This window comes from Arthrobacter humicola (genome assembly GCF_022803015.1).
In the GTDB taxonomy this organism is placed as follows: Bacteria; Actinomycetota; Actinomycetes; order Actinomycetales; family Micrococcaceae; genus Arthrobacter; species Arthrobacter humicola_A.
In genome coordinates, this window is record NZ_JAFKON010000008.1 from 56,339 (window position 1) to 111,923 (window position 55,585).

A 55,585-nucleotide genomic window follows, 5' to 3' on the forward strand; every position below is an offset into this window, starting at 1 on the left:
GTGTGCGCGTCCCGGAGGACCTCTCGGTCATCGGCATCGACGACCACGACTTCGCCGAGGCCATGGGCCTGACCACAGTCGGGCAGCGCCCGGACCAGCAGGCCGAACTCGGCACCAAAATGCTGCTGGACGAGCTCGACGGCATTTCCGGCTCCGTGCAGTCCGCTGTGGCGCCGCACCGGCTGATTATCCGGACGACGACGACGCCGCCGCTGCGCCAGTCCGCGCGGCTCCGCTAGCGGCGTTCGGGCCGGGCTAGGACGCGCGGGCCAGCTGGCGGATCGGCACCCAACGGGAGGCCAGCCGGCGGTAGGCCGCGGCGGCGCCGGTCATGTCCCCCTCCGCCAGGCACTCGATGCCGAGGCGTACGTCCAGCGGCGAATCATCCGGATAGACCTTGTCAGCCACCCCGCCGTAGTCGAGTTCCACTGCCGAGTCGGGGTGGAAGAGCTCAAGCCATTCCGTGAGCTGGGTCAAATCCTCAAGCATGTCGAGATCGGGCGCGGCGAGGGCCAGGTGCGCCACCGCGTAGCTCACCCGCTCCAGCGCGTTGCCGATGCCGGCGCGGATGCGGACCGTCACAATGTGGCCGTCGGCTTCGACGACGTCGGTGGGATCCGATTCCTGGAAAAGGCAGAACCAGCTGAACGGAATGCCCCACGTGGACGCCCTGGTGTGGACCCGGCTCAGGCCATCGTGGGCGCGCACCTCATCAATGCGTTCCTGGTGTTTGTCCCGCTGTTCTTCCGGGATCAGCAGCTGGGCCAGGGGCCCGTGGATGCCTTCCATCAGGGCATTGGCGGCCAGCCCGGCGCGGAGGACCAGCTGGCTGGGGCAGTACAGCAACCGGTCGGGCTGCGGGGCGGCCGCTGTCCCGGACTTGACGGCGTCGAGCGTTGCGCCGGACGGGGCCCGCCTGGCCGGGACTGCGACAACGCGCACCAGATCGGTCCGGCCGGTGGGAAACGGATCCCCGTCGGGCCGGGTGATGCGGCCCAGGGACGCCAGGAGCTCGGCGTTCTCCACAGCCGCGCGGGACGCCTGGCCGGCGCCGGCGGCCTCCAGGGTCTTCCGTTGCTGTTCGGGGAACGCCTCGAGGGGCTCGTAGATCCGGAGCGCGGAAGAGAACGGCAGCCCGGACTGTCCGTGGTAGATGCTCCCCGTCATTGGATCACGACGCTTCCCTGGCCGGCAGCCATTAGTCCGCCAGTTCCGCAATCACCGGGGCATGGTCCGAGGCGCCCTTGCCCTTGCGTTCCTCGCGGTCGATCATCGCACCGGTGACCCGTGCCGCCAGGGCCGGGGAGCCGAGGATGAAGTCGATCCGCATACCCTCCTTTTTCGGGAAGCGGAGCTGCGTGTAATCCCAGTAGGTGTAGACGCCGGGCCCCGGGGTGTGCGGGCGGACGACATCCTGGAAGCCGGCCTCCTCGAAGGCGTGGAAGGCGGCCCGCTCAGGTTCACTGACGTGGGTCATGGCGTTGGCGCGGAAGAAGTCGATGTCCCAGACGTCATCGTCCTGCGGCGCGATATTGAAATCGCCCATCAGCGCGATCTGCGCCTCGGGGTCCTCCTTGACCCAGGTGCCGGCGTGGGTTTTCAGGATGTCCAGCCAGTTGAGCTTGTAGGGCATGTGCTCATCGTCGAGGGCGCGGCCGTTCGGCACATAGAGGCTCCAGACCCGGACGCCGCCGCACGTGGCGCCGATGGCACGGGCCTCCTGCACGGCGTCCTTGCCGCTCTTGCCGAACACGGGCTGGTCCAGGAAGGTGCGTTCGACGTCGTCGAGTCCCACCCGGGAGGCGATCGCGACGCCGTTCCACTGGCTCAGGCCGAAGTGCGCCACCTCGTAGCCCATGTTCTCGAAGAGCTCCCAGGGGAAGTTCGCGTCCTTGCATTTGGTTTCCTGGATGGCCAGGACGTCGCAGTCCGTGCGCTGAAGCCAGGACTCTACACGGTCGGCGCGGGCACGGAGCGAGTTCACATTCCAGGTAGCAATCTTCACAGTCCCTAACTTACCGAACTTGGCCCCCGGACGAAGCCGCCGGTCGGCTCCGTCCTCTGGAAATTAGTAGGAAGTCCGAGTATATTCGGCTGAAGAGATGATCTAGGTCACATGCAAAGGAGCATTCGGTCATGGTTCGAGAACTATCCCATTACATTGACGGGCAGCGGGTTGAGGGTACCTCCGGCCGGTTCAGCGACGTCTATGATCCCTGCACCGGCGAGGTCCAGGCCCGGCTGCCGCTGGCCAGCACGGAGGAAGTGCGCAACGTGATCGCCAGCGCCGAAAAGGGGCAGGTGGAATGGGCCGCGATGAATCCGCAGCGCCGCGGCCGGATCCTGCTCAAATTCGTCGACCTGGTCAACCAGAACATGGACGAGCTCGCCACCCTCCTGTCCTCCGAGCACGGCAAGACCTTCCCGGACGCCAAGGGCGACATCCAGCGCGGCATCGAAGTCGTCGAATTCGCCGCCGGCGCCCCGCACCTGCTCAAGGGCGAGTTCTCGGACAACGCCGGAACCGGCGTCGACGTGCACTCGATGCGCCAGCCCCTCGGCGTCGTTGCCGGCATCACGCCGTTCAACTTCCCGGCCATGATCCCGCTCTGGAAGTCCGGGCCGGCTCTCGCCGCCGGCAACGCTTTTATCCTCAAGCCCTCCGAACGTGACCCCTCCGTGCCGCTGCGCCTCGCCGAGCTCTTCACCGAGGCGGGCCTCCCCGACGGCGTCTTCAACGTCGTCAACGGGGACAAGGAAGCGGTGGACGCGCTGCTGGAGGATCCCCGGGTCCAGGCCATCGGGTTCGTCGGCTCCACGCCCATTGCCCAGTACATCTACGCCACCGCCGCGGCGAACGGCAAGCGCGCGCAGTGCTTCGGCGGCGCCAAGAACCACATGGTGATCATGCCCGACGCGGACCTGGACATGGCCGCGGACGCCCTGATCGGGGCAGGCTTCGGCTCCGCGGGCGAGCGCTGCATGGCGATCTCGGTGGCCGTTCCGGTGGGCCGGAAGACCGCGGACGTCCTCGTGGAGAAACTGCAGGAGCGGATCGCCGGCCTCAAGGTCGGCCACAGCCTCGCCAAGGATTCCGATTTCGGCCCGGTGGTGGCGGCCTCCGCAAAGGACCGGATCGAAGGCTACATCGCCTCCGGCGTCGAGGAAGGCGCCAGCCTGGTGACCGATGGCCGCGGCCTGAAGGTGGAAGGCTACGACGGCGGCTTCTGGGTCGGACCCACGCTGTTCGACAACGTCACGAAGGACATGAAGATCTACAAGGAGGAAATCTTCGGCCCGGTCCTCAGCGTGCTCCGCGCCGAAGACTACGACGAGGCCCTGCGGCTCTGCAGCGAACACGAGTTCGGCAACGGCGTGGCCATTTTCACCCGCGACGGCGACGCCGCCCGCGACTTCGCCAGCCGGGTCCAGGTGGGCATGGTGGGCATCAACGTCCCCATCCCCGTGCCGATTGCGTACTACACCTTCGGCGGCTGGAAGGCGTCCGGATTCGGCGACCTCAACCAGCACGGGGCCGACGCCTTCCGCTTCTACACGAAGACCAAGACGGTCACCAGCCGCTGGCCGTCCGGTATCCGCCAGGGCGCCAGCTTCATCATGCCGGAAGGCAGCTGATGGGGGCGGACGTTGCGCGGGTGGCGGACAGTGGAGAAGCGGCCGGCGAACTCTTGGCCGGGGAAGTGACGTTTGAACGGCGCGGCCGCCTCGGCGTCGTGACGCTCAACCGGCCCGCGGCCGTCAACGCCCTGACGGCCGGCATGGCCGCCGCGATGCTCGAACAGCTCACGCTCTGGGCCGACGACGACGCCGTGGCCGCGGTACTGGTCCGCGGCGCCGGGGACCGGGGCCTCTGCGCCGGCGGGGACATCGTGGCCATCTACCGGGACATGCTCGACGGCGGGGACGCCACCGCGGACTTCTGGGCGGTCGAGTACCGGCTGAACCTGCTCATCTCCGAATACCCCAAGCCGTACGTCGCGTTCATGGACGGGCTGGTGCTGGGCGGCGGCGTGGGGATCTCGGCCCACGGCTCCGTGCGGATCGTCACCGAACGCACCCGCACGGGCATGCCCGAAACGACGATCGGGTTTGTTCCCGACGTCGGCGGCACCCTGCTGCTCTCCGGCTCACCGGGGGAGACCGGCACCCATGCGGCCCTGACCGGAGCCCATCTGAGCGGCGCGGACGCGCTGTTCCTGGGCCTCGCCGACTGCTTCGTGCCCTCCGGCCGTTTGCCGGACCTGGCGGCAGCGCTCGAAACCGAGGAGGCGGAGGCCGCCGTCGCCCGATTTGCCGAACCGGCACCGGCTTCAGCCCTGGCCGCACAGCAGGAATGGATCGACGCCTGCTACTCCAGCGACGACGCCGGGGAAATCCTGCGCCGGCTGCGGGCCTTTGGTGGAGAGGCGGCCGGGGAGGCCGCCGCAGCCGCGGACACCATCGAGGCCAAGTCGCCGACGGCGGTCAAGGTGGCGCTGGAATCCCTGCGCCGGGTCCGCGGCCTGAACCTGCAGCAGGCGCTGGAGCAGGAGTACCGCGTCGGCCTGCGCTTCCTCGACGGCCCGGACTTCCGCGAAGGCATTCGCGCCCAGGTGGTGGACAAAGACCGCAATCCCCGCTGGAAACCCGCCACCCTCGCCGAGGTCACCGGGACGGACGTCGCGGCCTACTTCGCCCCGCTGGGCGGGCGCGAACTAAAACTCTCTCCGAAGGAGAAGAACGCGGAGAAGAACAAGGAGAAGAACAAGGAGAAGAACCATGTCTGACGCAGGAGCCCCGGTTACCGGCACCATCGCCTTCCTCGGCCTGGGCCACATGGGCGGCCCCATGGCCGTCAACCTGGTCAAGGCCGGCTACCGGGTGACCGGCTTCGACGTCGTGCCGGCGGCCCTGGACGCCGCCCGGGAGCATGGCATTCCCACTGCCGGGACGGCTGTCGAGGCGGTGGCGGGCGCCGCCGTCGTGCTGACCATGCTGCCCAGCGGCAAGCACCTCCTTGACGCCTACCGCGGTGCCGGCGGTGCGCCCGGACTGCTCGAAGTCGCCGCCCCGGGCACCATGTTCCTGGATTGCTCCACCATCAACGTGGACGAGGCCCGCGAGGCCGCAGAACTCGCGGTCGCGGCTGGCCACCGCGCCGTCGACGCCCCCGTGTCCGGAGGCGTGGTGGGCGCCGAAGCCGGCACGCTCACTTTCATGGTCGGTGCCCTTCCCGAGGACTTCGAGGCCGTCAAACCCCTGCTGGAAGTTATGGGCAAGCGGGTCGTCCACTGCGGCGCGCACGGTGCCGGCCAGGCGGCCAAGATCTGCAACAACATGATCCTGGGCGTCTCGATGATCGCCGTCAGTGAGGCCTTTGTGCTGGGCGAGAAGCTCGGCCTGACCCACCAGGCGCTGTTCGACGTCGCTTCCGCCGCCTCGGGACAGTGCTGGGCGCTGACCACCAATTGCCCGGTGCCCGGTCCGGTCCCGACGAGCCCCGCCAACCGGGACTACCAGCCGGGCTTCGCCGGGGCGCTCATGGCAAAGGACCTCAACCTGGCCCTCAACGCGTTGCAGAGCACCGGCGTCGCGGCCCGGCTCGGGCCGCTCGCGGCCGAAATTTACGATACGTTTGCCGCGGAAGGCGGTGCCGGCCGGGACTTCTCCGGCATCATCACCGACATCCGGGAAAAGTCGGAAGCAGGCAAATCCGAGGCAGGCACGGCCGGGCACTAGTTTTCGGACCGAAGCCAACGCGCAACATCAGAACCAGAACCAGACCAGCACCACCTAAGGGGACCACCCATGACGGAACAGTACGCAAACATCCTGGTGGAGCGCCGCGGCCGCGTGGGCCTCGTGACGCTCAACCGGCCCGAGGCCCTGAATGCCCTGAACAAGGCCACGATGGACGAGCTGGTGAAGGCAGTCGCCGGGATGGATGCGGACCCGGGGGTCGGTGCCGTGGTGGTGACCGGTTCGGCGAAGGCCTTTGCGGCCGGCGCGGACATCAAGGAAATGCAGTCCAAGGGCTACATGGACATGTACGCGGCGGACTGGTTCCGCGGCTGGGAAGACTTCACCCGGCTCCGCATCCCCGTCGTGGCAGCCGTGTCCGGCTTTGCGCTCGGCGGCGGCTGCGAGCTGGCGATGATGTGCGACTTCATCATCGCCGGGGACAACGCCAAGTTCGGCCAGCCGGAAATCAACCTTGGCGTGCTCCCCGGCATGGGCGGCTCGCAGCGCCTGACCCGGGCAGTGGGCAAGTCCAAGGCGATGGACATGATCCTGACCGGCCGCTTCATGGACGCCGAGGAGGCCGAACGCGCGGGCCTCGTGTCCCGGGTGGTCCCCGCCGCGGACGTCGTCGAGGAGGCGCTGAAGGCCGCCGAGGTGATCGCGTCCAAATCCAAGCCGGTGGCGATGGTGGCCAAGGAAGCGGTGAACGCCGCGTTTGAGACCGGGCTTGCTCAGGGCGTGCTGTTTGAACGGCGCGTGTTCCACTCGCTGTTCGCCACGGAGGACCAGAAGGAAGGCATGGCCGCCTTCACCGAGAAGCGGCAGCCGGAGTTCAACCACCGCTAGGCGGCACCGGCCGGCCGCGGGAGCAGCCGGCCGGCCTCAGGTGAAGATGTCGGCCACGTACCTGCCGTGGGTGCGCTCCACTTCATCCATCCAGGCCTCGGCATCCGCCTTGGAGGCGCCGGTCGCTTCCTGGTAAATGAGGGCGCACGTGTCCCTTACCTGCGGCGCCATGTGCTTGCCGTCGCCGCAGACATAGACCGTGGCGCCCTGCCGGACCAGCTCGACGACGTCGGCCCGGTCTGCCCAGAGCCTGTCCTGGACGTATTTCAGGCCGTCCTCGGGTGCGGTGGAAAAGGCCGGCCGCAGATCGAGGTTGGCTTGGTCCGCCCACGACGCGAGTTCCGAGCGGTAGAGGAAGTCGGTGTCCGGGGCGCGGCAGCCGAAGAACAGGAGGGCAGGTGCCGGCGTCGTCTCCTCGGCCTCGGCCCGCAGCGCCCGGTCCTGGACGAACCCGCGGAAGGGGGCTAGCCCCGTCCCCGCGCAGACCATGATGAGCGGGACCGCCAGGGAGGGCGGCGGGTGGAAGGCCGCGTTCGAGGGGCGGACAGTAACCGCGACCCTTGACCCGGGCCTGGCCTGGGCGAGGTAGGTGGACGAGGCCCCTTCGAAGACCCCGCGGCCGGACCACGCCGGAGCCTGGATGACGGCGAAGGTCAGGGTCACGTGGTCGGGGCTCCAGAGCGGGGACGAGGAGATGGAGTACCGCCGGGGGGTCAGCTGGGTCAGCAGTTGCAGGAACGAGGTGAACGACAGCTGGCATGACGGATACGTCTCCAGCAGGTCAAGGAGGGAAACGCGCTTGTCGAGGACCTCGGCCGCGTACCGCCCGCGGTCCTGGGCCAGGGCCTCAAGTTCGGCGCGGTGGGCAGGATCGGCCGCGACATCCGCCAGGTCCTCGAGCTGGGTGCGGGTGGCGGGGACTGCGAGCTCCACGTAGCTGCTCAGCAGTTCGCCCACGGCCACCGGCGCGCCCGTGGGCAGGAAGGTGTCCCCGCGTTCCATGGTCAGCTGGACGTGCGAGTCGTAATCGAGGTTGAAACGGGCCAGGGCCCGCTGCACGAGTTCGCTGGGATTCAGGGGCAGCACGGCCAGATAATCCCCGGTCCGGTAGCTCATCCCCTCGGGCAGGGCGATCTCGACATGCCGCTTGGACCGGGCGCCGGGCTTGGCCAGATCGACCAGTTCCCGGTTCGCGACGACGGTGCCCAGCGCCAGCCCGTTCTGGCGCAGCATCGGGTCCCGGACGTTCCCGACGAACTGCAGTTCCAGCTCGGGCTGCGCTGTCGGCGGGCTGGTTCGCTGCCCCAGGGCGGCGTCCACCGCGGGCCAGAATCCCGCGTACCACTCGTCGAAATCGCCGAAGAAGTCGCCGCGGGCGTTGGCCTCGCCCCGGGCATAGATCCGCGTGGCACCAGCAGCCTCGAGCCGGGCGTCGATGGCCTTGGGGACCTCCTGGTACGTCCTCGCCCAGTCCTTATTGCCGTTGCCGAAGACCGTGTACCGGACCCCGGCGAGGGTGCCCGGCCGCAGGCCCTCGGTCCAGGCCACGAATTTTCGGGCGTTGTCCGGCGGCTGCCCCTCGTAGGAGGACGTCACGATCGCGACGAGCCCCTCCGTGGGCAGCCCGCCGGCCGCCTCGTCGAGCGGACCGATGGTGGGGCTGTAGCCGCGCCGTCCGGCCTCGTTGGCGAGGCGCTGGGCGAAGTCCTTGGACGTACCTGCATTGGAACCGTAGAGCACCCGGATCGGGACGCCGTTGGGCGCGGCGGCCGCCGCTGCGGCTTCGGCCTCCCGGGCCCGTTCGACCTCGGCCCGGGGGCCGGCCGCGATGGTGACGTCCCGCCTGCGCACGTGGATGAACAGCCCTTCAGGCTTCATGGTCAGCGTGTGTTTGATCTGCAGCTCATAGCCCGGGTCCGCCGCCGTGACCTCGAAGCGCTGCAGGAGCTTGGCCAGGAAGAGCATGGCCTCCTGCAGGGCAAATCCCCGGCCGATGCAGGAGCGCTGCCCGTTGCCGAACGGCTTCCAGGCATTGGCGGGGATTTCGGCGGCCCGTTCCGGGGAGAACCGCTCCGGGTCAAAGATGCCGGCGTCCTCGCCCCAGGCCGCCTTGTCCCGATGCAGTTGCGGGATCAGGACCATGATGGGCTGGCCCGCGGGGACTTCGTAGCGGCCGCCGAGCGTCGTGTCCTCGTAAGGAGTCACGTTGAACGCCGGGGCGGTGGGCCACAGCCGAAGCGTTTCCTTAAGGATCTGGTCCAGGTACCCCAGCCGGGGCAGGTGCTCGAACCTGGCGCTTTCGGTGCCAAGGACCTCGTCCACTTGTGCGCGCGCCTTGGCCAGGACGCCCGGATGGCGCAGCAGTTCGTAGAGTGTAAAGGACAGCAAGCCGCTGGTAGTCTCGTGCCCGGCAATCAGGAATGTGACCATCTGATAGCGGATGTTTTCATCGGATAAACGCTCACCGGTCACCGGGTCCGCCGCGCTGAGCATGGTGTCCAGGATGTCTTCGCTGCCCGGCGGGCTGGGGTTGCGCCGCCGGTCGCTGATGATCTGTTCGGCGACCTCGAACATCAGGGCATGGTCTTCCTCGAGCTGGTGCCGCCTGCGCAGCATGATCTTGTTCTGCACTGGGAGCCTGCGCGCCCGGTCCCCGGATTCAACCAGGGCGCGGACCATGGCGCCGACGAACGGGTGCATCTCCTCCCGGTAGAGGCTGTTGAACCGGTAGTTGAACGAGCACAGGGCGATGGTGTCCAGCGTCAGGCGGGTGGTGCTGTCCGGAATGTCGATCCGCGCCGTGGGGCCCAGCCTCTCCCACTTGAGCAGCAGTTGCTCGACGATGTCGTCCATGCCGGCGAACATCCGCTTCAGCGCTGCGGGCCCGAACGCCGGCATCAGGATCCGGTGTGCCTTTTGCCAGTTGGGTTCCTGTGTATCTGCGGTGAACAGGCCGTCGCCGGCGAACTGCCTCACCTGCCGCAGGGCAACGCCCAGCACTTTGCCGAACCGGGACTCATCGCACACCTCGTTGACGAGCTGCTGGGAAGAGATGGCGACGATACTGCGGTTGAAGAACTGGATGCGGACTATGGGGCCGTACCGCTCCGCCAGCTCGACTATTCCCAGGATTCCCTTGCTGGAGTCGATGTCCGGCAAATTGCCGACCACCGGCCTCGTGGGGGGCTGCGGTATAGGGACGCTGGGCGAAGTCATGGCCACTCCTAGGCGATCGCCAATGGACGCGCTGTGAGCACTGCTTGCTGCCTGGCCGGACGGGACCGGCCCGGCCAGCTCCGCACCACGATACTCCGGCCACCTGCCGGGCAAAATAGGTACGGCAACCAAACGGGGTCAGCCCGCTGGGAGGCCTGCGCAACGGGGGACCTGCCTGGCGCGACACGCCGGTTGGGATCTTGGCGTTCCTGCTGCCGGCGGGGTGGGAATGTCAATCAGATTTGAGCCCACTTAGCACAGCAATCGCAGCTTGAACGGGAACCACATTTTGCCGTGGAAACGACTGAAAGGCGCTTCGCGTTGCATGGTTGTCACCGAGGCAAGGGCCGCATCACGCTCGGAGTTAGGGGACAGGATCATCTCGTTCTTCACGGCTTCCAACAATTCGACCACCGTTGCCGACGATACATGCTCGGGATTGCCCAACGTCCGGTCCATGAGGCTACGCTCAGCTTCAGTCGAATAGCGAAGCAGCATTAGATCCGCTCTGGGTCCTGGATGACTTCCGGTCCGGCCGCAGGGTTACCACCACCAACCGCGGTGCCTTGGATCCGCGGGCGCCTGAGCGGTGATGAGCCGGCAGGCTGGAGCCGCTATGACACTCCCGGCTCCACGGTCTACATTTCCGACAATGACGAGATCGCCTTCGCGGAGGTGCTGTCCGGCTACACCTTGAAGCTTGGCGCCAAGCACCCGATGCAAAAGGAGCCGACTTCATGGGGATGACCCTGGAGGACTGCGTCAAGGGCGTCAAAGACGACTGGGGCAACCAGGTCAAGATGGGTTGCCTGCCGCGGCACTGGCGCGACCGGCGCAGCACCTACCAGCTCAGCCTGGATAACGCAGGTTGGTGGGTTGATGTCGAGCACCCTGACTCCATCGCAGCCCTAGGTGTACTGAGCCGGGACGTTGTTGACATGTGGGGCTTGAAAACGAGGAGGACCTCCGGGCTAAGTGGAGCTGTCTAGTTCACACACTTGGCGCTCGGAGGTCCTCGTGTCCCACGTTAATGCCCGGTTGACGGTTCATGGAAGACTCCTGATGGACCGGGTGGCCGCCGGCCGCCCGGTCGCCCATATCGCTGCGGAGCTGGGCGTGTCCCGGCAGACCGCGTACCGGTGGGTCAGACGTTTCCGGGCCGAGGGCGCAGCCGGGCTGCCGAACCGCTCAAGCCGGCCGAGGTCATCACCGGCCCGGACGAGTTCCGACCGTGAGCAAGCCGTCCTGGACGCCCGGCGGTCGTTACGGTTCGGTCCGCTGCGGATCGCCGCGTTCACCGGCGTCCCGGCCCGGACCGTGTCCCGGATCCTGCACCGGCACGGGGTCCCGCGGCTGGCGGACTGCGATCCGCTGACCGGCGCCCCGATCCGCGCCGCCCGGACCACGGCGAACCGGTACGAGCGGGCACGGCCCGGGGAACTGGTCCATCTGGACGTCAAGAAGCTCGGACGCATCCCGGACGGCGGCGGCTGGCGGGCCCACGGCCGCTCGGAGCAGGTCAAGGGACGCGGAATCGGTTACGACTACGTCCACGTCGCGATCGATGACCACTCCCGCACCGGCTACGCCGAGGTCCTTCCCGATGAGAAGGGCGCCACCGCGGCCGGGTTCCTCACCCGCGCCGCGGGCTACTTCGCCGGCCACGGCATCCAACGGATCGAACGCGTCATCACCGACAACGCCTTCGCCTACCGCAACTCCACAATGTTCCGTCAGGCAGTCGCAGATCTCGGAGCAGTTCAGCGCTTCATCAAGCCCCACTGCCCCTGGACCAACGGCAAAGCCGAACGCTTCAACCGGACCCTGCAAACCGAATGGGCCTACCGGCAGGTCTTCACCAGCAGCAACGACCGCCAATCCGCACTTGCGCCCTGGCTCCAGCACTACAACACTGAACGAATCCACACCGGCATCGGAACCACACCCATCACCCGGGTGTCACCAACCTGATGGCTCAGTACACCTAGGGGGCGGTATCGGCGAGAAGATCAGCGATGAACTCGGCATATCTCAGCTCACCCTCGGCGTCCTCCACGGTGAGAACCGGGCGGCGACGACCATTATCGCCACGTGGATCCGCGACCAGGAGCTGGACGACGGGAGCTTGCCTCTGGGCATTCGTTTCAAGAGCAAGCATGGCGGGGGAGATTGTTGGGCGTACTGGCTGCGCCGCAGGGATGACGGACTGGACGGCGACGATATGTCCTCCGATTCGGGCGCTGCGATCCATGCCCACAATCCGGCGCTGCTGACCGTGGCGGAACGCTTGGCATCAGGATCTGGTGAGCGGGAAAATCGCCCACTCAGCCGCCGTGGCCGCCGTCAAACGTCTCTGCACCAAACGGCAACCACTGCAGCGTCGAAGCCCAATCGGTTTCGGTCGTCTCTCCAGCATCTCAAATACGATCGTATTTGAGATGCTGGAGATAGCGCCGAAATCGACTTCAGTGGGCCTCAGCGCTGTAGTAGCTGCCGTTTGATGCAGACGGCCGTTGACAAAATGCAGGACGGTGCACGATTTGCTGACCGCACTCCCGGCTCGAAGCGGTTTAGTCGTGAAGGGCGCCAGTGGTCATGCGGTAGGAGGAGATTCCTTCGAGTTGTCTGGGTTCAACCCAGACCTGGAAGCCTTGAGCGGCTTCGAAGAGTGTCCTGGTGGACTTTTCGTCGGATGCTATCCAGATCATGGAGGAGTCGGGCATCGCGTCGTCGACGATCCCTGTGCGGATGACGTCACCATGTTTCTGGATTTCGACCGGGGCGCCGATGAGGCGTGCCCATTCGTGATGGCGGTATCTGGTCATCTCTCGTTTTCCTCGGTCTTGGTGGGCGATGCGGAAGTGGACCTGATGCGGCGTGGCCGGGGGTGGCCTCTGGGCTTATGCCACAGAGGCCACCGGTGTTTCTGTCGATGACATCCCGGCCGGGAGTCGGGGAGGTGGTGATGGCGGCGGGTTAGACGATGAGCGCCGCTGGGGTTCTTAGTTGGTGCTTGCCATGGCCGGCGCTGCTGCATGTACGGCGGAGTTCCGTATTCTCACCCGGAGATCTTCCTCGAATTTGTCGATGTCTGCGAGCCTGGTGAGGATGCCCTGGGCGCGTTCGACGGGTATGACGGCGACCCCGTCATCGTCGGCTGTGATGAGGTCGCCGGGGTTGACGACGGTGCCGCCGCAGGCCACCGGCACGGAGACGGCTCCGGGCCCGTATTTGGCGGGTCCTGCCGGTGAGGCCCCGCGGGCCCAGACGGGCAGGCCAAGTTCCCTTATTGCCGCGCGGTCGCGGGTCAGTCCGTCGATGATGACACCGGCGATGCCTTTGGCGAGGCAGATTTCGGCCAGGAGATCGCCGAATACGGCCCGTGTTGTTCCTCCGAGGGCGTTGATGACCAGCACGTCACCGGGTTCGGCGTCGTCGAGGGCGCGGTGAATGGCCAGGTTGTCGCCCTCCCGGGTCAGCACGGTCAGTGCCGGACCCACACACCGGGCGTTGGCCCATTGTGATGCGATGCCGGTGTCCATGAGGTTGAGCCGGTCCATGGCGTCACCGACATTGGCTGTGGGGTACCTCTTCAGGCTTTTGATGAGCCCTGAGGGAGCGTTGGTTGGACGGGGGCTGACGGTGAGTGATTTGGTTGATGCGTCGATAAACATGGTGTCTCTCGCTAGCTCGATCGGTGCGAATTTGGGCCGCTGCGTCACGCAATGAAGCGGTTCTAGGGATTGGTTCGGGCCGGGCATGCGCGCCGGCTGGTGGGACGGCACGACGTTCTTCCCTCTGTTAGGCGTGGGCGGGGGCAGCGATGGTGTTCACTGCGTGTGCTGGCCGCTGGCCGGCGAGGGCCTGCCGGATGGCCTGCAGCGCGCCGCTTCCGGCGGCAACAAAGGCCTCTTCGCTTTGGCCGGCGACATGCGGGGTCACGATCAGGTTCGGCACCCCTGCGATCTGGATCTTGGAGTGTGCGATGGGGTCCTTCATGTCCACGGACTCCCCTTCAAGGACATCGAGCCCGGCCCCGCCCAGATGGCCGTCCTGCAACGCCCGGGCCAGGGCTTGTTCATCAATGAGGCCGCCGCGGGAGGTGTTGATCAACACCGATCCTGGCTTCATTCGTGCCAGGGCCTCGGCATCAATGATTTGGGCGGTCTGTTCGGTCAGCGGCATGTGCAGGCTGAGAACGTCAGAGCCGGCGAGAACCTCATCGATAGTCGCCGGAGAGGCACCTGCGGCCTGGATGGCGGATTCTTCTACGAAGGGATCGTGGACCAGGACATGCATGCCGAATCCCTGCCCAATTCCGGCGACCATGCGGGCGATGTTGCCGAATCCGAGCAGTCCGAGGGTGCGGCCGTGCAGTTCGAAGCCGTTCATCTGGGGTTTGGCGGACGCCCATTGCCCGGAAGTGGTTTGGGCGGCCCCGTAGGGGACCTTCCTTGCCAGGGAGAGCAGGAGGGCGAAGACGTGCTCGGCGACGGCGCGGCTGTTGCTGCCCGGAGTGGTGGTCACCCAGATGCCTGCGTCGGTGGCCGCCTCGATATCGACGTTGTCCGTTCCTACTCCGTGGCGGGCGATGATGCGCAGCCGGGGGGAACTGTCGATCTTTTCCCGGTCGAAGAGTTCGGCGCGCAGCAGGACGGCGTCAATACCGTCGCGGACGTCTTGGTAGCGGACGGCGTCCGGGCCGTAGCCCAGATGGACCTGGCCCAGCGCGCTGAGTTCTGCCAGCACATCGGTGTGGATCTCGTCAGAGACGTAAAAGGTCGGCACGGTGTTCCTAGCGGTAGAGATGGGAGGCAGGGGTCAGGGTGTTCTTGCGTACCGTGCCGAGCAGCACGGCCAGGCCCAGGGCGCCGAAGGCGATGAGCATGTAGGCCGGGATCATGCTGTTGCCCGTGCTGTCGATCAGCCAGGTAGCCACGTACGGGGCGCCGGCACCGCCGAGCACGGCCCCGACACTGTGGCCAAAGGCGACGCCGGTGTGGCGGACCTCGACGGGGAAGAACTCCGGCATGGCCGCGTAGGTGCCGGCCTGGCAGAGGGCGTAGGGCACCATGCCGAGGAGCAGTCCGAAGATCGCCAGCGACACCGAGCCGGCATTCATGAGCATGAAGGAGGGGAACGTGAGCGCGATGTAGGCGATGTAGGAGGCCGTCAGCAGGCGTTTGCTGCCGATGCGGCTGCCGAGTTGGCCGGCGAGGGGGATAAGAAGCGCCGCGGCGGTGACGGCGATCAGGACTATGGTCGCTGCCTCGGCTTTGGAGAAGTGCAGGACGGTGCTGAAGTAGACGGCCACGTAGACGGTGCCGAGGTAGGTGCCGATGTTCTGCACAAGGGAGATGAAGAAGACCTTCGTCAGGCGCGAGCGGTGGTTCCGGAACAATTCAGCGACGGGGGTCCGGGTCGTCTGGCCCTTGCCCGCGCTCTGGGTAAATTCAGGACTGTCCTCGATCTTGAGCCGCATGATCAGGCAGAGGATGCCCAGCGGGATCGCGAGCAGGAACGGGATCCGCCATCCCCACGACTCCATCTCCGCCGCGGGCACGAACGTGGCCGCCAGGGCGGCCAGTCCCGCAGCGCCGGCCTTGCCGAGGACACCAACACTGGGAATGAAGGAGATATAGAGGTTGCGGCGCTCGACCGGGGCCCACTCGCGGATATAGGTGGCCGCGCCGCCGATCTCACCGCCTGCGGACATACCCTGCAGCATCCGCAGCAGGCCCAGCAGGATCGGTGCCCAGATACCGATCTGCGCGTACGTCGGCAGCAGCGCAGTGAACCCGGCAGCTGCGCTCATCAAGATGACCGAGCCGATGAGGCTGGCACGCCGGCCGTAGCGGTCCCCGATGCGTCCGAAGAAGATCGCGCCCAGCGGCCGGACCAGAAAGGCCGTGCCAAAGACCAGGAAGGTATTGAGCAGGCCCGCCACCGGATCGCCGCTGGGGAAGAACACCACGGCGAGCGTCGCGGCGACATAGCCGAAGACACTGAAGTCGTAGTACTCGATGAAGGTGCCGAACGCCGCGACAGCGGTGGCCTTCTTCGCTTTTTTCAGATGAACGGCGTCCGCTACCGGGGGAACGGACTGACTAACCTGGGGCATCTTTGCTCCTATAAAAAATGGGACAGTGTCCTAATATGTATTTCAAGTGTGATGTGCGCCATGGTGTGCTGTCAAGCGCCCATGGCGGGGACGAATGCGTCTGTCCCTCCACCGCTGCCGCCTTCGCTGACGGTAGCGTGGTGAAAGCAGATCCGGCCCCGAGGGGGACCCGGAGTATCAAGAGAGTGGTGGAACCGTGGTCAGCGAGAGTGGCGTAGCAGGGAACGAGCGCATTGTTGAGGTCCTGCACGCCTTGGTGACCCGCCCAGATGCGACCGGCGTACGTGAACTCGCACTGGCCTTGGGCGCGAGCCGCAGCACCGTTAACCGTGTCCTGCTCGGCCTGGAAGAACACGGGCTGGCGGCCGTCAGCGGCAACGGAAACTATCAGGTCGGACCGCGGCTGCGTGTCCTAGGTGCCGCACTGCACGCACGCCACCCGCTGCTGCGCAGCGCTGAAGCGATCATTGAACGCCTGGGCGAACAATCCGATGCGACTGTCCTTATCGCTGTTCACGACGCACCACGACCCAGCGCCGTTGTTGTCGCTTGCCGGCGGCGGCCCGGACCCATCAAGTATCTGCTCGAGCCCGGGACGGTCTTGCCCCTCCACGCCGGCGCAACCGGCCGCTCGATCCTGGGCCGACTGGGAATCGGCGCCCTGGGTGAACGGCAGCTGGAGGCGCACACTCCCGATACCGTCACCGAGCGCGCCGAACTGGAACGACTCCTCACCGAGGACCGCCGCGCCGGATACACGATCAGCGTCGGGCAGCAATTTCCCCTGGCCGCGGGTGCTGCAGCGTCATTTCAATGTCACGGACTGACCGGATCCGTCTCGATCACCCGTCCACGCTTTCTCACCGGCGACGAGGACCTTGCCCGCTTCGGCCCGATGGCGCGGCAAGCGGCCCGCGACATCGAAGCCGCATGTGCCGGAAATCAAGCATCGGGGAATCTGACACCCATCACGTACCCTCCCGGTTCCACTGCCGTGGAACGCCTTGCCCGTCTGGTCACCGCGCTGGTTGCCGAACCCGACGGGCTGCACACCGGCTACGAGCTCGCGCGCGGAATTGGAGCCAACATAGCCACCACCAACCGCCTGGTCTCCACCGCCCTGACCACAGGACTGGCTCTGCAGCACCACGACACACTGCACCCCGGCCCCCGCCTGTTTCACTGGGCAGCCCATCTGGGTCCTTCGGTGGACACAGCTGTTGTCGCACATCCCATTCTCCGCGGACTTGCCAAGGAATCCGGTGAAACCATCGGACTCATCCAATTCCATGCCGACACCAGACAGGCCGTGATGACGACAGTGGTGGACGGCGTCCGGCCTCTGCACTACGGTCTTGCTTCAGGTGTGGCTATTCCCCTCTACGCCGGCGCAGGCGGGAAAGCCATTCTCGCCCACTGTCCCCCCGGTGATCTTGACGCGCTCACGCTCGAACCCCTCACCGAACGCACCCAAACAGACCGGCGAGCCCTCGAAAACGATCTCCAAACCATACGGGAGCGCGGATGGGCGACCGGCGAGGGTGAGCGCATTCCCGACGCCTTCGGCGTCAGTGCCCCCTACTTCGTCGACGGCACCATCGCTGGATCCATCACCGCCACCGTCACCAGACTCCGCCTGCCCGAACTCGACGTAGAGGCCCTCGCTCACATGGTCCAGCGTTCAGCCCAGCAGCTCACACGCACCCTTTCAGTCCCCTAAAACAGCGCCGGTCAGACGTCACGCCGGACCCCTCTGCTCGATGGCCGGCAGCCGACGCAGAACATCCTCGCCAGATGTTCGAGGTGTGCCGGGACCACGAAGTCCGGGTGACGCCACAGGAGCTCTCAGGCGACTTGCACTTCCGCACGACGACACAACAAATCTTCGGGAACCTCGTCAGGAGTGAAGCTCTGAAATGGCACTCGAAGTCCTCAGTCATGCATGCCACCGCCGGGCTGGCCGTACCGTCTTGAAAAGGATCCAATACTGAGACGCTCGGATTGCTTTTGAGGTGGCGTGAGGAATGGCGAGGAATTGGCGGTTCGACACGCCCTTCCACAGTCTCAGAATGCCGTCCAACAACAGATTGCCTCATAAAGGCAATTTGATCGGGATTAAGAGAATGGTGGGTCGGCCGTGGCCGTTATCGGGTACGCGAGGGTTTCCACCGCGGAACAGAACCTCGATCTGCAGCTCACTGCACTCCAGGCCGCCGGCGCAGCCCGGACCTTCGCCGATAACGGCGTCAGCGGTTCCACGGTGGAACGCCCTCAGCTGTCCAGAGCTCTGGACCGGCTGGAGGCCGGCGACGTACTCACCCTGTGGAAACTGGACCGCCTGGGCCGCAACACTAGGCACGTCCTGGACATCATCGAGAACATCCGGGAGAGGGGAGCAGGCTTCCGGGCCCTGACCGAAGGACTCGACACTACCGGGCCCATGGGCACCGCAATGCTGACGATCATGGCCGCGTTCGCGCAACTGGAGCGTGACACGATGATCGAACGCACAAGAGCCGGCCTCGCAGCGGCCGCGGCCAACAACCGCCACGGCGGAAGGCCCCGCAAAGTCGATGACGCGGCCGCTGCCCGGGTCAGACAACTCAAGGGCAAAGGGGTCAGTGCCTCCGACATCGGCAAGATGCTCGGAGTCTCCCGCGCCACGGTTTACCGGTACCTCCTCTAGGCCCAGCAGCTACAGCTTGAGGTCCAGTTGAATCTCGCGAAGAGTTTGCGGTTTCGGGCATTAGCCCTGGTTCTCAGGGGGTGATTTTCATATTTGGGTTTTGAGGGCTTCTTCGTAGAACGCAAGACGGGTGGCCGCGCGTGCCATGTCGTGCTGGTCCTGGATGAACGAGTAGGCGATCCAGCAGCCGGCGAGAAGGATTATCAGGGCTATGCACAGAGATGAGGCGAAAGGTCCTACCCATGATGCTGTTGCCGGGCCGAGCAATGGGAGGGCAACCAGGATGACGCCAACGTAAAGCGCGGTGTAGGCGCCCAGGCTGCCGCCGCTCAGGTGCGCTGCACGGGTGCGGAGAGTGCGCAAGTCTTCGAATTGTTTGTTCTCGTCCAGAGCGAGGAAGGCAGCGATGTCCTGGCGGGTTACTTCCGGAAAGCGGTGTGACCGCAGTCCGCGGCGGGTGAAAGAGTGCATGCTGGAGAGCATAGTTGCAGCCTCTGTCAGCCCCTGTGAGCCGTAGCGAAAGTCTTTGTTGTGACACCGATCGTGATGAAAGTTGTGGGCTGGGATGCGCCGGTTCAGCTTTGCTTGGCGGCCCAGTCGGCAACGCGCTGTGTGCTTTCCTCTTCGGAGAGGTCCTCGACCCGAGTCATGATGGACCAGCGCACACCGTAGGGGTCGCGGATGCTGGCGAATCGGTCTCCTGACACAAAGGTGGACAGCGGCTCCCGGATGGTAGCTCCTGCCCGCTCGGCGCGCGCGACGAGGGCGTCCGCATCCGCGCAGTAGAAGCCGACGGAGTAGCAATCATCCTCGCCGTTCGGCGCCGGGACGAGGTGGTAGTCCGGGTTGGGCTCACCGATTTGGAGCCGTCCCTGACCGAAGTCCAGCTCGGCGTGGACCACCATTCCGCCGATCTCGGTCGCATTGACGGTGCGGGCGCCGAAAACGTCCTGGTAGAACGTGATCGCCTCCTTCGCCGAGGGAATCGCAAGGAATGGCGTGAGGCTCGTGAAGCCGTGCGGGATGCCGGATGTTGTGTGCTTGCCGTCGGCGGCTGCGGTCAGTTCGGGGCTTGTAGTATCACTCATAGATCTCACGGTACGCACGCGTCCGCCCAGCGGCTTGGTGAATTGCGACAGCCTGGATAAGGAGTATCCGCCCATGGTGGTTTCGTTCAAGGGAATCCTCTACCCTGCCCGGCTTCCCACGTTTCACCGTGTGCCCGCGCCGGAGTCCGTGTCGGACCTGGTGCAGTGGTTTTGGATCCCCGAATGGGACATTGAGCCGGGGCACACGTCACGCCAGCATCTGATCGCATTCCCTGCATCCAACCTTGTTGTCCAGAAGGATCGTGTTGAGTTCGCAGGCCCGACAACACGTGGATCACATCGCGACCTCACAGGCCGGGGCTGGGCGGTGGGGGCTCTCCTGCGTCCCGCGCTGGTTCCGCGTTTCACGCACGATCCAGGGAGCCTGCGGGATTCCCAGCTGCCACTGCCGCTTGCGGATCTGCATGCCTCAGTGTCGGAGCCCATGGGCGGACCCGATCCACAGGAGCGTCGGCAACACGCTGTGGAGGCTTTCGCTGGTTGGCTGGTAGCGCAGCGTCCGGAGGTGTCAGAGGAGGGCATTCTTGCCAACGCGATGATGGACATTATCGGAACGTGCAGCGACGTGCTCCGCATTGAGGACGTTGCGGCGCGTCTGTTTGTGTCGCCGAGAACCCTTCAACGGGTGGCGGGGAAGTACATCGGCCTGAGCCCGTCCGCGCTCATTCGACGGCGCCGCCTGCAGGAGGCCGCTGATCGGTCACGGACCGACCAGGCTGCAGACCTCGCGGGGATAGCTGCCGAATTCGGCTACACCGACCATGCCCATATGACGAACGACTTCCAAAAGACCCTGGGATTCACGCCAAGCACGTACCGGCGGTCAGTCCTCCAGGATCGTGCCGGGAATCAGGGCGGGGATTAGGTCCACGCGCGCTGCTGCCCTTAGGCGAGAAGTTTCCACTAGACGTTCCCTCTGAGCCGACTCGTTCTCTTAACCCGATTCGGTGTATCGAAACCTTTGTGCCTCAAAACCCCAGGGATACGAGACGGAGGGATTAGGCCAGGCCCTCGCGCCGTGCTCTGGGCGCCATTTAGCGATCACAAAACGACGCCAAATAGCGCCGAAAGTCACGGTTTCGCCGAGTCCGGGCCGTTCCTTGTTTCTGCCGGTCAGTCCGTGGTCGACGTAGATCCGCTCAACGGGGACGCCAAGGGCGGCTAGGCCGTGGCGCTGCGCGGTCAGATCCTGGTCATTGGTGGACGCCCGGCCGTAGCCGAGGATGTGCGCAGTTGTGGGTGCAACTGCAGCTGTTGAGTCACCTAAGCGGGACAGTTTTGCGGGCGGGGTATACGCGAATCCTGGATCCCAGCATCTGTATGGGATTTTCACGGCGGGGGAGCGGGTCGAGGGTGTCGCGGTGGGGGACCGGCTTACGGGCATGTGCTGGTGTCGCACCCGGTGCCCATCCACGCCCAGCTGAAAGTGGTCTTGACAGGCTAACTACTTAGATAGAAGATCTAGTCATGAATGTTCCTGCCTCTGATCCGCAACCCACAGGAAGCGCGGACTGGCCAAGTGATTGGCTCCGGGCCACGCTTGGCTTCCTTGCGCTCCGTGCACTATCCGCCGGGCCCTCTTATGGATACGCGATCATCAGCGAACTAGAGCACCATGGGTTCGGCACCATAAAGGGCGGGACCCTGTACCCACTCCTCACCCGATACGAGACTGCCGGCCTGGTAACCACGGAATGGCGGGCCGGCGACGGCGGTCCCGGCCGCAAGTATTTCGCGCTGACAGATCAGGGCCGCGCCGAACTCACCCGCCTGAGCGCTGACTGGCTCCGCTTCGCCGTCACCAGCACCCATTACCTCGACCCCGAGCGGCTCACGAAGGAGATCCCCGCATGACGCAGCAGACCAACGATAAGAAATGGTTCGACCAGCTCGTCATGGAGCTACGTCTACGCCAGGTGCACGGGAGCGCCATCGGAGACACCATCGCAAGCACAAGGGAGCTCCTCGGCGACACCGGCCAACGGGCCGAGGAAGCGTTCGGGCCAGCCCGAGACTACGCTGCCGCGCTTGAACTCCCGTCCGAGCCGAAGCACGACTGGGTGCGAAAAGCACTCTGGCCGTCACTGCTCGGACTCCTGGCCTTCCTGCTCTTCAATCAGGCAATGGTGTCCTGGACACGGTCGGAACCGCTGCTGGTTTCACCGGCGCAGCTAGCCCTCCTCGCTACACCAGTCGTTTTCCTGGCCTTCCTGCCGCTCTACCTCGACGCCTTCATACGGCGCATCTGGGTCTGTATCGGAATCACCGCTATTTGCGTCCTGTCAGGTCTCCTCTCAGCCTTCGCGACCCCTTCGAGCCGGGCCGAAGCATGGCTGGCGATCGACCCGCTGCCCTGGCTCATAGGCAGCGCTCTCGTGATGGTGGCACTTTCAACCATGAACACCATCCGGTCAGCCCACTCCGAGGACGACAACGACATCACCGATCCGCTCTCCGGGACGACGGACATCACCGGAAGAGGCGCGCGGGCAATCGTTCAGATAACTAACTGGTTGTTCCCAATACTCGCCATCGCCATGCTCGGCCTAGCGCTGTCATTCCGCTAGATCAGCGGGATGCCTGCAAGCATCCTGTCGCGGTGGGGGATCGGCTTACGTGCAGCAAAGGCCACAAATAGCGCTGTGAAAACGCGGCCATTTAGCGCTGCGACTCACAGGCCAAAGCAGAGCGAAGGGGAGGAATGCCGTTCCAGCAGGGCAGGCTCAGAGCGGGAGCCAGCAGTGACTGCTCAAACTCGCCAGTCCTGGTACCGCACGGGAAAGGTGCGTCCTAGGGCTGGTAGTACTCCTCTGTCGGAGTAAAGCCCACACGGTCCACTTTCCGGTGGTAGTGAACCCCGGTGAGTCCGCCCAGCACGGCGCCTATCAGGGCTATGGCGGCCACCGCGATGGCCGCAATGACGCCATCTAGACTCAGCGGCCCCTCGACCAGTGGTAGGCGAAGGAAACTGTTGATCGTGGTCAGGACATTGAATTGTCCCATTAACGCCAGCAGGGCCCCCGCACCGGATCCGATGACGCCCCACAGCCAGACCATGAGCCCCTGGCCGACGCCGTTGAAACGCGCCATCCGTCCTGCCACGTATCCACCCGAAAAATAGGCGAGGAACTGGAGCGACAGAAGTATGAACATACCGGTCATGTCATCTGACGATTTCTGGCCAGCTCGGGCGAGCGGGTCCGTGACGGGCAAAATACCGGCCCTGCCGGCCGCCGTAACCAGAGCAACTAGCAAAACAGCCATTGCGGTCGAGACCAGCCAGCCGAAGAAGGCCGAGCCGATCTTGATGCCGCCGAACCGCTCCTCTTCTCGGGCGACCACGGTTTCACGGACAGCGGTGGCCGGGTCTTCCGGCAACATGCCGTCGACCGGACTGCCTGTTTCATCGAAGTACCCGTCGTTCTCCCCATCGGGGAAAACACGGTCCGTCTCTTCGTAGAGGGCGTCAGTACTGTGGTCAGAAGCGCGACTTTCCGTTTGATCCAGGGGTTCAGGAGTGCCGTCCCAGTCTGCGTCGAACCGTCGCGCATCATCAGGACCGCTTGCGCTGCCCATCACGCATCCTCCCTTAAGTGATCTGCCGGGCCCACTTCTACTAGGCTCACTCCCCGGGTGAACCGTGCCGGACGCTATTAAAACTACGCGCACTCAGCCCGGTTCACGAGGGGCTTTTGGGCCCGACCTAGTGTCTGGTGGTCGAGCCGAGTCGGTGTGAAGGCCGCGGACCGGGCGTTTAGGCCGAAACACGCAAGACGGACTAAGCCGGTCTCGGGCCCCCTGCTTCCCCTCCCGCCAGTTGGTTATTGCGGCCGCGCGGCCTGAGGCTCCGCTGCTTCGAGTTCATATGTGTGCAGACGAAACGGCGTCAACCGGGGGTGAAGAAGGCACCGGGCCATGGGTCTAGCACTACGGCTGGACAGCATGGATCAGCGGGGGTGTCCTATTAAAAGGTGCGGTGGAGTTTTGCAGGACATCGACGTGGCGGGGGGAACTCTCCCGAAGCGACGTCAGAATCGATTTTCTTCCGCCCGGTGAGCAGACTGAGCACGGATCACCCGTTCCTCGCAGGGCGCGTCGAGGCAGGGTCCTTGGCCATCCGCGTCAGCGCCGAATTGGCCATCCAGTTCGGTGAGCTGGCACGGGGGCTGCAGCAGGAAGGGCTGGGTGCCGTAGATGAATTCCTTCGCCGTGGCTGACGGCTTTCCTGAACGCGTTGTTGCGCAGAATAATCTGTTTTCCGTGTCTGTCGTACCGGTTCGTCGTAGGCCGTGAGGCCGGGTGCAGCACCCAGATGTGCCCCGCGGGCGGGAGGTAGATCCGTAGGCCTCCGGCTCCGTTCCTGGACCCCGAAGCCCACGAACAAGCCCTGCCCCGGGCCCCATGGATCAATCGGGAAATCGGAGGAGCGGGCGCCGTGGTTTCTCCCGGCATGGACCCGTGAGGGCGTCCCACCTGACAGTGTGTCGTGTCAGTTGCGGGGCGGACCCTGCGCTTGTCGGGGATCTTGGAAGGTGTTCACGAACCGGGAGAGTTGTTCGAGAAGGTTTTCCCATCCGTCGAAGTCTGGCGAGACGGCGGCGCTTTCAGCCTCGAGGGCTGCTTTGAGTGCCGCTTCCCCGGCGTCAGTTATCTCTACCTGGAATTGCCGCCGGTCATGGGGGTTTCGTGTCCTCGTGATCAGGCCTCCCGCCTCCAGACGGGCAAGCACGCGGCCCAGGGTCTGGCTTTGAACCTGGACCTTCGCGGCGAGCTGTTCTTGGTTCATGGGGTGGGGTGATACGGCTTGGAGGGCGATGACTGCGGCCCGGGTCAGGCCCAGCGGGGCAAGTGCCTCATCGAGGCGGCGCTGAACCAGGCGCGCCGCCGTAGAGAGGAGCAGGTAGCCGTCCCGGGCGTTGACCTGGGGGTCGAGGGGCATCGATTACGGCCTTCCGTGAGCGGGACGAGGATCAACCAGAAGGGGCAGGCCAGGGGTCCGGCGTTAGCCGTACCCCTGGCCCGCCCACGACCGCTATCGGCGCGTGCCGTCGTCGCCGTCGGTTTCGATCCGTTCCTTGCGGATGTCCTCATCGACGGTTACTTCGTCGGTCACGGTTTCCGTATTGAGACGGACCCGTTCGACCGGGACGGTTTCCTTCTCAACAACGGGGCGTTCCTCGTGGAGGACGACCTCGTGTTCTTCCTCGCTGATGTCCGGGCCGGACAGCGCCGACCCGCGGTTGGCGTCCGTGATGGGCTCACGTTCGAGGCGGACCTCTTCACGCTCCACGGGAACGGTCTGGGTGACATTTTCAGTGGTGACGTACTTGCGCAGCCGCACCCGTCCGGCAGCCTGCCGTTCGGTGCCGACGTTCAGGCGTTCCTCCGAACGGGTCATGGCATCGTCGGTGGTGGGTCCCGAGGTGTCGCGCCCCACGGCGCCCCCGCGGGTGTCCGCGTAGTCTGCGTCGCGGTAGTCCCCGTCCCGACCGGCTGCCGCATCGGTGTACGTCCGGTTCCCGTCGCCGATGCCGTAGTGGGCATAGAGCCGGTCCTCTTCGGCGCGTTCAAGGTGCCCGTCGGTGTCCACCCGGGGCGCATCCTTGACCTGGTCCTTGGTGTACGGGACGACGAGGTCGCCGCCTTCGGTACGGGCTCCTTCCAGCGGGACGAAGGATTCGGACGTGCCAAACAATCCGGTCTTGGCCGTGACCCACGTGGGCTGGCCGTTGTCGTCGTCCGCGTAAACCTGGCCGATGGACCCGATCTTGTCCCCGTCAGTGGACAGGACGCTTCCGTTGCGCCGAAGCAGGTCATCGATATGTTCCTTGGCGAGCATGAATGTCTCCTTGGATCTGTGATGCGGTTTGGGACTGCAGCACCTTCGGGTGGAACGCTGCAGGACCCCACCATAAGCATGCTTAGTAACCGTTTGGCAAGCCTACTTACTATTTTTTCTTGTTCCGACCGGCACCTCTTGCGCAACAAACGGAAAGTATGCTTACTATCTAATTGGTAGCCGTGCTTACTAATTCATCTGGCCTAATTCATCCGGTGCCGCGCGTTCCACATTCGCCGGCGGGCCCTTCCTGAAAGAGAGCAACGATGACAGAGAATCAATGGACCCAGGCCACTCCAGAGCCGCCCACGGGCGAGTATGCGCATACCGTGGCAGCGCCCTCCGGTGGAGTGGAAAGCTCTCCCTCCACGAAAGAAGCAGCAAAGGATGAAGCCGCCGCAGTGGCGGGACACGCTGCAGGGAGAGCGAAGAACGTGGCCGAAACCGCCCAGGCCGAGGCTGCCAATGTCGCGGCAGAGGCGAAGACAAACGCCAAGGATCTCCTTTACCAGGCAAAGGCAGACCTGACGGATCAGGCAGGCGCGCAGCAACAGAAAGCCGCCAAGGGAATCCGCACCCTCTCTTCGCAGCTGCACACCATGGCAGACGCATCCGAGGAGCCCGGCGTCGCGGCTGACCTCATCCGTCAGGCCGCCGAACGGTCACAGTCCGTGGCTTCCTGGCTTGAAAACCGGGATCCCGGATCCCTGCTGGAGGAAGTGAAGTCGTTCGCACGGCAGCGGCCGGGGACATTCCTCCTGGTCGCAGCCGGCGCCGGATTGCTCGCCGGCCGGCTGGGACGAAACCTGCAAGCCGGAGCCCCGGACACGCAGCAGGCGGCGTCGAAACCCGCTCGTCTCTCGACCCCGGCAACGCCCCCCGCCCACCAGGAAACCGTCATAGCCGCCGGCTCCGGTGACCGCTTCTTCGACGAACCGGCCCTCCCCGGCACAGCGGGTCCCGTTTCGGCCCACACCCTGCCGCCGGGTACAGCAGCCGACGGATCCATTCGGGACAACGTTCCCTTTCCGGACCGGGAGGGTGGTCAGCTGTGAGCAGCCAGATGCCGGAGCCACCTCCCACAGCCGCACAGGCGAAAGCGGAATCCGCCTCCCTCGGCGATCTCCTGGGTGATGTCACACGGGACATGTCCACGCTGATGCGGCAGGAAGTCGAGCTGGCCAAGGTCGAGCTCAAGCAGTCGGCCGAGCGGGCCGGTAAGGGTGCGGGGATGCTGGCGGGCGCCGCCGTCGCTGGACATTTCGTGCTCCTGTTCCTGTCCCTGGCGCTCTGGTGGGCTCTGGGCTACGTCATTGGGCCTGCCTGGTCCGCCGTGGTTCTCGCCGTGATCTGGGGCGCCGTTGCCGCGATCCTGTCCTCGACCGGACGCAAGGAACTCAAGGCGGTCAAGGGGATGCCCCAGACCACTGAGACGTTGCAGGAAATCCCGCCCACGCTCAAACCCAACACCTAGATTCAGCGAGGAAACACGATGAGTGAAAACCCGGATGTCATCCGAGCAGATATCGAAGCAACCCGTGCCCGGCTGGGTACCAACGTCGATGCCGTAGCGGACAAGGTCACACCGTCGCACATCGTCCAGCGGCAAACTGACAAAGTCAAAGAGAACGTCAAGGACGCCGTCTTTGGAGTAAAGGAGAAAGTCATGGGCGCAGCGGACCACACTGCCGGCAACGTGCACTCGGCCACGGCCAGTACCGGTACGCACGTCGGCGACGCCCCTGCGCAGGTCAAGGCCAGGACGCAGGGCAACCCGCTGGCGGCAGGTCTGATCGCGTTCGGCGCCGGGCTGCTGGTCTCTGCCCTGATCCCGGCCAGCCAGAAGGAGCGCGAGGCCGCGGATGCTCTTAAGACGGCCGCGGAGCCGCTCACCACGGAACTGACCGAGGCGGCGAAGCACGTGGCCGAAGGGCTGAAGGAACCGGCCCAGGAGGCCGTGGAGAACGTCAAAGCCACCGCCGTCGACGCCACCGATCATGTCAAGGCCGAAGGCCAGGGTGCCGTGGCGGACGTCAAGGACCGGGCCACCGAGGCCAAGGACAACGTGCAGCAGGCCTAAGGGCTCTGATCAGGATCCGGCCGGCTGCCCCCGCTGATGCGCTGGGCGGCCGGCCTCTGCACTTAACTTCACGAAGGAAAATTTCCATGGCCAAGAACCTTTCCAATGCAGAAGATGGCACCGCCACCGACGCCGAGACAGGGGAGAGCAGCACGGCCAAAGCCCGCACGGCGCCCGCCCCCGACGATCCCCGCAAGCCCGACAGCCCCGCCGATGTCACCAAACACTCGTGGCGGTACATCGCCAAGAAGACCCTGCGGGAGTTCACCAAGGACCAGTGCCCCGACCTCGCCGCGGCCCTGACCTACTACGCGGTACTCTCGTTTTTTCCTGCCCTGTTGGCCTTCGTGTCCCTGCTTGGCATCTTCGGGCAAGCCGAGAAGACCACTGCAACGCTGCTCGAGATCGTTCAGCGCTTCGCCCCTGCCGAGTCGGTGAACGCCGTCCGGGCGCCCCTCGAGCAGCTCACCAGTTCCTCCTCGGCCGGATTTACGCTGCTCATTGGCATTCTCGTCGCGCTCTGGTCCGCCTCGGGCTACGTGGGCGCGTTTGGCCGGGCAATGAACCGGATCTACGAAGTTGACGAAGGCAGGCCCTTCATCAAACTCCGGAGCACCATGCTCGGTGTCACCGTCGTCACCGTGCTGATTGTCGCCCTCCTCGCCCTCATGCTGGTCCTGACCGGCCCCGTGGCAGAATCCGTCGGGAACGCGGTCGGCCTCGGCGGGGCCTTCGTGACCGTCTGGGACATTGCGAAATGGCCCGTGGTGCTGCTCCTGGTTATCGTCGTGATCGCCATCCTTTACTACGCCACGCCTAACGTGAAGCAGCCCAAGTTCCGCTGGATGAGCATCGGGTCCCTGATGGCCTTAGTGATCTTCCTGCTCGCCTCCGTGGCCTTCGGGTTCTACGTAGGCAACTTCAGCAGTTACAACCAGACCTACGGCACTATCGGCGGCGTGATCATCTCGCTGCTGTGGCTCTGGATACTGAACATGTCCCTGTTGTTCGGTGCCGAGTTCGACGCCGAAACGGAACGCGGCCGCCAGCTCCAGTCCGGCATCGAAGCCGAAAAGACCATCCAGCTGCCGCCCCGCGACACCAAACAAAGCGACAAGATTCAAGCCCGCGAAGAAGAGGATATCCGCCGCGGCCGCGAACTCCGCGAACAGCACGCCGACGCCGCCGGGAGGGAACAGCAGAACCACGACGACCGGAGCGCTCCACACCGAGGCTCGAGCAGAATGGACCGCACCTGACACGGAAAGTTGCCCCGACCAGAGCGAATGGATTGGCTCCCCCTTACGGACAACATCAGCCGCAGGGTTACAGCCGGCGGCGGCACAAAATGCCCGGGTATTAGGGGTCCTCGCCCCCGGTCCTAAGCTGACGCGCTGGGCCATCGGAGCGCACAAGGGCTGCTTACTTGGACTCACGAAGCCAGCACGCGTCCTAGGTACAGACTCGGGCGGCGCGCGGATACAATCAGTCCGCGTAGCTTGCGCGCGCCGGACGTCTGCAAAGTCACAGCAGGCGTGGCGGTGAGTAGGTCAGCAGCCGAATCCTCGCTGGAGCCTGGGGGATACCTTTTGTGGGCCTCTCCGGGAGACAAACGTCCTACTTCGCTGCATGTGCGGACCCAATTCAGCACCTTCATTGAGAGCCCGTGCTGCCGTTGAGCGAAGTCGATCGCTATCTGCAGGGCATCGCTCCGCGCGTTTCTCGGTGGGCCGCTCAGGCCGGCTCCATCTTTAAGGAAGGTGGAGCCGGTCTCTGGGGTGCGCTTCGTCATTCTGAGGTTGAATGACGTTGTGGCGTGCCCCTGACTGGGCTGCTGTGCCACAACGCAACAGTAGGTTCTGAAGCTGCGGTTTTTCTTGCCGTGTGGGAGCCCCGGGTCGGGGGAGCGGCGATGCTTGGAGATTCGGTGCCACGGGCGATTACAGGGCGTTGAAGACGTCCGGGCCGAAGCTGTTCAGCCCCGGCGCGCCTGCGTAGCCGAGCCTGGGTACTGAAAAGATGTCCTCGATGCTGGCAAGCAGGCTGTAGTGGTTGTACATCCTGTCCGACGTCGTGCCCCCCTTGGTGAACGGCGAGATCACCAGCGCCCCGACCCGGCCGCCGGCCGTGCCCCCGGGGATGCCCGACGGGCCGGAGGTCTTGGCTTCGGTTTCGTCGAAGGTGATCACCAGCATCCCGTCCTGTTTGTAGGCCGGGGAGTCGAGGATGGCCGGAACCTGCTGCTGCAGCCAGCCGTCGGCGCTTTCGAGACCGCCCGGGTTCCCGTCGACGCAGGGGCTGTCGTGCCCGTCATTGCACAGGTTGGGTGTGATGAAGGAAAGGTTCGGTGTCGCGTCCGTGGACTTCAGGTCATCGGCGAAGTGGGTGTAATCCACCACGTTTTTCTGGCAGTCCGGGGACGATGTTATTTCCTCAAAATACACGAACGGGTTGTGGCGCGTTGCGTATTGGTCGCCCTCCTTCGCCTTGTGGTGATCGTCCTTAGAGCCGGGCTCGGGATGCTGGCAGGGAGTGCCCATGTCCTCCATGTAGCCTTTCCAGGTCTTGCCGGCGGAACTGAGCTGGCCTGCAAGCGTCGGAACCGAGGCCGGGTACACACAGCCGGTACCCTGCACCTGGCTAAGTTCGGATGTTCCGGTTTGTTTGAACCCGGCATACACCGGGCAATCGGCGCGCGTCATGGCGTTCGAGCCCTGCCCCGAAATCTGGGCCAGGTAGTCCGGGAGGGAATTGTGGTCTATCCCGTAGTAACGGGAGAGCAGCACACCCTCGGCGCGCAGGGTCTTCGACAAGTAAGGGGCCGCCGAACCAGCACCCCAGACATCGTTGTAATCGTGGTTCTCCAGGTTGATCACGAAGACGTGGCCGGGCTTCCCCTGGGCCTGTGTGGGTTCTGCAGAGGGGGTTGTCGCAGGAGTTCCGGGGGCGGCCGTTGTCTTGTCCTGCCCCGGCGATGGCCCGCCTCCTGGCGGGGTGGGCTCACAGGCCGTGGCGGCGACCGCGAGGGTCGCAGCGAGAATCAGCGCCGCGGGTCGCGCCGCGCTGTCCAGCCCCAGAATTTTGAAGGTATTTCGGCTCATCCGTTCCGGCTTCTCTCTGGCCCAGCCCCCGGCGGACCGATTACCAAGTGGCGTTTGATGCCCAGCTAGAATCAACCTTTTGTCTGTACGCGCTGAGTAATACCTGTGGAACCCTGCGGGCCCACGTTGCATAGGTGTAAATGATGTCGAAGAAGACTGGTCGACTCTCGTTCGTGAACGTCACGCATGTGACTACCGTCCACCCCGTCTCGGTGGGCTCCGTTCAGAACGACATCTTCAGCTCCCGCTGGCCTAGACGATATGAACTGTGGTGCTCGCTGACGTAGGACTGGAACCCCGGGTTCATATCGTCCAGGACCAGGAATCCGGAACGATCTCGCCGGGAATCACCCCCAGGCCGTCCCGGATCCCATCAAGGGCAAAACGGGCCTCGCTGCGCTCGGACAGCACAAGCATTTTCATTCTTTTTGCTGCTGTCCGTTGGATCATACGTGCCCGCTACACGGGCGCAACCGTCCTGCGGACGACCGCGCACCGGATGCGTTGTGGTCGGCGCTGCGCTTATTTCCTCCCCGCAATCCATCAGGTGCTTGCCCTTCGGGTTGCGCGGGCTCCGTCGGGCACAGCTCCGCGATGCTCCGCCAGCAGGCAAAAGAACATGGTGGGGGAGAAGGAGCTGCTGATGGAATACCCGGGAACGTCGTGCGCAAGGCCGAAATCGTGAACCACGTCTGGCCCGGAAAACCCCGACCGGCGCGGCAACAACGTCGAGCTCTACATCTCCTATCTCCGGCGGAAGACCAACGCCGCCGGCCCCCCAAGTTCCACACCCTGCGTGGCATCGGCTAGCTGATCAAACCGGCCCCAACTGGGCCGGATTTCGTCGCATCAAGCAACTAGAACACCGCTGGCACCGCCTCCTCCACCCAAATTCCCCCATCCTGACGGCCCGCACCCTCCGCGCCGCGTGCGATGCAAGGTCCGATCGTAGAAGCGGACGCGGGCAGGGTGCCCCCGCGTGGTAAATCAGCGGTTACGCTGTGGACCGCGGAACCATACCCCTGCGCCAGGCAGCCGGTCCGTTAAAAAACTTCCATGCGGGTGCATCCGGGTACGGGCTTTGGCCGGTAGTAAGGGTGTAAGCACAACCACCGCCCCCATGCGGGCACCTTATGAGGAGTTGGAAATGCGCAAGACACTTACTGCAGCCGCCGGAGCGATGACGCTGCTGGCAGCACTGACCCTGGCTGCCCCCGCCCAGGCCGGCACCTGGCACCACCACGACGAAGGCACAGCGAAACTGTCCGTCCTCCATGGCGTCCCGGGCCTGACCGTGGACGTCTGGGTCGACGGCAAGCGCGCCCTGGACAACTTCACGCCGGGGAAGGTGGCCGGGCCGTTGAACGTCCCCGACGGAGACCACAAGATTGCCATCACCGGGGCGAACGCCACCAGCGCGGCCAACCCCGTCATTGGCCCCGTCACGGTCGACCTGGAAGCAGGCCAGGACTACACCGCGGTCGCGCACCTGGCCGCCAACGGCAAACCGACGGCCACACTTTTCACCAATGACACCTCGACCAGCCCGGATGGAAAGGGCAAGCTGACCGTCCGGCACGTTGCCGCCGCCCCGGCCGTCGACGTCCTCGCCGGAAGGACCGCCGTCGTCAAAGAACTCACCAACCCGCATCAAAAGACCCTCACCCTTAAGGCCGGTACTGTCTCCGCGTCGGTCGCAGCGGCCGGAACCACGTCCCCGCTGATCGGCCCGGCCAACGTCCGGATCACCGAGGGGAAAAACACTATCGTCTACGCCTGGGGCAGCCTCGCCGCCAAGAACCTCAAAGTCGCCGTACAGGTTGTGGACTCCGCCTCGCAAGGAGACGAGTGCGACGACGAGTAGGCTCCTAGGGCTCGTGCCGCCATCACGTCCTCTTGCCCGGCGGGACCGCTTCGACTGCGGCCCCACCGGCAGGCGTGCGAAATGACGTCCCGGACCACCGCCGCCATTCGACCGTGGCGGAGCTCCCGCGTTAGCGGCATAATGTGGGTCAACAGGGCCGCTTATCGCTCAAAGGAGCGCCCGATGGAGGCTGCCGCAACGCATGACTGGGACCCCGGTCTCGATCGCGCATTTGTCGGCGGCGACGAACGCGCCCTCGCGGAGGCATACCGACGGTTTGGTCCGCTGGTCTACACGCTGGCGCTGAGATCCCTAGGAGAGCGTGCCGCTGCCGACGACGTCACCCAGGAGGTCTTCATCCGCGCTTGGAAATCACGGACCACTTACCGGCCTGAGGCGGCACGGCTGCCAGCCTGGCTGATCGGGATCACGCGCAATGCCATCTCCGACGCGTTGTCCGCCCGCGCCCGCCAGCGTCATCTCGAACAAGCGGCCACGCTCCTGGTCGTTGACCCCGCCGCCCAGCCAGATGCGGGGGACGTCGACGAGGTCGCCGACCGCCTAACCCTGGACGAAGAACTGGAAAAATTAGGGGACCCACAGCAAGCAATAATGCGGCTGGCATTCTATGAAGACCTGACCCACGACCAAATCTCATCGCGCCTCAACCTGCCGCTCGGCACCGTCAAAAGCCACATCCGGCGCAGCCTCGCCCGTTTGCGCACCCGCCTGGAGGTGGAACATGGAACACCTTGACGCGGACCTTCTCAGTCTGCTGGCCCTGGGCGAGCCCGTAGGCACAGACGCCGACGCCGCCCACCTCGCCGGCTGCCCCACGTGCAGCGATACCCTGCGAGGGCTGCGGCACGCCGTGCACATTGCCACCCTCGACCCGGGAGGCGTTGAACTCGAAAAACCCGGCAGCCAGAACTGGACCGCCATCCATCAGGCCCTCGGGCTCTCCCCGGCGCTGGCGACGGATCCCCTGAACCAGCACTCCGTACCGCGCGGTGCACCTCCGGAGCGGTCGGCCATCGACCCGGCCACGGCGCAAGCGCCCCTGAACCATGGCAGCAAGACAGCGTCGGCACCGGCTCCCATTCGGCCCAGCGCCAAAAACCGGGCCGCCCGTCCCGGACTCTGGATGATGGCGGCCGCGGCCGGCATCATTCTCGGCACGGCTGCCGGATGGGTCGCCGCCGGAGTCATCGGACACACCGGCACGCCGTCCCCTTCCTCCACCCAGACGGCTCCAGCATCCATTGTCCTCGCCCAAACGTCCCTGTCCCCCCTGCCCGCGCACACCGGCAGCGGAGACGCGCGGGTGGAGCAACTCCCGGATGGAACCCGCCAACTGATGATCCGGCTCTCCAACGACCACATCACCGGATTCCGGGGAGTGTGGGTCGGTTCCGCCGACCTGACCAAAATGGTCAGCCTCGGCGTCCTCGCCAACGAATCCGGCAACTTCACCATCCCTGCCGGCATCGACCTGGCCCAGTACCCCATCGTCGACATCTCCAATCAGCCGTACAACGGGGATCCCGCCCACTCCGCCGACAGCATCGCCCGCGGAAAGCTCAACCTGAAAAACTGACCCTGCGGGGGCCGGACCGTCCGCCCCGGAGGAATCTTTACCCTGGGCTTCTCGCCGTCCCAGCGTTCAGAACCGTTGTCGGCCACTTGTAGTCTGGCCTCAGTATCTTCGAAGAGGATTCCATGCACGAACCCCTGCTGGTCCTGTCCGGCGCATCGCTCTTGGCATTGGCTGTGGCAGGCGGGTTCTAGCGGAGCGCTCCTCCTTGCGGTGGGGCCACACCAATTGGCGTCCCCGGCACCGGCAGCTAAGTCTCGCAGTGTGCGCGCTCCTGGGTTCCGTTGGCCTATACATCGTATTGGTACCCGGGACAGGGATCGATTCAACGGGAACGGGAAACAGTGTGGACCTTGGAGTTGGGATGCTGCTGTTGGCGGGGATCTGGTTCATCTTCCGGCGGGAGGTAGTCCGCTACCAGCTCTGGGTGACGCCGAGGACCGCTAACCGGGCGAATTCGGAGGCTATTCGTTGAGAAGCTACTCAACGGATTACCGATACTTCTCAGCCGCTGGATTCAGTATGGGGGAGGGCTCCGACAATCAACGGGTTGCACGCCAATGGGGACAGCCTGAGCTGCGCGGAGGGCTCCACCTGACCCCAGTGGGCACAACCCCTGCGGGCCTTGCTGCGGCTCTCCTTCAGGGTTGTGGACTGCCCCACGGCTCCGTGCGGGCAGGCCTGGCTCGCTCCGGAAAATCTGGTTGACAGTGGGGATTGGTGCTTCTAGATTTTTTAGTGTTTCTGGGTTGGTCATGCTTCACATTCATGCTGTTGCTGTTTCATTTGAGCGGCTTTGCCGCCAGGATGCAGGAGGCCACGATGACGAAGACACCACTGGAAGATTTCCTCACTGAGTGCGTCGCACCGGATCCGGACGGCGGTCTCAGCGTGGAGGAACTGTATGGCTTGTATCTGAGCTGGTGCGGGCTTGGAGGGTTTGCACCAGTTAGTGGCAGGGCGTTCAGAGCAGGTTTGCGCGCAGCCGATGTCCACATTGAATACCGTGGACGCAGGTGCCCGGGCCTGAGGATGACCGGCCCGGCCGCGTGCGATTACCTGGTCCACCGCGAACTCCCGCTCGCCGTGCTCGAGGCACCTGCCGGTCCTCAACTCATCTCACACCAGGGCCCGGAAAAGGTCACGCCGCTTCCCGGCCGGCCGGCCGCGGGAGTCCGCGGCGCCGTGCCGGCCGCCTGACGTGCGCCGGCCCGGCCCTTGATGGCACTTTGAGCGCGGTCTTGGTCGGGAGTATGAGGAAAGCCTCCGCGCGAATCCAGGGACTCAAGCGCGGAGGCTCCCGGTTCTCCAAGCTGGGGGGACTGGAGAACCACTCTAAGGGTACTAGCCGGCGTGACGTCCTGGCCGCTCGCCTCCCGGGAAGCGCGGCCTTCCAGATCACCGCCGGCGCGGGCGGCCCCCGGTCCTCCCGGCCTGCCAACCGGGAGCGGCAGCGTCCAGGAGTTTGACCTTCACGGGGTCCAGTTCATTGCGGCGGTTTTTGTACCGCTGGGTGTGGATCCACACCCCGAGGGTGTGCTCACGCTCTGAGTCACAGTCCTCATGGCGGGGCCAGTCGTATGCCGTTCTGGCGTTATTCGACGAGGCTGTCGCCTGGCTGGCGGATGACGAGACCAAGCGCTTGGGTGTGCCGCTCCTGCGGGTTGACTGCTATGGGGGAGGCCAGGGCGACCTGGTCCGCTTCTACGAATCCGCCGGCTACCGGCGCACCGAAACGATCAAGGTCAAGGAATGGCCCGGGCAGATCCTCGAACGCCGGTTCGTCTCAAGCTGACGCCGGGCAGGCAGAAGGAATACCGCCGAAGGAACGCTCCCGATCGCCCGGCACCCGGGCGTCAGCCGCTGAAATCACCGGCGTTCCGGCGGAATGTGCCCAGGATCCGGATCAGCTGGTCCACGTCCTGGTCCGCGAAGCCGGACTGGCCAAAGACCTCGGAGTTCAGCACCGCCGTCGCCCGTTTGGCCAGGGTGCGGCCTTCCGGGGTGAGCTCGATCAGGGTGGTGCGGCCGTCCGTGGGGTGCGGCGAGCGGATCACCAGCCCGGCCTCCTGGAGCCGGTCCACAGCGTTGGTCACGGAGGTGGGATGGACCTGCAGCAGCGCGCTCGCCTTGTTCATGGGCAGCGCCCCGCTGCGGGCGAAGCTGAGCAACGCGAGCAGCTCGTACCGGGCAAACGTGAGCCCGAACGGCTTGAGCACCGCCTCGATCCGGCCGAGCAGGATCTGCTGGGTCCGCATGATGGCGGTGATGGCGGCCATCGGGGCGGCGACGTCGGACCAGCCGTGGCGCTCCCAGTTCAGCCGGGCGTCGGCAATCGGATCTCGCGGCAGCGGTGTTCCCATGTTCAGCCCTGCCCCTTGAGCCCGGGGAAATCGGAGTCGGAGTACTCGATGCCGAGGCCTTCCGGGACGGGGCCGCCGCCGTGGCGCACTTCCTCGCTGTGCCGCAGCTCCACGCGCCTGATCTTGCCGGAGATCGTCTTGGGGAGCTCGGCAAACTCCAGCCGGCGGATCCTTTTGAACGGCGCCAGGTGCTCCCGGCAGTACCGCAGGATGTCTTCGGCCAGCTCGGGGCCCGGCTGGTGGCCAGCGGCCAGGACCACAAACGCCTTCGGCACTGACAGCTTGAGCGGGTCAGGGGAGGGGACGACGGCGGCCTCCGCCACTGCGGGGTGCTCAATCAGCACGCTCTCCAGTTCGAACGGGGACAGCCGGTAGTCGGAGGACTTGAAGACGTCGTCGCCGCGGCCCACATACGTGATGATGCCGCGCTCGTCCCGGCTCGCCATGTCCCCCGTGTGGTAGTAGCCGTCACGGAAAGCCTCCGCCGTCTTGTCCGGGTCGCCGTAGTACGCCTTCATGAGCCCCACGGGGCGGGGGTCGAGGCGCAGGCAGAGCTCGCCGTCGTCGGCCTCCTCACCCGTGGCGGGGTCCACAAGCACGACGTCGTAGCCGGGCAGCGGCTTGCCCATGGCGCCGATCTTGATCGGCTGGCCCGGCGTGTTCGCGATCTGCACGGTGGATTCGGTTTGGCCGAAGCCGTCCCGGATGGTTTGCCCCCATGCGCGGTGGACCTGGTCGATCACCTCGGCGTTGAGCGGTTCGCCGGCGGACACCACCTTGGTGGGCGGATTCTTGAGCAGTGTGAGATCGGCCTGGATCAGCATCCGCCAGACCGTCGGCGGGGCGCAGAAGCTGGTCACGGATTCGCGGTCCATCTGCTCCATGAGCGCCCTGGCGTCGAAGCGTTCGTAGTTATAAATGAACACGCACGCCTCGGCGATCCAGGGGGTGAACACATTGGACCAAGCATGCTTGGCCCAGCCCGGCGAGGCCACGTTGAGGTGCACGTCGCCCGGTTCCATACCGATCCAGAACATCGTGGACAGATGTCCCACCGGGTAGGAGGTGTGCGTGTGTTCGACGAGTTTGGCCTTGGACGTGGTGCCCGAGGTGAAGTACAGCAGGAGCGTCTCGTCGGCCGGGGTGGGGGCGTCCGGGGCGAAATCCGCACCGGCCGCGGCAGCATCTGCCCCGTAGTACTGCAGGGCATTGGCCTGGGCAGCGGCGGGGTCCCCGGCGCTGGCGCCAACTTCAATCAGCGTGTACTGGCCGGCGACGTCGGCGAACTTCGCGATGTTGGCACTGCCGACGGCGGCCCAGGCCGCACCGCCGCGTTCCACCCGGTCCTGAAGGTCGGCCGGTCCCATCAGTGTGGTGGTGGGAATCATGACGATCCCCAGCTTGATGCCGGCCAGCATCAGTTCCCAGAGCTCCACCTGGTTGCCGAGCATGATGATCATCCGGTCCCCGCGCCGCACACCTGCCCCGCGCAGCCAGTTGGCCACCTGGGACGAGCGCCGGGAGAGGTCAGCGAAGCTGCGCCGGGTCGCGGACCCGTCCTGTTCAACGATCACCAGCGCAGGCTTGTCCGCCTTGGCCGGGTCCGCGGCGAGCTGGTCGAACCAGTCCAGTGCGAAGTTGAACTCCTCAAAGCGGGGCCACTGGAATTCGTTGCGGGCGCCGTCGTAGTCCCCGCGCAGGGCAAGCAGCCGGTCTCGCGCGGCCCGGAATTCCTCAGTCACGGTCATGTTGCACCTTTCGAAGTCCTCTGGCGCTGCCGTTCCGGGCGGTCGGTGGCACGGCGCCGTTGCCTGGGATCCACCGGCCCGGCACGGTGCCTGCCTAGTGATCCCCGTCACTGTGCAATATACTAGGACATCCAAGGGTTTGGAAGGGCGACGCTGCTCTGCAGGCGTTGCATGACGAAGGGATACGTGCCCGTGCAGCCACAAGGACGTGCCAGCGGACCGTCGGCGCCAGCCGAAAACAGAGCGGAAGACAGAGCCGAAAACAGAGCCGAAGACAGAGCGGGATCAGACACAGCCGAATCCGCTACTGCGGGCGCCGCCCCCGAAGCCGCGGCGGAGCCGCCGTTTCCCGACGCCGACCTCATGTACATCGTGGACCTGCTGCCGCCGGACGAACAGCTCCGCTACCAGGAGGTCCGGGAATTCCTGCAGTCCCGGATCCGGGCCGCATCAATCGACTACTGGAACCGCGAGGAGTTTCCCTTCGGGCTGCTCGCCGAACTCGGCAAATACGGTTTGGGCGGGCTGCAGACGGACGGCACGTCCAAGCTCTTCAAGGGGCTCATGTATGTCGAGGTGGCGCGCGCCGACGTGTCCCTCTCGGCGCTCGTCGGGATCCACAACGAGCTGATCGTCGGCATGATCGACGAGCTCGGCTCGGAGGAACAGAAGGCGCGCTGGCTCCCTGGCCTCACCGCGTTCACCCAGCTCGGGGCGTTCGCCCTGACAGAGCCGGACCACGGCTCGGACATCGCCGGCGGCCTGGAAACCACCGCGCGGCTGGACGGCGATGAGTGGGTCCTCAACGGCGCCAAGCGTTGGATCGGCGCCGGCACCATCGCGGACTTCGCCCTTGTTTGGGCCCGGGACGTCGCTGACCAGCACATCAAGGGCTTCATCGTGGAGACGGACCGTCCGGGCTACACCGCAACGAAGATCGCCAACAAAATCGGCCTGCGCATCATGCAGAACGCGGACATCGTCCTCGACGAGGTCCGGATCCCGGCGGCCAACCTGCTGCCCGGCGCCACCAGCTTCTCCAAGGCCAACGAGCTCCTGCGCGATTCGCGGGCCTGGGTGGGCTGGCAGGGTGCCGGCATCCAGCTGGCCGCGTTCGACGTCGCGCGCGCCTATTCGCTGAAGCGCCGCCAGTTCGGCAAGGAACTCGCCCGCTTTCAGCTCATCCAGCAGCAGCTCGCCGAGATCCTGGGCAACGCGACCGCCTCCCTGGCCCTGATGGCCCAGCTCGCGCGCATCCAGGAAGAGGGCAAGCTCGAGATGGTCCAGGCCGCCATGGCCAAAGCGACCACCACGCGGCTGGCGCGTGCCTCGGTGGCGATGGGACGGTCCCTCATGGGCGGCAACGGCATCAGCAGCGACTATGAGATGGGCAAGCTCTTCGGCGACGCCGAGATTCTCTATACCTATGAGGGCAGCTACGAAATCAATTCACTGATCGTGGCGCGGGCCGTGACGGGAAAGTCCGCTTTCGTCTAGGCTCCGAGTGTGCCAGCGCCGTCCCGCGCCTGGCCGTTCCGTGCCTGCCCGTTCTGTGCCGGGCTGTTCCGTGCCTGCCCGGCCGGGGCAGGCTGAACCGCCGGGCTGGCGTGGCCGTAGCGGGACGTGCGGTTGCGGCCGCCGTTCTTGGCCTCGTACAGGGCCCGGTCCGCGCAGTCCAGGAGCGAGCCGGCCGCGGCGTCACTGTGCTCGCAGACTCCGGCAGAGATCGTCAGGAAACCCACTTCCCCGAACGGTTCGGACGCGATGGCCTTGCGGGCGCGTTCGGCGGCGCGCAGGGCCTCGGCGCCGTCCGTCGCCGGGAGCAGCCACACGAACTCCTCGCCGCCGAACCGGGCCACGATCTCCTCGGCGCGGGCGACCGCCCGGAGCCTGGCCGCGACCTCCGCCAGGACCACGTCGCCCGTCAGGTGGCCGTGGGTGTCGTTGACCCTCTTGAAGTGGTCGATATCCAGGACGACGGCACTCAGGCTTGTCCCGCGGCTCAGGGCCAGCTCAACATGCTCGGCGAGGTGCCGTTCCAGGGCCCGCCGGTTGGGCAAGCCACTGAGGGCATCGGTAGTGGCCTGCTGTTCGAGGTCGGTCCGGGCCTCCGTGTTGCCGATGGCGATCTCGACGAGCTCCGCGAACTGGGCCAGCCGCTCCATCATCGCCTCCGTAACCCCGGTGCGCGACTTCGACGTCAGGCTCACGGCGCCCCACAGGCTGCCGCCGACCCGGATCGGCGCCGCCGCCGCGGACTGGAAGCCGCCGGCGCGCATCTGCTCCGCTGCCGGTCCACCTTCCGCCCGGTAGCGAACCAGGGCCGGCTTGCCGGTCACGGCCACCCGGACAGTGGCCGACTCGTCCGTCGGGGCGAAGATCTGCCGCCGGCTCAGCGTCGGCGGCAGCGTCGGCGCCATGGCGACGATTTCCGCCGACGACGCGCCCGTGAAACGGACGACGGCGGCGGAATCGACGTTGAACAGGTCGCGGACAATCGCGGCGACCCGCTCAGAGATGGCAGCGGGGGCCGCGTTGCGGGCAACTTCGGTGGCTATCTCGTGCAAAGCCTCCCAAACCTTTTGTTGCTGCAGGCGCTCGGTGATATCAACCGCCACCACCATGCCGGCCGCGGCCTCGTCGTCGGAGTAGACCGGCCCGGCGTTCAGCCGGTAGGTGCGGTGGCCGATCTGCCGGCTCCAGGACACCTCGCGGCCGGCGAGGGCCGCGAGATAGCGCGGCTCGAGCTCGCTGGCGAGATTGCCCTTGAGCACGTCCTGGATGCGCTGGCCTTCGAGCTCTTCCCTGCGGTAGCCGAAGGTCTCCAGCTCCTGGCCTTCGGCGATCAGGTAGCGCAGCTCGGCGTCGAAGAGGAGGACGAAGACGCCGGGGACGCTCCGCGCCAGGGCGCGGTACCGGTCCATGTCCCGCTGCCGGCGCCGGTCGGCCAGGACACGCTCGGTGATGTCCGTGACCAGGACGAAGAAGCCCTGCACCGCGCCGTCCTGGGTATCGGGGGTGTAGGTCACCTCGGTGAAGCGGGACTGGCCCGCGGCATCCACCAGGGTCCGGTCGAACTGCTGCCGCTTCCCGGCGAGCGCCCCCTCGATGTGCGGCAGGTTGGCCTTCAGGACGGTCTCGCCGAGCACGTCCCGGACATGCATGCCGTGAAGCTGCTGGGGTGCGAAACCGAACCACTCGCAGTAGGCGTCGTTGGCCAGGCGGTTGCGGAGTCCCGTGTCCCAATAGCCCACGAGTGCCGGGATTCCGTTCAGGACAGCCCGCAGCTGCGCCGGAATCTCAGGCAGTGGCGACGGACCGGCATCGTCCCTGTTCAGCGGGCTGCGATTAGTCATTGCCCCAGTATCCATTGCAGGCGGCGGCATCGGAAAACCATCAGGGCATGAACCTGTAGCCGATGCCGGCCTCGGTGAGCAGATGGCGCGGGCTGGCGGTATCCGGCTCCAGCTTGCGCCGCAGCTGCGCCATGTAAACCCGGAGGTAGTTGGTCTCCTTGGCGTAGGCCGGACCCCAGACCCTGGAGAGCAGCTGCTGCTGGGTGATGAGCTTTTCCGGATTGCGGACCAGAACCTCCAGAATCTTCCATTCCGTGGGGGTCAGTCGGACGTCCGCGCCGTCCCTGGTCACCCGGTGCTTGGCCAAGTCCACGGTGAAGGCATCGGTCCTGACCACTGTTTCGCGCTCCGGTTCGACGCTGCGGCGCAGCAGCGCCCGGAGCCGGGCCAGGAGCTCGTCGAGGCCGAACGGTTTGGTGATGTAGTCATCCGCGCCGGCGTCGAGAGCCTCGACTTTGTCTTCGGAGCCGTGCCTGGCGGAGAGCACCAGGACCGGCGCGCTGCTGAACCCGCGCAGCTCCTTGAGGACACGGGTCCCGTCAATGTCAGGCAGGCCGAGGTCCAGGATGATGAGTGAGAGCGGGTTCTGGGTGGCGGCCAGCAGCGCCGAGGTCCCGTCCACGGCGGTGGTGACGGTGTAGCCGTGGGCCTGCAGGGTAATGCGCAGGGCCCGCAACAGGTGCGGGTCGTCGTCGACGACCAGGACGGCCGTCATGCGGTGTCCGGTCCGGACGTAAGGGGCAGCGCATGACCGCGGCGCGCCACCAGCGACCGGGGCTCGAACGGGGCCTGGGCGCGGTGCCCGTCATATGGGGTTCCCGTGGACAACGGAAGCCGGATAATCATCGTCAGCCCTCCGCCCGGTGTGGCTTCTGCGGTCAGGCTGCCACCCATGGCATCCGTGAACCCCTTCGCCACCGCAAGCCCGAGCCCGATCCCGGTGGTTTGCGGGGTGTCGTCGAGCCGCTGGAAGGGCCGGAACATTTCCAGGACGCTCTCCGCCGGGATTCCCCGGCCGTGATCGATGACCCGAAGCTCCCCGGCAGGGCGCCCTTCGAGAGTCGCAGGGCTGAGGCCGCCAGCCGCCCCAACAAGGACGATGTCCGAATCTGGAGCGTATTTCACGGCATTCTCGACGATGTTCGCAATCACCCGTTCCAGCATGCCGGGGTCGGCATCGACCTCCGGCATGTTCGGAGGCAGGTCCACGCGCACCCGGCCCGCGGTGACGGCGCTCAGGGAACCCGGTATGACCTCGTACCACCGCACGGGTTTGAGCAGGGGATTGACGGCATCCGAGGTGATCCGGGACATGTCCAGCAGATTGCCCACCAGCGCGTCCAACCGGTCCGAACACTCCTCGATCGTTGCCAGCAGTTCGTGTTCCTCTTCCTTGGTGTAATGGACGTCGTCGTGGCGCAGCCCGCCGACGGCAAGCTTGATCCCGGCCAAGGGGGTGCGCAAGTCGTGGGAGACTGCGCGGAGGATGGAGGTCCGCATCGTGTTGCTTTCGGCCAATCGCAGCATCTCCCGCCGGCTGGTCACCAACTGCTGGCGTTCCAGCTGGGCCGCCAGATGAACACCGAACGCGCCGAGGAGACGTCGGTCGCTGGCCGGCAGAATCCGTCCGAAGAGCACCAGGCGCGTGGAAGCGTCGATTTCTTCGACGTTGTCGCCGGTGGCATCGTCCCCTGGCGCGCCGGCGGGCAGGGCCGGAATTTCTCCCACGGCGGCCTGAAGTTGCCATCGCCGGTCTGGTCCTGCGCCGCTGTCGCCGTCCGCGAGGCCGTAGCCAAGGCTGAAAACAGCAGCACCGCGCACCTGGAAGACGCTCAGGGCTTGCTCCAGCAATGCCTGAACCGTGTCATCCGAGCCGACGGCACTGCGCGTCAGGTCACCGAGCGTCGTGGCTTCGGCGCGGGCCCGCGCGGCCTCTTTGGAGCGGCGGGCCGATAGGTCCACCACAACGGCAACGGCGGCTGAGACGCCCACAAACACCAGCAGGGCCAGGAAGTTCTGGGGATCGCTGATGGTGAGGTTGCCCAACGGCGGGGTTGAAAAGTAGTTCACCAGAAGGCTGCTCCACAGTGCGGCCAGGATGGCCGGCCACAATCCGCCGATCAGCGCCACCGCCACTGAACCGGTGAGCTGGACCAGCATGGCCGCGGCCACGTTCCGCTCCGGGTTCAGGAGCGACAGCAAGAGTTGCAGGACCACCGGGAGCAGCACCGCAAAGCCGAACCCGACGGCGACCCGGACCCGGCCCAAGTCGCGCTGCCGTGACGGGCGGGTTCCGCGGCCGCCGAGGGGGTGGGAGACCATATGGACATCGATGTCGCCTGAATCGCGGACTACCCGGGTGCCTACTCCGCCGCCGAGGAGGTTTCCGATCAGCCCGGCGATCTTCTTGTGCCGGGAGATGCCAACGACGATTTGGGTCGCGTTGACGCTGCGGGCGAAGTCCAGCAGGGCGGCGGCCGGATCCTCCCCGGTCACGATGTGGTAGCTGCCGCCCAGGTCCAGGATGAGATGGCGCTGGGCCTCAAGCGCCTGGGGGGATTCGCCGGCAACGCCGTCAGCGGCACGGACGTGGACCGCCAGCAGGTCCCCGCCGTTGACCCGGTTGAGGATGCGGGCCCCCCGGCGGATCAGGACTTCCCCTTCCGGGCCGCCGGTCAGCCCGACGACGATCCGCTCCCGGGCTGGCCAGCTTTCATCGATGCCCTGTTCGGCCCGGTACTTGGCGAGGCCCTCGTCCACCCGGTCGGCCAGCCACAGCAAGGCAAGTTCGCGCAGCGCCGTGAGGTTGCCCAGCCGGAAGTAGTTCGAGAGGGCCGCGTCGATCTTGTCGGCCGCGTAGATCTTGCCGTCGCCCAGGCGCTGGCGGAGCAGCTCGGGGGAGATGTCCACGAGGTGGATCTGATCCGCTCGGCGGACAACGTCGTCCGGCACCGTCTCCGCCTGGCGGACGTCGGTGATGGCGCTGACGACGTCCCCCAAGGACGCCAGATGCTGGATGTTGACCGTGGAGAGAACATTGATGCCGGCGTCGAGGAGCACGGCAACGTCCTGCCAACGCTTGGGATTCCGGCTGCCCGGGACATTGGAATGGGCGTATTCGTCCACAACCGCGGCCCCTGGCGCCCGGACCAGGACCGCGTCAAGATCCATCTCCTCAAACTCCGTGTCCCGGTAGGGCAGCCTCCTGGGCGGGATGACTTCGAGTCCCTCCAGCAGCGCCCGCGTCTCGCTGCGGCCGTGGTCCATGGCGAACGCGACGACGACGTCCTCGCCGCGCTTGCCGAGCCGGTGGGCTTCTTCGAGCATCTCGTAGGTCTTGCCCACACCCGGCGCGGCGCCCAGGAAGATCCGCAGCGTTCCACGTGCCATGCCGTCATTCTCTCACTTGGATTGTGCCGGCTGCGACGGCCGTGCGGCCGCCGCCACGGCGAGGTTGAGGGCAGTCACGTTGACCGACGGCCGGCCGAGAAACGCGACTAACCCACTGCTGGTGTGCTGCTCCACCAGGGAGGCAACGGCGTCGGCGCCCAGGCCGTTCGCTGCCGCCACCCGCGCCGTCTGAACCCTGGCGTACTCGGGTGAAATGTCCGGGTCCAGTCCGGAACCGCTGGCGGTCACGGCGTCGGCGGGCACCGTTGCCGGATCCACGCCTTCAGCCGCGGCGACGGCGGACCGGTTGGCGGTCACGGCCTCGAGCAGTTTCGAATCGTTGGGGCCCAGGTTGGACGGCGAGGACGACGCCGGATCCCACTTCGCAGCCGAAGGGCGGGCGTGGAACCAGCGGGGGTCCTGGACACCGGAATCGTTGGCCGCGGCCTGGACAATCAGGGCGGACGCGGCCGGGGCGCCGGCGCTGTCTTTGAGGATGGAGCCGTTGGCCTGGTAAGGGGCGATCAGTTGTCCGGTTCCGAAGACGGCGAGCGGGTACGCAAGGCCGAGGACCAGGGTGGCGAAGAGCAAGAACCGAAGGGCCGTGCCTGCCTGCCGGAGGTAGCCAGCGAGAGTGTTCATAGGGATTTTCCTAGCCGATTCCTGGGATGAGGGAGATCAACAGGTCGATGATCTTGATGCCGATGAAGGGTGCAATCAGGCCGCCGAGCCCGTAGATCAGCAGGTTCCGGGCCAGTGCCTGGTTGGCGGAGACGGCACGGTATTTGACCCCCCGAAGCGCGAGCGGAACCAACGCGATGATGATCAGGGCGTTGAAGATCACCGCGGACAGGATGGCTGAAGACGGGGTGGCCAGGCCCATGATGTTCAGCAGCCCTAGCCCCGGGAAGGCGGCGGCAAAAAGGGCCGGGACGATCGCGAAGTACTTGGCGACGTCGTTGGCGACCGAGAAGGTGGTCAGGGCGCCGCGGGTGATGAGCAGTTGCTTGCCGATGCCGACGATGTTGATGAGTTTGGTGGGGTCGGAGTCGAGGTCCACCATGTTGGCAGCGTCCTTCGCGGCGGGGGTTCCGGAGTTCATGGCGACGCCCACGTCCGCGGCGGCCAGCGCCGGGGCGTCGTTGGTGCCGTCCCCGGTCATGGCCACGAGCCGGCCTGCGGCCTGCTCCTTCTTGATGACCGCGAGCTTGTCCTCCGGGGTTGCTTCGGCCAGAAAGTCATCGACGCCGGCCTCGGCGGCGATCGCCTTGGCGGTGATGGGGTTGTCGCCGGTGATCATGACGGTCCGGATGCCCATTTGCCGCAGTTCGGCGAAGCGGGCATGCATGCCGGGTTTGACGACGTCGGCGAGGTGGATGGTTCCAAGGACGTCGGCGCTGCCGTCCTTGCCCACCTGGGCGACCAGGAGAGGTGTGCCGCCCTGGGCCGAGATTTCCGTGACCCGGTGCTCGACCTCCGCCGGGGAGTGCCCGCCGTACTCGGCAACGAAGGCCGCAACCGTGGAGGCGGCGCCCTTGCGGATCTGCCGGCCGTCAAGGTCCAACCCGCTCATGCGCGTGCTGGCGCTGAAGGGGACGACGGCAAAATCGCTGGCGCTGTGTTCAAGGGTGGTCAGATCGGCCCCGGTCACGCCCTTGTCCGCGGCGAGGTCCACGATGGAGCGCCCCTCGGGGGTTTCGTCGGCCAGGCTGCAGACCCGGGCCGCTTCGATGAGTTGGGTCCGGTCCACATGATCGGCGGGGAAGAAATTGACGGCGCGGCGGTTGCCGTAGGTGATGGTTCCGGTCTTGTCCAGCAGCAGGGTGGTGATGTCTCCGGCGGTTTCCACGGCACGGCCGGAGGTGGCGAGCACGTTGTGCTGGACCAGCCGGTCCATGCCGGCGATGCCAATGGCCGGGACAAGGGCCCCGATGGTGGTGGGGATCAGACAGACCAGCAGTGCGACCAGCACGATCGGGGACGGCGTGGCGCCGGCGAGGGCGGCGAACGGTGCCAGTGACATGGTGACGGCCAGGAAGACGATGGTCAGGGACACCAGCAGTACGTGGAGCGCGATTTCGTTGGGAGTCTTCTGCCGCACGGCGCCCTCGACAAGCCTGATCATCCGGTCGATGAAGGTTTGGCCCGGCTCTGCGGTGATGCGGATGACGATCCGGTCCGAGAGGACCTTCGTGCCGCCGGTGACGGAGGACCGGTCTCCGCCGGATTCGCGGATGACCGGGGCTGATTCGCCCGTGATGGTGGATTCGTCGACGCTGGCCAGGCCTTCGATGATTTCGCCGTCCGAGGGAATGACGTCCCCGGCCTCGCAAACCACGACGTCTCCGCGCCGCAACTCCGTCCCCGGCAGGTCCCGGGTGGCGCCGCCGGGCTGCCGGAGCCGGGCCTGGACGCCCTTGCGGCTGGCGCGCAGGCTGTCGGCCTGGGCCTTGCCCCGGCCCTCGGCGATGGATTCGGACAGGGTGCCGAAGAGGACGGTGAGCCACAGCCAGGCCGTCACGGCGATGCCGAACACGGACGGCCGGTACACCGAGATCGCGGTGCACAGGCCGGCCCCGACCAGCACGATGAACATGACCGGGGAATGGATCATCTGCCGCGGGGAGAGTTTCCTGACCGCGAGGGGCAGGGCGGCTATGACGGACGTGAGTGTCAGTTTTGCCGGGGCTTTGGTGTGGTGCTTGTGCTCGCCGGGGGTGCCAAGGGGGTTTCCGTCGGCGTAGGTCAGGGCTTCGGTGTCCGTGGCTAACGCCGTGTGGGACCGGGTCATTTGAGGAGTCCTTCTGCGAGGGGGCCCAGGGCAAGGGCCGGGAAGTAGCTCAGGGCGGTCAGGATTACTGTCACGCCGAGCAGCAGCGAGCCGAACAGCGGGCCGTGGGTGGGGACGGTGCCGGCGGACGTGGGAACCTTGCCCTGACGGGCGAGGAAGCCGGCCAGGGCGATCACCAGGACGATCGGGAGAAAGCGGCCCAGCAGCATGGCCAGGCCCATCATGACCGAAAGGTATGGGCCCGACGTGGTGATGCCGCCGAACGCGGAGCCGTTGTTGTTGGCCCCGGAGGTGAAGGCGTAAAGCGCTTCGCTGAACTGGTGCGGGCCGGTGGCTGGGGCGTTGGCCATGGCGTCCGGCAGCAGGACGGTGATGCCGGCGAGGGCCAGCACCAGGCTCGGGGTGACGAGGATGTACATGGCGGCGAGTTTCATTTCCGTCGGTCCGATCTTCTTGCCCAGGTACTCCGGGGTGCGCCCGACCATGAGGCCGGCGATGAAGACGGAAATGATGGACAGGATCAGCAGGCCGTAGAGCCCGGACCCGGTTCCGCCGGGGGCGACTTCGCCGAGCATCATGTTCACCATGGCCACTCCGCCGGCCAGCGGCGGCAGGGAATCGTGGGCGGTGTTGACGGCGCCGGTGGAGGTCAGGGTGGTGGACGTCGCGAAGATCGCGCTGGGCACGGGGCCGAAGCGCTGTTCGAAGCCTTCGCCGAGGCCACCGGCGGCGGCCGTCGCGGTTCCCTGGCCGGCAGCGACGGCCCAGCCCATCAGCGAAATCGAAGCCAGCCACAGGGTGCCCATCACGGCGACGACCGTGTAGCCCTGCCGCTGGTCGCCCACCATCCGGCCGAAGGCATACGGGAGGGCGGAGGGGATGAGCAGGAGCAGGAACACCTCAAAGAGGCTGATGAAGGCGTTGGGGTTTTCAAACGGGTGGGCGGAGTTCGCGTTAAAGTAGCCGCCGCCGTTGGTCCCGAGCTCCTTGATGGCTTCCTGGGAGGCGACGGGGCCGCCGGGAATGCTCTGCGAAAGGCCCGTGGCCTGGTTGGTGACCTCGGTGGACCAGAAATTCTGCACCACTCCGCCGAGGACCATCACCACTGCCGCGACGAACGCCAGCGGCAGCAGGACCCGGAACGTCGTCCGGGTCAGGTCCACCCAGAAGTTGCCCAGCCGCTGTGTCCGTGTGCGGGCAATGCCCCGGATCAGGGCGACGGCGACCACGATGCCGACGGCGGCGGAGAGGAAGTTCTGCACCGCCAGCAGACACATCTGCACGAAGATGCCTACCGTGGTCTCGGGGACGTAGGTCTGCCAGTTCGTGTTGGTCACAAAGGAAATAGCGGTGTTCATGGCCACCCACGGGTCGACGCCGGGCAGCGAACCGCTGCCGGGCAGGACGCCCTGCAGCCGTTGGAGGCCGAACACGGCCAGGATCGAGACGGCCGAGAACGCTAGAACGCTGCGCAGGTAGACCGGCCAGGTCTGCTCGGTGCCGGCGTCGACCCCGGCCAGCCGGTAGAAGAGGCGCTCGGCCCGGGCTGACGTCGTGCCCTCGAAAACCCGGGCCAGGTAGATGCCCAGAGGCTTGTGCATGGCCGCCAGGACAATGAGTAGCGCCGCCACCTGGACAGCAAAGGACGCAGGGTTGAAGGTCATGATCCGTTCACCACTTTTCCGGATGGATCAGGACGGCCAGCAGGTAGCCGAAGAGGCACAGCCCTGCCAGCAACAGAACGAGCCACATCACCGCATCGGCGCTCACTTGCCACCCTCCGGCCGGTCATCGGCACTGCCGACCATCCCGGCCAGGACGTGGCCGATCCACATTACGAATCCCATCGACAGCATCAGGATTCCGATCACAGCCAAATCAGCCATGGGGCATTCCTTTCCTCGGTGTCCCCGTTGGGAGACAGCTCCAGTCAAACCCCGTCGCCGGCCCGAACCGGCGGTTTTAACGCTTCCTTGATGGTTGCGGCCTGGATCTTGATGCCGCATTAGCGGTGGCGGGTCCGGCGAGGCCGGCGACGCGCGGGAACCCGGACGGGCACCCGAAGCGCCGGTTTGAGGGCCGCGTTAAGGAACCATCAGGATTGTTCGCCGGACGGTAGCGGCGGCCTCCGGGGCTGGTAGCGTCTCGGACGGAAGCGGCGCGGTGTGCCGCGTGGAAAGGACATCATGACCACCCTCAGCCGGCCCCCGGCAGACCCCTCCGCGCCGCGGCCCGGCGCCGGGGAACACTTCAGGAACTGGCTGCTGTTCGGCCTCCAAGACGCCAAGGGAATCCACCAGGGGCCCGGGGCCGTGAGCGACAGCCACCTGAAAAAGCACTCGTGGTGGCAGGTCATGTGCCTGACCGGCGTGGACTACTTCTCCACCCTGGGCTACCAGCCCGCCATCGCCGCGCTCGCGGCCGGCGTGATTTCGCCGCTGGCCACCCTGGTCCTGGTGGCCGTGACCTTGCTGGGCGCACTGCCCGTGTACCGCCGGGTGGCCGGTGAAAGTCCGCGCGGTGAAGGGTCCATCGCCATGCTGGAGCGGCTGCTGCCACGTTGGGGCGGGAAACTCCTGGTCCTGGTGTTGCTGGGGTTCGCGGCTACCGATTTCATGATCACCATGACGCTTTCTGCCGCGGACGCGACCGCGCACGCGCTCGAGAACCCGTTCGCCCCCGCCTGGATGCAGGGCCAGAACGTCGCGGTCACGCTGTTCCTGCTGGCTCTGCTCGCCGCGGTGTTCCTGCGCGGTTTCAAGGAGGCGATCGGCGTCGCCGTCGTCCTGGTGGGCATTTACCTCGGGCTGAACGTCGTCGTGGTCATCACAACGATCATCGAGGTCCTGCAGCACCCGGTGGCGGTCGATAACTGGTGGCTGGCCCTGACCACCCAGCACGGGAGCCCGCTGATGGTGGTGGGCATCGCGCTGCTCGTGTTCCCCAAGCTGGCCCTGGGCCTGTCCGGCTTCGAGACCGGCGTCGCCGTGATGCCGCAGATCCGCGGCCACGCCACGGACACCGAGGAGAACCCTCAGGGCCGGATCAAGGGTGCGCGCCGGCTGCTGACGACGGCGGCCCTGATCATGAGCGCGTTCCTCGTCACCACGAGCTTCACCACAGTGGTCCTGATCCCGGCGCAGGAGTTCCAGCCCGGCGGGCAGGCGAACGGCCGCGCCCTGGCTTATCTGGCGCACGAATACCTGGGAAACGGATTCGGCACCGTCTACGATCTAAGCACCATCGCCATCCTGTGGTTCGCCGGCGCCTCCGCCATGGCCGGGCTGCTGAACCTCGTGCCGCGCTATCTGCCCCGGTACGGCATGGCTCCGGAATGGGCCCGGGCGGTCAGGCCGCTGGTTTTGGTGTTCACCCTTGTGGGGTTCCTGATCACCTGGCTGTTCGACGCCGACGTCGACGCCCAGGGCGGCGCTTACGCCACCGGTGTCCTGGTTTTGATGACGTCGGCGGCGATTGCCGTGACGCTGTCCGCACGAAGCCACCGGCAGCGCAAGCGCAGCATCGGCTTCGGCATCATCGCCGTCGTGTTCATCTACACCACGGTGGCCAACATCTTCGAGCGGCCCGAAGGCATCCGGATCGCCGCGTTCTTTATCATCGGGATCATCGTGATCTCCCTGCTCTCGCGCATCCGGCGCTCGTTCGAGCTCCATGCCACGCATGTGCGGATGGACACCCCGGCCCTGGAATTCCTGGCCGCCAATGAATCCGGACCCATCGCGATCATCGCCCATGAGCCGCTGCGGCTCACTGCCCAGGCGTACCTGGACAAGCTCACGTCCGCGATCGAGGTCAGCCACCTCCCGCTGGACTCCCAGGCGCTGTTCCTCGAAGTCGTGGTGGACGACTCCTCGGACTTCGAGACCGCGCTCGAGGTCCGCGGGGTCAGCCGGCACGGGTACCAGATCCTGGAGGTCCACGGGCCTGTTGTTCCGAACACGATCGCCTCCGTGCTGCTGCACATCCGCGACGTCACCGGGCTGATGCCGCACATCTACTTCCGCTGGACGGAGGGAAACCCGTTCACCAACCTCCTGCGGTTCCTGGCTTTCGGCGAAGGCGAGATCGCCCCGGTGACGCGCGAAGTGTTGCGCGAGGCCGAGCCGGACGTCACCCGGCGTCCGTGGGTCCACGTCGGCTGACACCACGCCCGGCGGCAGGGGGGGCGGCCACCAACGCCTCGAACACCAACGCCTCGAACACAAGCGCCTCGGCCACCAACGCCTCGAACACAAGCGCCTCGAACACAAGCGCCTCGAACACAAGCGCCCCTCCGGAGGAATCCTCCGGAGGGGCGTTTGTGGTCTTCGGGGAAAGTGTCCCGGCCAGGCGGCCGGGGCTTTTTCCGGAGTACTTAGAGCGGGCGGATGTTCTCAGCCTGCGGGCCCTTCGGGCCCTGCGTGACGTCGAATTCAACCTTCTGGTTCTCGTCCAGCGAGCGGTAGCCGCTGGTAGCGATTGCCGAGTAGTGGGCGAAAACGTCGGCCGACCCGTCATCCGGGGCAATGAAGCCAAAACCCTTTTCGGCGTTGAACCATTTAACTGTGCCTGTAGCCATGCCTTTATCCTTCTGAAATGCTGCTGATCTCCGGCGGCCAAAAGGCCAACGGCTGCGGAGACATTCGTCCGCTGTCCCCAACGTACGGTGCGACGGGCCGCGGTGCAAGGGTCTGACGGGGGTCTTCGTCTCGGCCGGCCGCTTTCGTCAGGCCGAGACGGTGGCGTCGAAGAGCGCAATCAGGTCCCGGCTGATCTGGTACGGCGAGGTCTCGGACGGGCTGTGGCCCGCGCGGTAGACCGAAATCCGCGCACCGATCGACTGCGCGAAGCTCCGGTGCAACGCCAGCGGCCAGAGGTCGTGTTCGCCGACTGCGACGAGCTTTGGCAGCGTCGCGGCCGCCAGCACCCGCCGCAGATCCGGGGTGTGCTTCATAAGGCCGATGATGTCGACCACCGAGGCGCGGCGCGTGAACGCGAACCGGCTCCTGACGAACCGCAGCCGCTGCGGCGCCACCCGGGCAATATTGCTGCGGATGCCCCAAATCATTATTGCGGTGCCGACCTTGGAGGTGACCCAACAGCTGACCCAGCCTGCCAGGCGCACGTAGCGGAGGCTCTGTCCCGGCTCCGGCGGGCAGCTGATGAGGGTCAGGCTGCGGAACTTTTCTGGCCGCTGGACGAACGCCAGTTGGGCAACCACCGCCGCGAAGGAATACCCCACGACGTGCACGGCGCCTTGATCGGTGTCCAGCATGGCCAGGAGGTCGTCGCGGAACAGCTCGTAGTCGTAGCAGTTCCGGGGCGGAACGAGGTTTTCGGGCCCGGCCTGGGCGGATTCATACTGCCCGGCGATGTCGCAGCTGAGGACGAAGTAGCCGGCCGCGGCGAGCTCGGGCAGCATGAGGATGAAGTCTTCCTTGGAGCCGGTTGCGCCCGGGATTAGCAGGACGCGCGGCTTCCCGGGGTCTCCGGCAGCGATCGTCGCCAAGGTCCCGCTCGGTGCCTCGAACTGACCGCGCATCACGCCTGCCGGAAGGACGGCCCAGTCGAAGTCGGGCAACGCGGCGTCCCGGCGGGCGGCATCGTCCACCAGCCCCGAACCAAAGCCCTCGGGAACCGGGCCGCCCTGTGCGTTACTGCCGGCAGACGCCATCTATCTAACATAGCCCCCTGCCGGCGGCGTGGCGGAGGTCCCGTTGCAATTCGACGGCCCGGCGCCGGCCGGTCCGGAGGTCCACGCTCAGCCAGCCAGGCTGCCGGCGGCCGTGGCGGGGGAGAGCGGGGAATCCACCTGCCGCACCGTTCCGGCCGATCCGTCCACGGTCACGGTCTCACCGGTCCGCAAGCGGGTGGTCGCGTCCGGCACGCCCACCACCGCCGGGATGCCGTATTCGCGGGCCACCACGGCGCCGTGCGAGATCACCCCGCCCATTTCCATCACCAGGGCGCCGGCCGTCATGAACAGCGGCGTCCAGCCGGGGTCAGTGGAGGGCGCCACGAGGATTTCCCCGGGCTCGAGGTGCGCGCCCACCGGATCCAGGATGACCCGGACCATTCCGGTGGCGGTGCCCGCCGACGCCGGTGTCCCGGCGAGGGCGCCGGAAGCGGGGGACTTGGCCATCACGGCCGCCTCCACATCCGTGCCGTCGGAGAGCAGGAGCCGGGGAATCCGGCGCCGGCGCAGTTCGACGTCGTAGATCCGGTGGCGGCCCGCGACGATGCCCTTGAGGTCGGCACCCCGCAAACCCACACGGACTTCATCGAATTCCAGGAAATACACGTCGTCCGCGGCGGCGATCGCACCGGACCGGGCCAGCTCGATGCCGATCGCGTTGAGCTGGCGGTGCATTTCCGCGAGGGCGAGGATGATGTAGAACTTGGGCAGTTCGCGCAGTCCGGACAGCTGGCGGGTCCGGCGCAGGCAGAATTCCACCAGCTGGGCACGGATCCGGCTCCGGACCCTGGTCCGCTCCACCAGGCTGCGGATCCTGGCCTCGGCATGTTCCTCGGCGCGGGCGAACTGCCGGTCGGGCGCTTGCTCGGGGTCGGCCACATGAAGGTAGTTCGAGATCATCCCGAGGATATGGTCCGGCTTCTCCGACCACCGCGGCATGCCAAGGTCGATCTCCGCCACGGCGCGGTGGCCGTAGCGGTCCAGGAACCCGTGCAGGCCGGTCTGTGCCACTGCGGGCAGCGAGCCGGCCTTGTACAGGGCGGCCAGTTCCCTTGGCCCGTGGGCCAGGAACACCTCCCGGGACGCGGCGTTCGCGCCGACGGTGACGGCCAGTTGCCAGAGTTCGAGGTCCATCTCAGTGGTGACATTGTTGGGCAGACCCCGCAACACGGCCTCGAGTTCCCGCGGTGCCGCGATGCCGCGCAGCAGCCTGCGCGCCCCGGCCAGCATGAGGTAACCAACGGACGGTCCGGGCAGCGTCGCCAGGATCAGTCCGTCCACGGTGTTCTCCAGGATGCGCTGGGCGTGATCGAGCCGGCCAAAAGTGGTGGCCGGTTCCGGCAGGACAAGTTCGGATTGAAGGCGATCTCCGTAATCGAAGGCGCGGCGCAGTTCGGCGGACGGCCGCACCGCGGCCCGCAGAAGGGACGGAAGCAGCCGGACCGTCAGGCCCAGGCCGGCCATGGTTCCGGGATCGCGCCCTGCGCTATTGCCCGCTGCGCCGCTGCCGGTCCGCGGCCGCCGGGGGGCCAGCCTGCCCGCCGCGCCCTGCCGTGGCCGCCGGGACGGCCGTTTGCGCACGCCGAACCGCGGGTCATCCAGGAGTGCCGGAAAAACCGCGCCGGACCTGCCGTCCGCCAGCGGAAGCATCCGCAGCAGGTAGCGGCGGCCGTACCTGTTGCGCACCATGGGCGTCACGTCCACATACATCCGCAATCCCGGGTTGACGTACCGCCACGGCCCGTTGCGGTTCCGCATTGAGCCCAGCACGGAGAGCCCCATGGGGGTCAGGGGCCTGGTCAGGCCCTGGAGCAAGGTGCCGCACAGGTAGACGTGGGGGTCGACGTCGGCCCCTGCCTCCGCGCCCAGCGGTTCGGCGGCCGCAGGCTCCGGCAGCGGATACAACGTGGTGATGGGCCGCGACTGGGTCACCCAGATCCTGCCCGCGGCGTCGATCACCCATTCCACATCCTGGGGTGCCCCGAACAGCCCCTGGACGGTATCGCCGAGGGCCGTGAGTTCGCGGATCCGGGCGTCGTCCAGG

The 55,585-nt window shown here is 66.1% G+C and carries 53 protein-coding genes (2 of these 53 cut by a window edge); 25 read left to right on the forward strand and 28 right to left on the reverse strand.

Annotated elements, in window-relative coordinates:
* Positions 1 to 239, forward strand: partial view of a LacI family DNA-binding transcriptional regulator gene (locus ARTB_RS15630; RefSeq protein ID WP_243181376.1) — the final stretch only. 829 nt of this gene lie to the left of the window's left edge; 239 of the gene's 1,068 nt are visible here — the last part of the coding sequence; its start codon lies off the left edge, out of view; the stop codon is at positions 237 to 239.
* 16 nt (positions 240 to 255) lie between these two features.
* On the opposite strand, the gene ARTB_RS15635 is transcribed toward ARTB_RS15630, so the two are convergent.
* Complete coding sequence (locus tag ARTB_RS15635; protein ID WP_243181377.1) at positions 256 to 1,167, reverse strand: hypothetical protein; 912 nt, start codon at positions 1,165 to 1,167, stop codon at positions 256 to 258.
* A 31-nt stretch (positions 1,168 to 1,198) separates the two neighbouring features.
* Positions 1,199 to 2,005, reverse strand: a complete 807-nt coding sequence (locus tag ARTB_RS15640; RefSeq protein WP_243181378.1) for an exodeoxyribonuclease III — start codon at positions 2,003 to 2,005, stop codon at positions 1,199 to 1,201.
* Between the two features lie 131 nt (positions 2,006 to 2,136).
* On the opposite strand from ARTB_RS15640, the gene ARTB_RS15645 reads away from it, so the two are divergent.
* From ARTB_RS15645 to ARTB_RS15660, 4 genes are all read left to right on the forward strand, one after another.
* Positions 2,137 to 3,636: a CoA-acylating methylmalonate-semialdehyde dehydrogenase gene (locus tag ARTB_RS15645; protein ID WP_243181379.1), complete on the forward strand. Its 1,500-nt coding sequence runs from the start codon at positions 2,137 to 2,139 to the stop codon at positions 3,634 to 3,636.
* Entirely contained in the window at positions 3,636 to 4,787 is a 1,152-nt protein-coding gene (locus tag ARTB_RS15650; RefSeq protein WP_243181380.1) for an enoyl-CoA hydratase/isomerase family protein, read from the forward strand. The genes ARTB_RS15645 and ARTB_RS15650 overlap by 1 nt, the downstream gene beginning before the upstream one ends.
* The gene (mmsB, locus tag ARTB_RS15655) at positions 4,780 to 5,739 is read left to right on the forward strand and encodes a 3-hydroxyisobutyrate dehydrogenase (RefSeq protein WP_243181381.1); all 960 of its coding nucleotides are present in this window, start codon (positions 4,780 to 4,782) and stop codon (positions 5,737 to 5,739) included. Before ARTB_RS15650 ends, mmsB begins: the two co-directional genes overlap by 8 nt.
* Positions 5,740 to 5,808: 69 nt before the next feature.
* Entirely contained in the window at positions 5,809 to 6,588 is a 780-nt protein-coding gene (locus ARTB_RS15660) for an enoyl-CoA hydratase (protein ID WP_223914579.1), read from the forward strand.
* Positions 6,589 to 6,624: 36 nt separating this feature from the next.
* Here ARTB_RS15660 and ARTB_RS15665 read toward each other — a convergent pair whose 3' ends face one another.
* Positions 6,625 to 9,804, reverse strand: a complete 3,180-nt coding sequence (locus tag ARTB_RS15665) for a bifunctional cytochrome P450/NADPH--P450 reductase (RefSeq protein ID WP_243181382.1) — start codon at positions 9,802 to 9,804, stop codon at positions 6,625 to 6,627.
* A 252-nt stretch (positions 9,805 to 10,056) separates the two neighbouring features.
* A complete protein-coding gene (locus ARTB_RS15670) occupies positions 10,057 to 10,263 on the reverse strand; it encodes a hypothetical protein (protein ID WP_243181383.1) in 207 nt (68 codons plus the stop codon).
* Positions 10,264 to 10,365: 102 nt separating this feature from the next.
* On the opposite strand from ARTB_RS15670, the gene ARTB_RS15675 reads away from it, so the two are divergent.
* From ARTB_RS15675 to ARTB_RS15685, 3 genes are read left to right on the forward strand one after another with little or no spacing between them, the layout of a single operon-like run.
* Entirely contained in the window at positions 10,366 to 10,551 is a 186-nt protein-coding gene (locus ARTB_RS15675) for a hypothetical protein (protein ID WP_243181384.1), read from the forward strand.
* Positions 10,542 to 10,793, forward strand: a complete 252-nt coding sequence (locus tag ARTB_RS15680) for a hypothetical protein (RefSeq protein WP_243181385.1) — start codon at positions 10,542 to 10,544, stop codon at positions 10,791 to 10,793. The genes ARTB_RS15675 and ARTB_RS15680 overlap by 10 nt, the downstream gene beginning before the upstream one ends.
* A 28-nt stretch (positions 10,794 to 10,821) precedes the next feature.
* Complete coding sequence (locus ARTB_RS15685; RefSeq protein WP_243181386.1) at positions 10,822 to 11,775, forward strand: IS481 family transposase; 954 nt, start codon at positions 10,822 to 10,824, stop codon at positions 11,773 to 11,775.
* A gap of 13 nt (positions 11,776 to 11,788) precedes the next feature.
* Here the strand turns inward: ARTB_RS15685 and ARTB_RS15690 are convergent, their stop codons facing one another.
* The 5 genes from ARTB_RS15690 to ARTB_RS15710 form a co-directional block, all read right to left on the reverse strand.
* Complete coding sequence (locus ARTB_RS15690) at positions 11,789 to 11,962, reverse strand: hypothetical protein (protein WP_243181387.1); 174 nt, start codon at positions 11,960 to 11,962, stop codon at positions 11,789 to 11,791.
* Between the two features lie 412 nt (positions 11,963 to 12,374).
* Positions 12,375 to 12,629: a hypothetical protein gene (locus ARTB_RS15695; protein WP_243181388.1), complete on the reverse strand. Its 255-nt coding sequence runs from the start codon at positions 12,627 to 12,629 to the stop codon at positions 12,375 to 12,377.
* A 177-nt stretch (positions 12,630 to 12,806) separates the two neighbouring features.
* Positions 12,807 to 13,478, reverse strand: a complete 672-nt coding sequence (locus ARTB_RS15700) for an RraA family protein (RefSeq protein ID WP_243181389.1) — start codon at positions 13,476 to 13,478, stop codon at positions 12,807 to 12,809.
* Between the two features lie 127 nt (positions 13,479 to 13,605).
* Entirely contained in the window at positions 13,606 to 14,592 is a 987-nt protein-coding gene (locus ARTB_RS15705) for a hydroxyacid dehydrogenase (protein WP_243181390.1), read from the reverse strand.
* Positions 14,593 to 14,599: 7 nt separating this feature from the next.
* The gene (locus ARTB_RS15710; RefSeq protein WP_243181391.1) at positions 14,600 to 15,925 is read right to left on the reverse strand and encodes an MFS transporter; all 1,326 of its coding nucleotides are present in this window, start codon (positions 15,923 to 15,925) and stop codon (positions 14,600 to 14,602) included.
* A gap of 196 nt (positions 15,926 to 16,121) precedes the next feature.
* Here ARTB_RS15710 and ARTB_RS21785 point away from each other — a divergent pair, with 196 nt between their 5' ends.
* The gene (locus ARTB_RS21785; protein ID WP_243181392.1) at positions 16,122 to 17,645 is read left to right on the forward strand and encodes an IclR family transcriptional regulator; all 1,524 of its coding nucleotides are present in this window, start codon (positions 16,122 to 16,124) and stop codon (positions 17,643 to 17,645) included.
* A 417-nt stretch (positions 17,646 to 18,062) separates the two neighbouring features.
* Positions 18,063 to 18,611: a recombinase family protein gene (locus tag ARTB_RS15720; RefSeq protein WP_243181393.1), complete on the forward strand. Its 549-nt coding sequence runs from the start codon at positions 18,063 to 18,065 to the stop codon at positions 18,609 to 18,611.
* A gap of 87 nt (positions 18,612 to 18,698) precedes the next feature.
* Here ARTB_RS15720 and ARTB_RS15725 read toward each other — a convergent pair whose 3' ends face one another.
* Both ARTB_RS15725 and ARTB_RS15730 read right to left on the reverse strand, forming a co-directional pair.
* Positions 18,699 to 19,082 (reverse strand): hypothetical protein, encoded by a 384-nt coding sequence (locus ARTB_RS15725; RefSeq protein WP_243181394.1) that lies wholly within the window; start codon positions 19,080 to 19,082, stop codon positions 18,699 to 18,701.
* A 104-nt stretch (positions 19,083 to 19,186) separates the two neighbouring features.
* Positions 19,187 to 19,699, reverse strand: coding sequence for a VOC family protein (locus ARTB_RS15730; protein ID WP_243181395.1), 513 nt, complete (start codon positions 19,697 to 19,699; stop codon positions 19,187 to 19,189).
* A gap of 73 nt (positions 19,700 to 19,772) precedes the next feature.
* Here ARTB_RS15730 and ARTB_RS15735 point away from each other — a divergent pair, with 73 nt between their 5' ends.
* Positions 19,773 to 20,585: a helix-turn-helix transcriptional regulator gene (locus ARTB_RS15735; RefSeq protein ID WP_243181396.1), complete on the forward strand. Its 813-nt coding sequence runs from the start codon at positions 19,773 to 19,775 to the stop codon at positions 20,583 to 20,585.
* Between the two features lie 69 nt (positions 20,586 to 20,654).
* Here ARTB_RS15735 and ARTB_RS21980 read toward each other — a convergent pair whose 3' ends face one another.
* Entirely contained in the window at positions 20,655 to 21,104 is a 450-nt protein-coding gene (locus ARTB_RS21980) for a recombinase family protein (protein WP_439954139.1), read from the reverse strand.
* An 83-nt stretch (positions 21,105 to 21,187) separates the two neighbouring features.
* Between ARTB_RS21980 and ARTB_RS15745 the strand changes: the two genes are divergently transcribed.
* On the forward strand, positions 21,188 to 21,574 hold the full coding sequence (locus ARTB_RS15745) for a PadR family transcriptional regulator (RefSeq protein ID WP_243181397.1): 387 nt from the start codon (positions 21,188 to 21,190) through the stop codon (positions 21,572 to 21,574).
* Complete coding sequence (locus ARTB_RS15750) at positions 21,571 to 22,287, forward strand: hypothetical protein (protein WP_243181398.1); 717 nt, start codon at positions 21,571 to 21,573, stop codon at positions 22,285 to 22,287. Before ARTB_RS15745 ends, ARTB_RS15750 begins: the two co-directional genes overlap by 4 nt.
* Positions 22,288 to 22,510: 223 nt before the next feature.
* On the opposite strand, the gene ARTB_RS15755 is transcribed toward ARTB_RS15750, so the two are convergent.
* On the reverse strand, positions 22,511 to 23,296 hold the full coding sequence (locus ARTB_RS15755) for a hypothetical protein (RefSeq protein ID WP_243181399.1): 786 nt from the start codon (positions 23,294 to 23,296) through the stop codon (positions 22,511 to 22,513).
* Between the two features lie 476 nt (positions 23,297 to 23,772).
* Here ARTB_RS15755 and ARTB_RS15760 point away from each other — a divergent pair, with 476 nt between their 5' ends.
* Positions 23,773 to 23,937: a hypothetical protein gene (locus ARTB_RS15760; protein ID WP_243181400.1), complete on the forward strand. Its 165-nt coding sequence runs from the start codon at positions 23,773 to 23,775 to the stop codon at positions 23,935 to 23,937.
* Between the two features lie 272 nt (positions 23,938 to 24,209).
* Here ARTB_RS15760 and ARTB_RS15765 read toward each other — a convergent pair whose 3' ends face one another.
* Together ARTB_RS15765 and ARTB_RS15770 are read right to left on the reverse strand one after the other, a co-directional pair.
* Positions 24,210 to 24,659, reverse strand: coding sequence for a MarR family winged helix-turn-helix transcriptional regulator (locus ARTB_RS15765; RefSeq protein WP_243181401.1), 450 nt, complete (start codon positions 24,657 to 24,659; stop codon positions 24,210 to 24,212).
* A gap of 93 nt (positions 24,660 to 24,752) precedes the next feature.
* Complete coding sequence (locus ARTB_RS15770) at positions 24,753 to 25,559, reverse strand: DUF2382 domain-containing protein (RefSeq protein ID WP_243181402.1); 807 nt, start codon at positions 25,557 to 25,559, stop codon at positions 24,753 to 24,755.
* 266 nt (positions 25,560 to 25,825) lie between these two features.
* On the opposite strand from ARTB_RS15770, the gene ARTB_RS15775 reads away from it, so the two are divergent.
* From ARTB_RS15775 to ARTB_RS15790, 4 genes are all read left to right on the forward strand, one after another.
* Complete coding sequence (locus tag ARTB_RS15775) at positions 25,826 to 26,614, forward strand: hypothetical protein (RefSeq protein WP_243181403.1); 789 nt, start codon at positions 25,826 to 25,828, stop codon at positions 26,612 to 26,614.
* 8 nt (positions 26,615 to 26,622) lie between these two features.
* The gene (locus tag ARTB_RS15780) at positions 26,623 to 27,033 is read left to right on the forward strand and encodes a phage holin family protein (RefSeq protein ID WP_279294346.1); all 411 of its coding nucleotides are present in this window, start codon (positions 26,623 to 26,625) and stop codon (positions 27,031 to 27,033) included.
* A gap of 18 nt (positions 27,034 to 27,051) precedes the next feature.
* Positions 27,052 to 27,639 carry a DUF3618 domain-containing protein gene (locus ARTB_RS15785; protein WP_243181405.1) on the forward strand — a complete coding sequence of 196 codons (588 nt, stop codon included), beginning with the start codon at positions 27,052 to 27,054 and terminating at the stop codon, positions 27,637 to 27,639.
* An 86-nt stretch (positions 27,640 to 27,725) separates the two neighbouring features.
* The gene (locus ARTB_RS15790; protein WP_243181406.1) at positions 27,726 to 28,898 is read left to right on the forward strand and encodes a YihY/virulence factor BrkB family protein; all 1,173 of its coding nucleotides are present in this window, start codon (positions 27,726 to 27,728) and stop codon (positions 28,896 to 28,898) included.
* Positions 28,899 to 29,579: 681 nt separating this feature from the next.
* Here ARTB_RS15790 and ARTB_RS15795 read toward each other — a convergent pair.
* Complete coding sequence (locus tag ARTB_RS15795; protein WP_243181407.1) at positions 29,580 to 30,740, reverse strand: alkaline phosphatase family protein; 1,161 nt, start codon at positions 30,738 to 30,740, stop codon at positions 29,580 to 29,582.
* A 1,147-nt stretch (positions 30,741 to 31,887) separates the two neighbouring features.
* Here ARTB_RS15795 and ARTB_RS15800 point away from each other — a divergent pair.
* The 5 genes from ARTB_RS15800 (at position 31,888) to ARTB_RS15820 (ending at position 35,993) form a co-directional block, all read left to right on the forward strand.
* Positions 31,888 to 32,604, forward strand: coding sequence for a DUF4397 domain-containing protein (locus ARTB_RS15800; protein WP_243181408.1), 717 nt, complete (start codon positions 31,888 to 31,890; stop codon positions 32,602 to 32,604).
* Positions 32,605 to 32,787: 183 nt separating this feature from the next.
* Entirely contained in the window at positions 32,788 to 33,360 is a 573-nt protein-coding gene (locus ARTB_RS15805; protein ID WP_243181409.1) for an RNA polymerase sigma factor, read from the forward strand.
* Entirely contained in the window at positions 33,347 to 34,201 is an 855-nt protein-coding gene (locus tag ARTB_RS15810; RefSeq protein ID WP_243181410.1) for an anti-sigma factor, read from the forward strand. Before ARTB_RS15805 ends, ARTB_RS15810 begins: the two co-directional genes overlap by 14 nt.
* Positions 34,202 to 35,020: 819 nt before the next feature.
* Positions 35,021 to 35,398: a hypothetical protein gene (locus ARTB_RS15815; RefSeq protein ID WP_243181411.1), complete on the forward strand. Its 378-nt coding sequence runs from the start codon at positions 35,021 to 35,023 to the stop codon at positions 35,396 to 35,398.
* A gap of 334 nt (positions 35,399 to 35,732) precedes the next feature.
* Entirely contained in the window at positions 35,733 to 35,993 is a 261-nt protein-coding gene (locus ARTB_RS15820; protein ID WP_243181412.1) for a hypothetical protein, read from the forward strand.
* A gap of 61 nt (positions 35,994 to 36,054) precedes the next feature.
* Here the strand turns inward: ARTB_RS15820 and ARTB_RS15825 are convergent, their stop codons facing one another.
* Together ARTB_RS15825 and ARTB_RS15830 are read right to left on the reverse strand one after the other, a co-directional pair.
* The gene (locus tag ARTB_RS15825; RefSeq protein WP_028277447.1) at positions 36,055 to 36,561 is read right to left on the reverse strand and encodes a MarR family winged helix-turn-helix transcriptional regulator; all 507 of its coding nucleotides are present in this window, start codon (positions 36,559 to 36,561) and stop codon (positions 36,055 to 36,057) included.
* Positions 36,562 to 36,563: 2 nt separating this feature from the next.
* Positions 36,564 to 38,309 carry an AMP-binding protein gene (locus tag ARTB_RS15830; protein WP_243181413.1) on the reverse strand — a complete coding sequence of 582 codons (1,746 nt, stop codon included), beginning with the start codon at positions 38,307 to 38,309 and terminating at the stop codon, positions 36,564 to 36,566.
* Positions 38,310 to 38,672: 363 nt separating this feature from the next.
* Between ARTB_RS15830 and ARTB_RS15835 the strand changes: the two genes are divergently transcribed.
* Positions 38,673 to 39,806, forward strand: a complete 1,134-nt coding sequence (locus ARTB_RS15835) for an acyl-CoA dehydrogenase family protein (protein WP_243181414.1) — start codon at positions 38,673 to 38,675, stop codon at positions 39,804 to 39,806.
* On the opposite strand, the gene ARTB_RS15840 is transcribed toward ARTB_RS15835, so the two are convergent.
* From ARTB_RS15840 to ARTB_RS15870, 7 genes are read right to left on the reverse strand one after another with little or no spacing between them, the layout of a single operon-like run.
* Positions 39,803 to 41,665 (reverse strand): sensor domain-containing diguanylate cyclase, encoded by a 1,863-nt coding sequence (locus ARTB_RS15840; RefSeq protein ID WP_243181415.1) that lies wholly within the window; start codon positions 41,663 to 41,665, stop codon positions 39,803 to 39,805. The genes ARTB_RS15835 and ARTB_RS15840 overlap by 4 nt on opposite strands.
* A 40-nt stretch (positions 41,666 to 41,705) precedes the next feature.
* Positions 41,706 to 42,380: a response regulator gene (locus tag ARTB_RS15845; RefSeq protein ID WP_243181416.1), complete on the reverse strand. Its 675-nt coding sequence runs from the start codon at positions 42,378 to 42,380 to the stop codon at positions 41,706 to 41,708.
* Positions 42,377 to 45,055 (reverse strand): DUF4118 domain-containing protein, encoded by a 2,679-nt coding sequence (locus ARTB_RS15850; RefSeq protein ID WP_243181417.1) that lies wholly within the window; start codon positions 45,053 to 45,055, stop codon positions 42,377 to 42,379. Before ARTB_RS15850 ends, ARTB_RS15845 begins: the two co-directional genes overlap by 4 nt.
* A gap of 12 nt (positions 45,056 to 45,067) precedes the next feature.
* Complete coding sequence (gene kdpC, locus ARTB_RS15855; RefSeq protein WP_243181418.1) at positions 45,068 to 45,697, reverse strand: K(+)-transporting ATPase subunit C; 630 nt, start codon at positions 45,695 to 45,697, stop codon at positions 45,068 to 45,070.
* A 10-nt stretch (positions 45,698 to 45,707) separates the two neighbouring features.
* Complete coding sequence (gene kdpB, locus ARTB_RS15860) at positions 45,708 to 47,846, reverse strand: potassium-transporting ATPase subunit KdpB (protein ID WP_243181419.1); 2,139 nt, start codon at positions 47,844 to 47,846, stop codon at positions 45,708 to 45,710.
* The gene (gene kdpA, locus ARTB_RS15865; protein WP_243181420.1) at positions 47,843 to 49,510 is read right to left on the reverse strand and encodes a potassium-transporting ATPase subunit KdpA; all 1,668 of its coding nucleotides are present in this window, start codon (positions 49,508 to 49,510) and stop codon (positions 47,843 to 47,845) included. Before kdpA ends, kdpB begins: the two co-directional genes overlap by 4 nt.
* Before the next feature lie 7 nt (positions 49,511 to 49,517).
* Positions 49,518 to 49,616, reverse strand: coding sequence for a potassium-transporting ATPase subunit F (locus tag ARTB_RS15870; protein ID WP_018775954.1), 99 nt, complete (start codon positions 49,614 to 49,616; stop codon positions 49,518 to 49,520).
* Positions 49,617 to 50,032: 416 nt separating this feature from the next.
* Here ARTB_RS15870 and ARTB_RS15875 point away from each other — a divergent pair, with 416 nt between their 5' ends.
* Complete coding sequence (locus ARTB_RS15875) at positions 50,033 to 52,009, forward strand: amino acid transporter (protein WP_243181421.1); 1,977 nt, start codon at positions 50,033 to 50,035, stop codon at positions 52,007 to 52,009.
* A 212-nt stretch (positions 52,010 to 52,221) separates the two neighbouring features.
* Here ARTB_RS15875 and ARTB_RS15880 read toward each other — a convergent pair whose 3' ends face one another.
* From ARTB_RS15880 to ARTB_RS15890, 3 genes are all read right to left on the reverse strand, one after another.
* Positions 52,222 to 52,425: a cold-shock protein gene (locus ARTB_RS15880; RefSeq protein WP_009357211.1), complete on the reverse strand. Its 204-nt coding sequence runs from the start codon at positions 52,423 to 52,425 to the stop codon at positions 52,222 to 52,224.
* 147 nt (positions 52,426 to 52,572) lie between these two features.
* Positions 52,573 to 53,520, reverse strand: coding sequence for an alpha/beta fold hydrolase (locus ARTB_RS15885; RefSeq protein WP_243181422.1), 948 nt, complete (start codon positions 53,518 to 53,520; stop codon positions 52,573 to 52,575).
* 87 nt (positions 53,521 to 53,607) lie between these two features.
* Positions 53,608 to 55,585, reverse strand: partial view of a PEP/pyruvate-binding domain-containing protein gene (locus tag ARTB_RS15890; protein WP_439954142.1) — the 3' portion only. Its footprint extends 815 nt past the window's final position; only the last 1,978 of its 2,793 coding nucleotides appear in the window; its start codon lies beyond the right edge, outside the window; its stop codon occupies positions 53,608 to 53,610.

What these genes read in the sequence shown, in the direction of transcription:
- ARTB_RS15725 (WP_243181394.1), bottom strand. Translation starts at nt 19,082, where the DNA reads ATGCACTCTTTCACCCGCCGCGGACTGCGGTCACACCGCTTTCCGGAA.
- ARTB_RS15710 (WP_243181391.1), bottom strand. Translation starts at nt 15,925, where the DNA reads ATGCCCCAGGTTAGTCAGTCCGTTCCCCCGGTAGCGGACGCCGTTCAT.
- ARTB_RS15885 (WP_243181422.1), bottom strand. Translation starts at nt 53,520, where the DNA reads ATGGCGTCTGCCGGCAGTAACGCACAGGGCGGCCCGGTTCCCGAGGGC.
- ARTB_RS15830 (WP_243181413.1), bottom strand. Translation starts at nt 38,309, where the DNA reads ATGACCGTGACTGAGGAATTCCGGGCCGCGCGAGACCGGCTGCTTGCC.
- ARTB_RS15810 (WP_243181410.1), top strand. Translation starts at nt 33,347, where the DNA reads ATGGAACACCTTGACGCGGACCTTCTCAGTCTGCTGGCCCTGGGCGAG.
- ARTB_RS15770 (WP_243181402.1), bottom strand. Translation starts at nt 25,559, where the DNA reads ATGCTCGCCAAGGAACATATCGATGACCTGCTTCGGCGCAACGGAAGC.
- ARTB_RS15700 (WP_243181389.1), bottom strand. Translation starts at nt 13,478, where the DNA reads ATGTTTATCGACGCATCAACCAAATCACTCACCGTCAGCCCCCGTCCA.
- kdpA (WP_243181420.1), bottom strand. Translation starts at nt 49,510, where the DNA reads ATGACCTTCAACCCTGCGTCCTTTGCTGTCCAGGTGGCGGCGCTACTC.
- ARTB_RS15695 (WP_243181388.1), bottom strand. Translation starts at nt 12,629, where the DNA reads ATGACCAGATACCGCCATCACGAATGGGCACGCCTCATCGGCGCCCCG.
- ARTB_RS15790 (WP_243181406.1), top strand. Translation starts at nt 27,726, where the DNA reads ATGGCCAAGAACCTTTCCAATGCAGAAGATGGCACCGCCACCGACGCC.
- ARTB_RS15680 (WP_243181385.1), top strand. Translation starts at nt 10,542, where the DNA reads ATGGGGATGACCCTGGAGGACTGCGTCAAGGGCGTCAAAGACGACTGG.
- ARTB_RS15815 (WP_243181411.1), top strand. Translation starts at nt 35,021, where the DNA reads ATGACGAAGACACCACTGGAAGATTTCCTCACTGAGTGCGTCGCACCG.
- ARTB_RS15875 (WP_243181421.1), top strand. Translation starts at nt 50,033, where the DNA reads ATGACCACCCTCAGCCGGCCCCCGGCAGACCCCTCCGCGCCGCGGCCC.
- ARTB_RS15645 (WP_243181379.1), top strand. Translation starts at nt 2,137, where the DNA reads ATGGTTCGAGAACTATCCCATTACATTGACGGGCAGCGGGTTGAGGGT.
- ARTB_RS15795 (WP_243181407.1), bottom strand. Translation starts at nt 30,740, where the DNA reads ATGAGCCGAAATACCTTCAAAATTCTGGGGCTGGACAGCGCGGCGCGA.
- kdpB (WP_243181419.1), bottom strand. Translation starts at nt 47,846, where the DNA reads ATGACCCGGTCCCACACGGCGTTAGCCACGGACACCGAAGCCCTGACC.
- ARTB_RS15665 (WP_243181382.1), bottom strand. Translation starts at nt 9,804, where the DNA reads ATGACTTCGCCCAGCGTCCCTATACCGCAGCCCCCCACGAGGCCGGTG.
- ARTB_RS15755 (WP_243181399.1), bottom strand. Translation starts at nt 23,296, where the DNA reads ATGGGCAGCGCAAGCGGTCCTGATGATGCGCGACGGTTCGACGCAGAC.
- ARTB_RS21980 (WP_439954139.1), bottom strand. Translation starts at nt 21,104, where the DNA reads ATGCCCGTAAGCCGGTCCCCCACCGCGACACCCTCGACCCGCTCCCCC.
- ARTB_RS15750 (WP_243181398.1), top strand. Translation starts at nt 21,571, where the DNA reads ATGACGCAGCAGACCAACGATAAGAAATGGTTCGACCAGCTCGTCATG.
- ARTB_RS15780 (WP_279294346.1), top strand. Translation starts at nt 26,623, where the DNA reads ATGCCGGAGCCACCTCCCACAGCCGCACAGGCGAAAGCGGAATCCGCC.
- ARTB_RS15635 (WP_243181377.1), bottom strand. Translation starts at nt 1,167, where the DNA reads ATGACGGGGAGCATCTACCACGGACAGTCCGGGCTGCCGTTCTCTTCC.
- ARTB_RS15800 (WP_243181408.1), top strand. Translation starts at nt 31,888, where the DNA reads ATGCGCAAGACACTTACTGCAGCCGCCGGAGCGATGACGCTGCTGGCA.
- ARTB_RS15845 (WP_243181416.1), bottom strand. Translation starts at nt 42,380, where the DNA reads ATGACGGCCGTCCTGGTCGTCGACGACGACCCGCACCTGTTGCGGGCC.
- ARTB_RS15825 (WP_028277447.1), bottom strand. Translation starts at nt 36,561, where the DNA reads ATGGGAACACCGCTGCCGCGAGATCCGATTGCCGACGCCCGGCTGAAC.
- kdpC (WP_243181418.1), bottom strand. Translation starts at nt 45,697, where the DNA reads ATGAACACTCTCGCTGGCTACCTCCGGCAGGCAGGCACGGCCCTTCGG.
- ARTB_RS15840 (WP_243181415.1), bottom strand. Translation starts at nt 41,665, where the DNA reads ATGACTAATCGCAGCCCGCTGAACAGGGACGATGCCGGTCCGTCGCCA.
- ARTB_RS15745 (WP_243181397.1), top strand. Translation starts at nt 21,188, where the DNA reads ATGAATGTTCCTGCCTCTGATCCGCAACCCACAGGAAGCGCGGACTGG.
- ARTB_RS15690 (WP_243181387.1), bottom strand. Translation starts at nt 11,962, where the DNA reads ATGCTTGCTCTTGAAACGAATGCCCAGAGGCAAGCTCCCGTCGTCCAG.
- ARTB_RS15765 (WP_243181401.1), bottom strand. Translation starts at nt 24,659, where the DNA reads ATGCCCCTCGACCCCCAGGTCAACGCCCGGGACGGCTACCTGCTCCTC.
- ARTB_RS15730 (WP_243181395.1), bottom strand. Translation starts at nt 19,699, where the DNA reads ATGAGTGATACTACAAGCCCCGAACTGACCGCAGCCGCCGACGGCAAG.
- ARTB_RS15785 (WP_243181405.1), top strand. Translation starts at nt 27,052, where the DNA reads ATGAGTGAAAACCCGGATGTCATCCGAGCAGATATCGAAGCAACCCGT.
- ARTB_RS15670 (WP_243181383.1), bottom strand. Translation starts at nt 10,263, where the DNA reads ATGGACCGGACGTTGGGCAATCCCGAGCATGTATCGTCGGCAACGGTG.
- ARTB_RS15835 (WP_243181414.1), top strand. Translation starts at nt 38,673, where the DNA reads ATGTACATCGTGGACCTGCTGCCGCCGGACGAACAGCTCCGCTACCAG.
- ARTB_RS15880 (WP_009357211.1), bottom strand. Translation starts at nt 52,425, where the DNA reads ATGGCTACAGGCACAGTTAAATGGTTCAACGCCGAAAAGGGTTTTGGC.
- ARTB_RS15775 (WP_243181403.1), top strand. Translation starts at nt 25,826, where the DNA reads ATGACAGAGAATCAATGGACCCAGGCCACTCCAGAGCCGCCCACGGGC.
- ARTB_RS15650 (WP_243181380.1), top strand. Translation starts at nt 3,636, where the DNA reads ATGGGGGCGGACGTTGCGCGGGTGGCGGACAGTGGAGAAGCGGCCGGC.
- ARTB_RS15735 (WP_243181396.1), top strand. Translation starts at nt 19,773, where the DNA reads ATGGTGGTTTCGTTCAAGGGAATCCTCTACCCTGCCCGGCTTCCCACG.
- ARTB_RS15805 (WP_243181409.1), top strand. Translation starts at nt 32,788, where the DNA reads ATGGAGGCTGCCGCAACGCATGACTGGGACCCCGGTCTCGATCGCGCA.
- mmsB (WP_243181381.1), top strand. Translation starts at nt 4,780, where the DNA reads ATGTCTGACGCAGGAGCCCCGGTTACCGGCACCATCGCCTTCCTCGGC.
- ARTB_RS15850 (WP_243181417.1), bottom strand. Translation starts at nt 45,055, where the DNA reads ATGGCACGTGGAACGCTGCGGATCTTCCTGGGCGCCGCGCCGGGTGTG.
- ARTB_RS15660 (WP_223914579.1), top strand. Translation starts at nt 5,809, where the DNA reads ATGACGGAACAGTACGCAAACATCCTGGTGGAGCGCCGCGGCCGCGTG.